Annotated in this window: 39 protein-coding genes, 2 tRNA genes and 1 rRNA gene; 6 read left to right on the top strand and 36 right to left on the bottom strand. The window is 29.9% G+C overall.

Going from position 1 to position 41,753, the window contains the following annotated elements:
- The 13 genes from BLV79_RS10390 to BLV79_RS10330 all read right to left on the bottom strand — a co-directional run.
- Positions 1 to 281, bottom strand: a 16S ribosomal RNA gene (locus tag BLV79_RS10390); the annotation flags it as partial.
- 380 nt (positions 282 to 661) lie between these two features.
- On the bottom strand, positions 662 to 838 hold the full coding sequence (locus BLV79_RS12800) for a hypothetical protein (protein ID WP_159429350.1): 177 nt from the start codon (positions 836 to 838) through the stop codon (positions 662 to 664).
- Between the two features lie 158 nt (positions 839 to 996).
- Positions 997 to 1,137 carry a FeoB-associated Cys-rich membrane protein gene (locus BLV79_RS10385; protein ID WP_074718729.1) on the bottom strand — a complete coding sequence of 47 codons (141 nt, stop codon included), beginning with the start codon at positions 1,135 to 1,137 and terminating at the stop codon, positions 997 to 999.
- Positions 1,138 to 1,948: 811 nt separating this feature from the next.
- Entirely contained in the window at positions 1,949 to 2,566 is a 618-nt protein-coding gene (locus BLV79_RS10375) for a cytidylate kinase-like family protein (RefSeq protein WP_074718727.1), read from the bottom strand.
- A gap of 161 nt (positions 2,567 to 2,727) precedes the next feature.
- On the bottom strand, positions 2,728 to 3,228 hold the full coding sequence (queF, locus tag BLV79_RS10370; RefSeq protein ID WP_074718726.1) for a preQ(1) synthase: 501 nt from the start codon (positions 3,226 to 3,228) through the stop codon (positions 2,728 to 2,730).
- Positions 3,229 to 3,297: 69 nt separating this feature from the next.
- A complete protein-coding gene (queC, locus tag BLV79_RS10365) occupies positions 3,298 to 4,011 on the bottom strand; it encodes a 7-cyano-7-deazaguanine synthase QueC (RefSeq protein WP_278320475.1) in 714 nt (237 codons plus the stop codon).
- 51 nt (positions 4,012 to 4,062) lie between these two features.
- Positions 4,063 to 4,668 carry a GTP cyclohydrolase I FolE gene (folE, locus tag BLV79_RS10360; RefSeq protein ID WP_074718723.1) on the bottom strand — a complete coding sequence of 202 codons (606 nt, stop codon included), beginning with the start codon at positions 4,666 to 4,668 and terminating at the stop codon, positions 4,063 to 4,065.
- A 2-nt stretch (positions 4,669 to 4,670) separates the two neighbouring features.
- Positions 4,671 to 5,402 (bottom strand): putative 7-carboxy-7-deazaguanine synthase QueE, encoded by a 732-nt coding sequence (gene queE / locus BLV79_RS10355; RefSeq protein ID WP_330390000.1) that lies wholly within the window; start codon positions 5,400 to 5,402, stop codon positions 4,671 to 4,673.
- 50 nt (positions 5,403 to 5,452) lie between these two features.
- Positions 5,453 to 5,854, bottom strand: a complete 402-nt coding sequence (gene queD, locus BLV79_RS10350) for a 6-carboxytetrahydropterin synthase QueD (RefSeq protein ID WP_074718722.1) — start codon at positions 5,852 to 5,854, stop codon at positions 5,453 to 5,455.
- A 356-nt stretch (positions 5,855 to 6,210) separates the two neighbouring features.
- The gene (gene pflA, locus BLV79_RS10345) at positions 6,211 to 6,963 is read right to left on the bottom strand and encodes a pyruvate formate-lyase-activating protein (protein ID WP_074718720.1); all 753 of its coding nucleotides are present in this window, start codon (positions 6,961 to 6,963) and stop codon (positions 6,211 to 6,213) included.
- Between the two features lie 95 nt (positions 6,964 to 7,058).
- Positions 7,059 to 9,311: a formate C-acetyltransferase gene (pflB, locus tag BLV79_RS10340; protein WP_074718718.1), complete on the bottom strand. Its 2,253-nt coding sequence runs from the start codon at positions 9,309 to 9,311 to the stop codon at positions 7,059 to 7,061.
- Positions 9,312 to 9,499: 188 nt separating this feature from the next.
- The gene (locus tag BLV79_RS10335; protein ID WP_074718716.1) at positions 9,500 to 12,151 is read right to left on the bottom strand and encodes a YfhO family protein; all 2,652 of its coding nucleotides are present in this window, start codon (positions 12,149 to 12,151) and stop codon (positions 9,500 to 9,502) included.
- 30 nt (positions 12,152 to 12,181) lie between these two features.
- Entirely contained in the window at positions 12,182 to 14,080 is a 1,899-nt protein-coding gene (locus BLV79_RS10330) for an LTA synthase family protein (RefSeq protein WP_083354553.1), read from the bottom strand.
- A gap of 306 nt (positions 14,081 to 14,386) precedes the next feature.
- Between BLV79_RS10330 and BLV79_RS10325 the strand changes: the two genes are divergently transcribed.
- A tRNA-Leu gene (locus BLV79_RS10325) sits at positions 14,387 to 14,470 on the top strand.
- Between the two features lie 394 nt (positions 14,471 to 14,864).
- On the opposite strand, the gene BLV79_RS10320 is transcribed toward BLV79_RS10325, so the two are convergent.
- Entirely contained in the window at positions 14,865 to 16,130 is a 1,266-nt protein-coding gene (locus tag BLV79_RS10320; RefSeq protein WP_074718714.1) for a diaminopimelate decarboxylase, read from the bottom strand.
- 392 nt (positions 16,131 to 16,522) lie between these two features.
- Between BLV79_RS10320 and BLV79_RS10315 the strand changes: the two genes are divergently transcribed.
- Entirely contained in the window at positions 16,523 to 17,365 is an 843-nt protein-coding gene (locus BLV79_RS10315; protein ID WP_074718712.1) for a lytic transglycosylase domain-containing protein, read from the top strand.
- A 195-nt stretch (positions 17,366 to 17,560) separates the two neighbouring features.
- Here BLV79_RS10315 and BLV79_RS10310 read toward each other — a convergent pair whose 3' ends face one another.
- The 3 genes from BLV79_RS10310 to BLV79_RS10300 all read right to left on the bottom strand — a co-directional run bounded on the left by BLV79_RS10310 (position 17,561) and on the right by BLV79_RS10300 (position 18,923).
- Entirely contained in the window at positions 17,561 to 17,923 is a 363-nt protein-coding gene (locus BLV79_RS10310) for a response regulator (RefSeq protein ID WP_074718710.1), read from the bottom strand.
- 150 nt (positions 17,924 to 18,073) lie between these two features.
- Positions 18,074 to 18,505 carry an ImmA/IrrE family metallo-endopeptidase gene (locus BLV79_RS10305; RefSeq protein ID WP_074718708.1) on the bottom strand — a complete coding sequence of 144 codons (432 nt, stop codon included), beginning with the start codon at positions 18,503 to 18,505 and terminating at the stop codon, positions 18,074 to 18,076.
- The gene (locus BLV79_RS10300; protein WP_074718706.1) at positions 18,483 to 18,923 is read right to left on the bottom strand and encodes a helix-turn-helix domain-containing protein; all 441 of its coding nucleotides are present in this window, start codon (positions 18,921 to 18,923) and stop codon (positions 18,483 to 18,485) included. The genes BLV79_RS10305 and BLV79_RS10300 overlap by 23 nt, the downstream gene beginning before the upstream one ends.
- 351 nt (positions 18,924 to 19,274) lie before the next feature.
- Here BLV79_RS10300 and ftsZ point away from each other — a divergent pair, with 351 nt between their 5' ends.
- A complete protein-coding gene (ftsZ, locus tag BLV79_RS10295; protein ID WP_074718705.1) occupies positions 19,275 to 20,432 on the top strand; it encodes a cell division protein FtsZ in 1,158 nt (385 codons plus the stop codon).
- A gap of 157 nt (positions 20,433 to 20,589) precedes the next feature.
- Here the strand turns inward: ftsZ and BLV79_RS10290 are convergent, their stop codons facing one another.
- The 3 genes from BLV79_RS10290 to BLV79_RS10280 all read right to left on the bottom strand — a co-directional run bounded on the left by BLV79_RS10290 (position 20,590) and on the right by BLV79_RS10280 (position 23,758).
- Positions 20,590 to 22,677: a starch-binding protein gene (locus BLV79_RS10290; protein WP_074718704.1), complete on the bottom strand. Its 2,088-nt coding sequence runs from the start codon at positions 22,675 to 22,677 to the stop codon at positions 20,590 to 20,592.
- A 455-nt stretch (positions 22,678 to 23,132) separates the two neighbouring features.
- Positions 23,133 to 23,396, bottom strand: coding sequence for a DUF6465 family protein (locus BLV79_RS10285; RefSeq protein ID WP_074718703.1), 264 nt, complete (start codon positions 23,394 to 23,396; stop codon positions 23,133 to 23,135).
- Positions 23,397 to 23,488: 92 nt separating this feature from the next.
- The gene (locus BLV79_RS10280; protein WP_074718702.1) at positions 23,489 to 23,758 is read right to left on the bottom strand and encodes a hypothetical protein; all 270 of its coding nucleotides are present in this window, start codon (positions 23,756 to 23,758) and stop codon (positions 23,489 to 23,491) included.
- A 311-nt stretch (positions 23,759 to 24,069) separates the two neighbouring features.
- Here BLV79_RS10280 and BLV79_RS10275 point away from each other — a divergent pair, with 311 nt between their 5' ends.
- Positions 24,070 to 24,321 (top strand): HPr family phosphocarrier protein, encoded by a 252-nt coding sequence (locus tag BLV79_RS10275; protein ID WP_074718701.1) that lies wholly within the window; start codon positions 24,070 to 24,072, stop codon positions 24,319 to 24,321.
- Between the two features lie 70 nt (positions 24,322 to 24,391).
- Here BLV79_RS10275 and BLV79_RS10270 read toward each other — a convergent pair whose 3' ends face one another.
- Positions 24,392 to 24,775, bottom strand: a complete 384-nt coding sequence (locus tag BLV79_RS10270; protein ID WP_074718700.1) for a hypothetical protein — start codon at positions 24,773 to 24,775, stop codon at positions 24,392 to 24,394.
- A 193-nt stretch (positions 24,776 to 24,968) separates the two neighbouring features.
- Here BLV79_RS10270 and BLV79_RS10265 point away from each other — a divergent pair.
- Positions 24,969 to 25,040: transfer RNA gene (locus BLV79_RS10265), tRNA-Thr, on the top strand.
- Between the two features lie 93 nt (positions 25,041 to 25,133).
- On the opposite strand, the gene BLV79_RS10260 is transcribed toward BLV79_RS10265, so the two are convergent.
- From BLV79_RS10260 to pta, 9 genes are all read right to left on the bottom strand, one after another.
- Positions 25,134 to 25,727 carry a metallophosphoesterase family protein gene (locus tag BLV79_RS10260; protein WP_074718699.1) on the bottom strand — a complete coding sequence of 198 codons (594 nt, stop codon included), beginning with the start codon at positions 25,725 to 25,727 and terminating at the stop codon, positions 25,134 to 25,136.
- A gap of 22 nt (positions 25,728 to 25,749) precedes the next feature.
- On the bottom strand, positions 25,750 to 27,648 hold the full coding sequence (locus BLV79_RS10255) for a BMP family ABC transporter substrate-binding protein (RefSeq protein ID WP_074718698.1): 1,899 nt from the start codon (positions 27,646 to 27,648) through the stop codon (positions 25,750 to 25,752).
- 154 nt (positions 27,649 to 27,802) lie between these two features.
- Complete coding sequence (locus BLV79_RS10250) at positions 27,803 to 28,552, bottom strand: adaptor protein MecA (protein ID WP_074718697.1); 750 nt, start codon at positions 28,550 to 28,552, stop codon at positions 27,803 to 27,805.
- A gap of 259 nt (positions 28,553 to 28,811) precedes the next feature.
- Complete coding sequence (locus BLV79_RS10245) at positions 28,812 to 29,411, bottom strand: sigma-70 family RNA polymerase sigma factor (protein ID WP_074718696.1); 600 nt, start codon at positions 29,409 to 29,411, stop codon at positions 28,812 to 28,814.
- Positions 29,412 to 29,457: 46 nt separating this feature from the next.
- Entirely contained in the window at positions 29,458 to 30,240 is a 783-nt protein-coding gene (rlmB, locus tag BLV79_RS10240) for a 23S rRNA (guanosine(2251)-2'-O)-methyltransferase RlmB (protein ID WP_074718695.1), read from the bottom strand.
- A 116-nt stretch (positions 30,241 to 30,356) separates the two neighbouring features.
- The gene (locus BLV79_RS10235) at positions 30,357 to 30,800 is read right to left on the bottom strand and encodes a Mini-ribonuclease 3 (protein ID WP_074718694.1); all 444 of its coding nucleotides are present in this window, start codon (positions 30,798 to 30,800) and stop codon (positions 30,357 to 30,359) included.
- Positions 30,785 to 32,203, bottom strand: coding sequence for a cysteine--tRNA ligase (gene cysS / locus BLV79_RS10230; RefSeq protein ID WP_074718692.1), 1,419 nt, complete (start codon positions 32,201 to 32,203; stop codon positions 30,785 to 30,787). The genes BLV79_RS10235 and cysS overlap by 16 nt, the downstream gene beginning before the upstream one ends.
- A gap of 17 nt (positions 32,204 to 32,220) precedes the next feature.
- Complete coding sequence (ispF, locus tag BLV79_RS10225) at positions 32,221 to 32,763, bottom strand: 2-C-methyl-D-erythritol 2,4-cyclodiphosphate synthase (RefSeq protein WP_074718690.1); 543 nt, start codon at positions 32,761 to 32,763, stop codon at positions 32,221 to 32,223.
- 254 nt (positions 32,764 to 33,017) lie between these two features.
- Positions 33,018 to 34,001 carry a phosphate acetyltransferase gene (gene pta / locus BLV79_RS10220; protein ID WP_074718731.1) on the bottom strand — a complete coding sequence of 328 codons (984 nt, stop codon included), beginning with the start codon at positions 33,999 to 34,001 and terminating at the stop codon, positions 33,018 to 33,020.
- A gap of 239 nt (positions 34,002 to 34,240) precedes the next feature.
- Between pta and BLV79_RS10215 the strand changes: the two genes are divergently transcribed.
- Entirely contained in the window at positions 34,241 to 34,480 is a 240-nt protein-coding gene (locus tag BLV79_RS10215) for a hypothetical protein (RefSeq protein ID WP_074718688.1), read from the top strand.
- Between the two features lie 205 nt (positions 34,481 to 34,685).
- On the opposite strand, the gene BLV79_RS10210 is transcribed toward BLV79_RS10215, so the two are convergent.
- The 6 genes from BLV79_RS10210 to BLV79_RS10185 form a co-directional block, all read right to left on the bottom strand.
- Entirely contained in the window at positions 34,686 to 36,086 is a 1,401-nt protein-coding gene (locus tag BLV79_RS10210; RefSeq protein WP_083354550.1) for a glycoside hydrolase family 32 protein, read from the bottom strand.
- A 51-nt stretch (positions 36,087 to 36,137) separates the two neighbouring features.
- On the bottom strand, positions 36,138 to 36,845 hold the full coding sequence (gene tsaA, locus BLV79_RS10205; protein WP_330389998.1) for a tRNA (N6-threonylcarbamoyladenosine(37)-N6)-methyltransferase TrmO: 708 nt from the start codon (positions 36,843 to 36,845) through the stop codon (positions 36,138 to 36,140).
- Positions 36,846 to 36,937: 92 nt separating this feature from the next.
- A complete protein-coding gene (locus BLV79_RS10200; RefSeq protein ID WP_074718686.1) occupies positions 36,938 to 38,257 on the bottom strand; it encodes a GGDEF domain-containing protein in 1,320 nt (439 codons plus the stop codon).
- A gap of 175 nt (positions 38,258 to 38,432) precedes the next feature.
- The gene (locus BLV79_RS10195) at positions 38,433 to 39,245 is read right to left on the bottom strand and encodes a PAS domain-containing protein (protein WP_074718684.1); all 813 of its coding nucleotides are present in this window, start codon (positions 39,243 to 39,245) and stop codon (positions 38,433 to 38,435) included.
- 229 nt (positions 39,246 to 39,474) lie between these two features.
- On the bottom strand, positions 39,475 to 40,428 hold the full coding sequence (locus BLV79_RS10190) for a hypothetical protein (RefSeq protein ID WP_074718682.1): 954 nt from the start codon (positions 40,426 to 40,428) through the stop codon (positions 39,475 to 39,477).
- A 214-nt stretch (positions 40,429 to 40,642) separates the two neighbouring features.
- A complete protein-coding gene (locus BLV79_RS10185; protein ID WP_074718680.1) occupies positions 40,643 to 41,311 on the bottom strand; it encodes an Ltp family lipoprotein in 669 nt (222 codons plus the stop codon).
- Positions 41,312 to 41,753 lie beyond the last annotated feature (442 nt).

The following is a 41,753-nucleotide window of genomic DNA, read 5'->3' as shown; positions in this document are numbered from 1 at the left end:
GCCGTTACCTTACCAACTAGCTAATCAGACGCGGGTCCATCATATACCACCGGAGTTTTTCACACTAGATCATGCAATCTCGTGCGCTTATGCGGTATTAGCAGCCGTTTCCAACTGTTGTCCCCCTGTACATGGCAGGTTACCCACGCGTTACTCACCCGTCCGCCACTCAGTCACATTATCTTCCTTCCGAAGAATTCAAACAATGCGCTTCGTTCGACTTGCATGTGTTAAGCACGCCGCCAGCGTTCATCCTGAGCCAGGATCAAACTCTCATTTTAAAATTTGATTCTCAGAACTTAGCTTGGCTAATTTCCTTGTTACTGTTTTAAAGGTGCATCTTTTTTGATGCTGTTCGTGTAATCTTTTGATTACTTGAATAATTCTCTTTAGAATCTTTCAAGGTTTTTCACTATTTAGTTATCAAAGTTTTCGTTTCGCTTATCAGCGACAACTTCTATATCTTATCATCTTTCTTTGTGTTTGTCAACACTTTTTTTGTTTTTATTTTTTAATTCGCAGCTACCAATCAAGGTGCTAATAATCGAACATTTAAAATCAAAAAACAAATGATTACCAATCGCTTATTAATATTTATATAAACAATTGATAAAAGATGACCATCGAAGCTCATCCGCAATCTAAAGTCGTCACTCTTCCTTTATCGGTTATTTAAAACCTTATCTTTAGAATTTTTTTCATCTTTATTTAAATGAAATATTTCTGAACACTCATAACAACCATTGTTCTTCTTGTGTACATTTTGAGTTTCCAACTTTTGCGAATTCTTCGCTGTCAGCTCAATTATAATATCATCTTTTCCCACTTTCGTCAACATCTTTTTTCATTTTTTATGTCTGTATATTTTGAAATTATTGTGAATTTTTTGCACAACACTCGGGCATCGCTATATATATTATGACCGTTACATTTCAATTATCATTTTTACTTACTATAATGTTTATAAACAGTTTATTGTTTAATCAACATATTATATTATTTATGACAGCCTCCATGACATTTACTACAATCACAACCACACGATAATGATTTTCCAGATTTTTTGGATTTAATCATACTTCTTATTATTAATGCAATAATTATTATTAAAACTACACCTACTATTATTGTACCCATTTTTTTCACCTCTATACTATCAATTCTGTTTAGATATTTGTAACACGCCTAACTATAATCACAGAATTACGACTTATTAACAATAAACACGAATAATTTTCCCGCCCGATATGGCACAATAAAACTATGAGCCATCAAAAAACTACTATTTTTCAAAGAAGGAATTATAATACTCACATATTATAAAAAGTTTTTTGACAAGTACATTTTAGAATCATAAATTAGGATTATAATAACGAATTTAAAATGACCATATATTTTTTACGCCAAGGGCCATATCAGTCTTACAAAACCATCTCGTTTTTTACTTCTTACACGTGTTATTATACACTAACTTTTTATTTTTTTCAACTCTCTTTTTTTCTATAATACTTTTTATTTTTTTATTCTTTTATTTTTTTATTTTTTTATTCTTTTATTATTTATTCTTTTATTATTTATTCTTTTCTTTTTTATTCCTTTCTTTTATTATGTCTTGCTATACTTTTTATTAATTATTTTTTTGATTTGGTATTTTTCACATTTTTTTACAAAAAAAGAACTATAGCAGTTATAAACAAGTGTTTTGTTTGCAAGTTATTGTTTTCAACTCACATCTCAACGCTCGATTAGAATACTATAGTTCTTCTTTAGTGATTTTGAATGGGTAGTTGTTTTATTTATAGTTTATGTTTAATATTTTTATGTTAGCTATATTATAAATATATTTAATATTTTTACGTTAGCTATATTATATATATATTTAATATTTTTATATTAGCTACATTATGTATATTTAATATTTTTATTGGTTATGTTTTTTCTGTTTAAACTAGGCTTTTGCTTTATCGGATTTACGGTGCATCACAGTAACATCTTTTCCTTTTTTTGCATTAATATACGATACTATCAAATCCGCTGCAAATTCTGGAGTAATATATGTAGTATCTATGCAAAGATCATAGTTCTTACCATCTCCCCAGATTTCACCTGAATAATAATTGTGAAACTCTCTCCTTCGTATTTCTATATCTTTTATATGTTTTATCGCCTCAGTTAGATTCAAATTTTCTCTTTTCATAACTTCCTTTGTTTTAAATTCCTGGTCAGCATGGATAAATATAGATGTGGTGTCCCCTTCATCTTTGAATATGTAATTACCACATACCTCCATTATAACGAAATTATCGTTATCTTTAATTAACCTTTTAAGAAAATTTCTTTCTCTAACACTTGGAAAAAATTCCTCGCTTCTTCTTGCTATGCTATATAATAAACTACTAACTGGTCGCTCTTCAAAAAAGCTACAGTATTCGTCGTAATAACCATTTTCCTTTGCCATCTTAATTAAGGTGTTTCTATCAAAAAACTCCAAACCTAACTTTTCAGCTACATATTCTCCTATTAAATGTCCACAACTTCCACATTCTCTTGCAATTGTTATAATCATTTAATTTCCCTCCTATATCACCTTACGATTATAATAACATATTTGAGACCTTTGTTGTAAAATTATTTAATTTTCATATGTTTTCACAGAACGAGAGAGTGTTTTTCGTCATTTTAACCATTATTCAGTTTGAAATTTATTATTTCTAATACAAGTACTTTTTATCTGTTGTCAACTTTTTCAGGATACATATCGTGATTGACTAGTCTATCAAATGCAACTTTTTCCCAAACAGTTCCTTTTTTTCCATAATTGCAATATGGATCAATTGAAATTCCACCTCTTGGAGTAAATTTTCCCCATACCTCGATGTATTTTGGATCCATTAATTTTATTAAATCTTTCATTATAATGTTCATACAATCTTCATGAAAATCTCCATGGTTTCTAAAACTAAATAAATATAATTTCAATGATTTACTTTCAACCATTTTTTTATCTGGAACGTATGAAATATAAATAGTTGCAAAATCTGGTTGGCTTGTTATTGGGCAAAGGCTTGTAAACTCAGGACAATTAAATTTGACAAAATAATCATTTTCTGGATGTTTGTTATCAAATGTTTCAAGCACTTCTGGTGCATAATCCATTGCATATTTTACATTTTTATTTCCTAATAAAGTTACATCTTTCATTTCTTCTTTTTTTCGTAATGTTGACATATTTTTCTCCTATATATGTTTTTTGTTTTCTATTTAATTTTATGTATCTATTTAATTTTATGTGTCTATTTAATTAATACTATTTTTTAGGAGTGGATCTACTGTACCATTTAATTCAAACGCTTTCATTCTATCAATGCATGTTCCGCATTTTAAACATGGCTCATCTTTTCCTTCGTAGCAACTCCATGTCAATTCATAAGGGACTTTGAGTTCTAAACCTTTTTTTACAACACCGGCTTTGTTTTCTTTTATAAAAGGAGCTTCTATTTTTAATTTTTTACCACTACCTTCGTAAATTGCTGTATTCATAGCATTATTAAAAGCTTCACTGCAGTCTGGATAAGCATTACCTGCTGCATCGTCAGCATGGGCTCCATAATAAATCACATCACAATCTTTTGACAATGCAAAGCTTGCTGCAGATGACAAAAATAGACCATTTCTAAATGGCACATATGTACTAACAGGTTGTGAATGAGTTTTTTCAAGTTGTTTTGCGTATGTTTCCTTTGGAATACTTTCTGTTGAATTTTCCAATAGCGAACAATTACTATATTGAAAAATCTTTTTTAAATCTAGTTTATATAATTCAACTCCATAATATTTACAAATTTTTTCTGCACTTTCTATTTCTTTTTTGTGTTTTTGTCCATATGACATTGATAATGCTACAACGTTGTCTTTTCCGTATTTATCTACTGCCAAAGCTAGACAAGTTGATGAATCAATACCACCGCTACATAATACTAACGCTCTCATTTTTCGTCCTCTTTTCTGTATTATTTTTATTTTAACTGTACATATTCTTTTATAACTTTGTACAATTATTTTTTATGCATAAGTTAATCTGTTTAATAGTGTTGTATCTTCTTCAAATTTACCACTCAAAGTTTGTGTATATGTTCTTGAATTGATATTTTTTATTCCTCTTGCTGTCATACAGCTATGATTTGCTCTTATAATAACTGCTATATCCTGGCTTTCTGTAATTTTTTTCATTATATCTAAAATATCTGTTCCAATTCGTTCCTGTAACTGCAAACGTTTTGTTACCATATCAACGATTCTGGCAATTTTACTAAGGCCGATAACTTTGCCATTTGGAATATAAGCTACATCTATTTTCATGTTATACATAAGTGCCATATGATGTTCGCAATAACTAAACGCATCAATATCCTTCACGATTACCATATCTTTTGATGAAGTTGTTTTAATATCTTCACTAAAGGTTTTATTAAACATCTCCGCTATCTGATCATTTGTATAGTTCATTCCTTCGAAAACTTCTTCATACATTTTAGCTACTCTTTTTGGGGTTTCTTTTAAACCTTCTGAATCTGGATTTGCTCCTAATGCAATTAAAATTTCTCGAATATTTTTTTCTATTTTTTCAGTATCAATTTTCTTAATTGCCTGATTTTCTTGATTAATCATATTTACACCCCTTTCAAATTCGGATCCCAAATATATTTATGCATCTGTAGCTGCAAATTTATGTCATTCATGTTGTGTTCTTTCATAAAATCCACAATTTCTGCCGGAGTAATCTTTTCAAACACTGAGCTCAAATACACTTTACATTTAGATGTTAAACTATATTTTTCAATTATATCTTTTGCTTTCTTCAGGTCATTTATACTACTACAAACAAACTTAACAGTATCCTTGGATTCTAAAAAATCATAATTTGAGAGATCCATATATTTTTCCATATTGCTGTCAGGCAACTTGTAATCTAATGTGATACTTGGTGAATTCTTTATTTTTTTTGTTTCAGCTATACTAACACTGCCATTTGTTTCTATTTCAACATTTATATTCTCAATCAATGACAATTTCTCTAACAAATACATTATATTTTCTTGACGTAATGGTTCTCCACCCGTTAAAGTAACATTTTTTACATTTGTTGATTTAATGTAATCTATTATTTGTTGCGCTGTCATCAAATGGTATTTTGCTTCTTTTTGATTTGCCCATTTTGTATCACAATACACACAATTCAAATTACATCCTTGAAATCTAATAAAAATAGCCAATTGTCCAGCTTTTTGTCCTTCACCATTAATGCTGACAAATTTTTCAACTACTTTGTATGTTATTGTGTCAGATTTTTCTTTTTTTATTTCTTTTGTTATATTTTCAATATCCGAAGAAATATTTTCCATTCGCCGTTCCTCTTTCTAATTACTGCATCTAAATTCTGCAAATTAATATTCTATTCTTCATATATAGCACAATTATTTGGTGTTTCATATACTTTAACTTTTGAAATATTATATTTTTTCTTTAATTCTGAAAAAAAGAAATGTGCAAAATTTTCCGCTGTTGGTCTGAATTTAACAATATTGATTTTATAATCATCTTCATTTAACGCTTCTAATAATTTTTCACTAGCTGTATTTTCTTCTATTATTAAACTATGATCATATTGCTCTAGCATATCTTTTAAATCTTTTTTTATTTCTGTGAAATCTATTACCATTCCATTTTCAAGTGTTTCACTCTTTACTTCTATTATTACTCTCCATCTATGACCATGTAAATTTCTACATTTTCCTTGATAATTTGCCAAAAAATGAGCAGCATCAAAACTACCCTCTGTTCTTACTGAATACATACTACTACCTCTTTTACTTAATTTTTATAAATTTTACATTTATTTTTTGTTTAATAGCTTTAATGTTTTTATATAATGGAAAATTATCACCAAGAATTTGGATTTAAGAATATCTATATATTATTAGAATCATGTTTACCTCATGAGTTTTTTCTTGAACGATATTAAAAAAGGGATGTACAAAAACAATGTACATCCCTCCTAAACTATCTTATCCAAATAGTCCTGGTTTTGTTTAGAGACAGGATGGTACAAATGAACTGTCTTATTTAATTCTCCGAAGATTCATTCTACTCCTTTTATTTACTTTAGTCAAATTAAATATTTATAATATAAAACTGTTTACTTTTTTAATACTATGCTTTTTCAGGAAATGAATCCACTCGTAGAATATCTTCTGCTTTTGTTATCTGTTCCTTTGTTGGAATTTTATAACCTTCTAATGGATATTTTCTTCCTAGTTTTTCCCATTTTGGTACCCCAAGTGTATGATATGGTAAAACTTCAACTCTCGTTACTGTATTAAGAGAACGAATGAATTCATCCATTTTTTTTAAATCAGCTTCATTATCTGTTAAATTCGGAACAAGAACATGTCTAATCCACATTTTTTTATTATTTTTTGATAAATACTGAGCCATCTGTAGAATATTATCATTAGGCTGTGAAGTTAATTCTATATGCTTTTTGTTGTTGATTTCTTTTAAATCAAGAATAAAAAGATCTGTAACTCTCATAAGCCTATTAAATTTTTCTAAATATTCTTCATTCATTTTAAATGGATTTCCACTAGTATCTATGGCAGTATGTATTCCATCTTTTTTAGCCAGCTCGAACAATTCGGTTACAAAATCCAATTGTAGCAATGCTTCACCACCACTTACGGTAATCCCTCCATTATTTTTCCAATATGTTTTATAACGAAGCGCTTTTTTATAAAGCTGCTCTGGCGTCATTTCAATTGGAGCAGAACCATACCAAGTTTCAGGATTGTGACAATATTTGCACTTCATTGAACATCCTTGGAGAAACACAACATAGCGTACTCCCGGTCCATCCACTAAACCAAATGTTTCAAGCTTATTGATTTTTCCAATTAAATTACTCATTTTTTCCTTTTTGAATATGTTTTATTATATAAAATATATTTTGCATATATTTATATCTACGTTACGTTGATATATATTTTGCATATATTTATTTTTTACATATGCTCGTGACATGTACGTGAAATAACATCTAATTGCTGTTCTCTTGTTAAATCTATAAATTTAACGGCATATCCTGATACACGAATTGTAAAGTTTGCATATTCTTCTTTTTCTGGATGTTCCATAGCATCTAATAATTTATCTTTTCCAAAAACATTAACATTAAGATGGTGTGCACCTTGATCAAAATAGCCATCAAGAACCTGTACTAGATTATTGATTCTTTCATTTTCTGAATGTCCTAATGCATTTGGATTCATAGTTTGTGTATTTGAAATACCATCAAGTGCCCAATGATATGGGATTTTTGCAACTGAATTTAATGATGCTAAAAGACCATTTTCTTCAGCTCCATATGATGGACTTGCTCCTGGTGCAAAAGGTGTAAATGCTTCTCTTCCATCTGGTGTTGCACCTGTTGCTTTTCCATAAACAACGTTTGATGTAATTGTTAGTATTGACGTTGTTGCTTCGGAATCTCTATATGTATGATGTTTTTTTATCATTTTAAGGAAAGTCTTTAATAACCATTCTCCAATTTCATCTGCTCTATCATCATCATTTCCATATTTTGGAAAATCGCCTTCTGTTTCGTAACCAACTGCAAGCCCTGTTTCATCTCTTACAACCTTTACTTTTGCATATTTAATTGCACTTAATGAATCAATTACATGTGAAAAACCAGCAATTCCTGTAGCAAATGTACGTCGAACATCCGTATCAATTAAAGCCATTTCTTCTTCTTCATAATAATATTTATCATGCATATATTGAATCAAATTCAAAGTATTTACATATAACTCTGCAAGCCAATCTAACATTACAATATATTTATCCATTACTTCATCATAGTCTAAATATTCTGATGTAATTGGTTTATATGCAGGTCCTACCTGATTGTGTTCTTTTTCATCAACACCACCATTTATTGCATATAATAAACATTTTGCCAAATTCGCTCTTGCACCAAAGAATTGCATCTCTTTACCAGTTTGAGTTGCAGAAACGCAGCAGCAAATTGAATAATCATCACCCCACACTGGCTTCATTACATCATCATTTTCATACTGAATTGATGATGTGTTAATTGAAATTTTGGATGCATATTTTTTGAAATTTTCTGGTAACGCAGATGAGTATAGAACTGTAAGGTTTGGTTCAGGCGATGGTCCCATGTTTTCTAATGTATGTAAAAATCTATAATCATTTTTAGTTACCATAGAGCGACCATCCATGCCAATTCCAGCCACCTCTAATGTAGCCCAAACCGGATCCCCCGAGAATAATTGATTATATGAAGGAATTCTTGCAAATTTTACCATTCTAAACTTCATTACTAAGTGATCAATCAATTCCTGTGCTTCTTCTTCTGTTATTAGTTTTGCCTCTAAATCTCTTTCAATGTAAATATCTAAGAATGTTGAAATTCTTCCGACTGACATTGCAGCACCATTTTGTGTTTTTACAGCACCTAAATATCCAAAATATAGCCACTGTACTGCTTCTTTTGCGTTTTTAGCAGGTTGAGAAATATCAAAACCATAAATTGATGCCATTTCTTTTAATCCTTTAAGTGCAGAAATCTGTCTTGAAATCTCTTCTCTTAAGCGAATCACATCATCTGTCATAGTTCTGTCGCCACAGTTAGATAAATCTTCTTTTTTCTTTTCTATTAAATAATCAATACCATATAGTGCAACTCTACGATAATCACCTACAATTCTTCCTCTACCATAAGTATCTGGAAGTCCCGTGATTATATGGCTATGACGTGCTTTTTTCATCTCTGGAGTATACGCATCAAAAACTCCTTGATTATGAGTTCTTGAATATTTTGTAAAAATTTCATGCAATTTTTCACTTGGTGTATAACCGTTAGATGTACATGCTTCTTCTGCCATTCTAATTCCACCAAATGGCATAAATGCTCTTTTTAAAGGTTTATCAGTCTGTAAACCAACCACCTTTTCTAAATCCTTTAACGATTCATCTATGTAGCCTGGACCATATGATGTTAAACTCGAAACTACTTCAGTTTCCATGTCCAATATTCCACCATTTGCGCGCTCTTCTTTTTGCAATTTTTGTAAAGCTGTCCATAACTTATTTGTAGCTTCTGTAGGATCTGTCAAAAAAGATTCATCACCCTCGTATTGTTTATAATTCTTTTGAATGAAATCACGAACATTAATCTCATCTTTCCAAATTCTACCTTCAAAGCCTTCCCATTGTGTGTAGTCTGTCATTTCTAGTTATCCTCCTTAAACCTATGTTTGTTATTACTAATTACCTGCAATTACATTATACCACTATCTATTAATACATCAAGAATAAAAATCAAAAATGTATTTTGTCATTATATAGTGCATTAACCAACACTAGAATACAATATATTGTATTCTCTGTCAACTCAATAAAAGTCATATTAGTTTTTTTAATATATCTTTCTCTTAATCCTTATAATTAAAATTGCTGCTATTATACTTGCAATTGAACAAACTAACACAATTCTAATATATGGTGTCTCATATTCTAATTTTATATTATTTTCTCCCTTATTTAGTCGAATTTTTAAAAATGTTCCTTTAAATTTTTTTATTTTTACTTTTTTATCATTTACAACACATTTCCATCCCTCTTGATAAGGAATGCTAAAAACAAGTTCCTTAGAAGATTTTGTTTTTAGCTTTCCTGTAATTGTAACACCATTAAATAATCCTTTTTTATTAATTGAATTTAATTCGAACCTTTCATTATTTAAACTATTATAAGTTTCTTTCATTTTATTCTCGTTTAAATTATATAAATAAAATTTTATTTTTTTATTTGAATCATTTTTCAAATATATTTTTTCGCCAAGTTTTCTATCTCCCAAATCTAAGATGTAATCATTAGATACAGAGGAAAAAGTTTTTTTAAATTTTTCATCTACGTATTCATCTAAATAATCAATATCAACATGATCGTATACAGCATAAAGATGACCAGGTCTGATTATTTTTATAGTTGTTTGTCCAGGTCGGATATTTAATAAATTTGATGAGAACTGTAGCAATTCGTTTTCTTGACTTTGCATTTTATTTTCATAGTTTTGTATGATTTGTGTGTCATTTTTATAACCTGTTTTATTTTTTGTTTTATTCTCTGGAGCAATATCATTTACAAACGAATTAATTGTGTCTATTTTTGTAACATCTTTTTCATTCCACTTTTTATCGCTACCTATTGGAACAGTAAAGCCTATTGGCAAAGTGTATAAATTCTCATAAATATAATTTGGGCCTATTTTTTTTATCTTTTTTTTGGTAGTATCTGTGTCGTCACCATCCGTCGAAATATAGTATTTTACAGAAAGCATACTTGAAATTACTGGAGTTGCGCCATAATAACTGTAATAGTTTATTCCTCCTTCTAGTCCTAATTTCTGGTAAAAACCACTTACGTTATAATTTAAAATCGATGAAAACTCTGTTGCGGATGAATAATTATACAACATTGCATCATTTTTAGTTTTTCTTTCACTTTGTTCAATTCTATAAAATTTTTTTCCTTCCCTTTTGTTTAAATACTCAACTATTTTATTATAATCATCACTTTTTGCAAGATATTCTCTTCTACTTGTGGTTTCAAAGCTTACCAATCCCATATTAACAGTTAATTCTGACAAAAAAACAAATGTGGCTAAATATATTAGAAATGTTTTTCGTATTTTTACTTTTTTTATAACTATTAACAATATTGAATATATTAGAATATATCCACCTGTGATTAAAAACGGAAACATCAACTCTGTGTTATTAGCATTATTCTTGAATTGAATTATAAACACAGCCGCAATTATCATTAAAGAACAAAGCACATCCTTTATTCTTGTTTCTTCAATATTTCTTAATGTTTCAAAAACTATACATAATATCAAAAATGAAAAAATAAAACTCTGTCGTGCTGGCAAAAAACTTGGAAAATGTAATCCATGCCAGATAAAATCCAATATATTATTAGAAAAACTTATAAAAAATATGCCCATAATCATAATTCTCGGAACCTTTTTTACAATCTTTATTTTTTTGTTAAAAAGATACAATAGGATAAATAGAATTGATGCTACACCTGTGTATAGATTTGGTAAATGATTGTCATCAATATAAACTTTTAAGCCTAATGACATTCTTGATAATTCTGTTAGAAAGCTAAAATACCATGTACTTTTTTTAGGAAAACCTGAATTTGCTGAATATGCGTATTTTAATACATTCAATTCAGATACTATCAAAACCGAAGAAGTAGAAGCTGCTAACAAAGAAAAAACCGCAAAATTTATAACAGATTTTATTGGAGTTGATCTTTTTGTTTTTTCTGTTATTTGATTTATATCTTTTATTTCTAAAACGGTATTCTCTATAAGCATGCAAATAAAATAAAACACCAAAAAAATACAAATCATGATTGAAATATAATAATTAGCCCATATTGAAAGAGCTAACGACGTATAATAACAAGCAGGTTTGTTTTCTCTTATAATTTTATCTATTCCTAGCAATATCAGCGAAAACAAAGCAAAAGAATCAAGCCACATAATATTCCAACTATAAGCAGCTATAAAGCCACACAAAGAATACGCTACTGCTAAACAAACTGCGTAGAGCTTTTCAAATTCTTTTTTATTATTTGTTTTCTCCTCAACTTTAAAATGATATATAAAAAATTTATATGCAAACATACTTGCAAAAGAAATTTTTATAACAATTAAAAATGTCATAAACTCTATAATATATTTATGAGGCCATATTGTAAGCAGTAAATTAAGTGGACTTGCCAAATAATAGGCAAATAATGCCAAAAAATCATTACCTAATCCATTATTAAAAGAGAACTGCATACTTTTATTATTTCTTAGTACATCTTGAAACTCTGAAAAATAAGGATAATACTGATGATACAAATCTATGTGAAGAATACATCTATCCCCAAATGGATAAACATTCTTATAAATCAATATTGCAACACATACAAAAAAGGTGATAAAAAAAGCCAAACATGGATTTTTTTTCGATGTTTTATTTAACGATTTTAAAAACTTCCCCATTTTTTTCTCCTCCGATACAAATTAATTTTTCTAATTATCAAAAAGATTGTAATATTGTATATTTTTATATTTTTTCAGCATTTTGTCATCTTTGGGTTTATCTATGCTAGTAATTACACTATGTTTTTTTTGCAAATCGAATAAAAAGTTCTGATATGGACTTGTAGGAATATTTGCCATTTTAAGAACATCTGTTGCCAAATAATTAACACTTAATTCTTTGTTATTTTGCACTTTAATATCATAATTAGCCCAAATCACATATGGAACTTTATATCTATTTTTTATTGTTTGTAAATCTAATTTCGATGTATCTTTACCATTCAACTCAAAAATTGTATTTACCACACTATCAGAGGGCTGATGATCACCAAAAAAAACTATTATAGTTTTTTCAGATTTATTCTTGAAGTATCTAATTAAGGTGTCCAAATCCTTATCCGTTTTATTTATCAATGATAAATACTGTTTTAATGAAAAATTACTACTTCCAACAACTTTTACCGATGGCGTAAAATTTTTAAATTCTTCATAATAACTTCCATGATTTTGCATTGTTACATTAAATAAAAACAACCTATCATTTTTATCTTTTTTTTCATACAACTCAATTATTTTATTAACAACTGTTCTATCTGATATATAATCTCGTATATATTCAGGATTTTCATAGTTTTCTAATGAATAGAATTTTTCAAAACCTAACATTGGATATACTTTTTGTCTTTCCCATCCATCTTTAAAATATGGATGAAGAGCGTAGCATTTATAACCAAGGTTTCTAAGTTGCCTAGGAAGTGCTTGTAGGTCTTTTTTTATGTATTGTTGGTATGGAATACTTCCACTTGGTAAAAAAGCCATAGTATTTCCAGTCAAAAATTCAAACTCCGTATTAGCTGTATTTCCTCCACATACAGAAACATTAAGATATCCCGTTTGAATTTTTATATTGTTTCCTGCAGCATTTTTTATATTATAAGAAGCGGATTCTTGCAGTTTTTTTAAATTTGGCAATAACTCTTCATTTGTATGAATATCACCTAATATTTCTAAGTCTGAAAATGCTTCGTCCATAACAACTATAATATTTGGATAGTCTTTTATTCTTTTCTTATCCTTATTTTCAAATTTTATTTTTTTAAATTCATTATCTGTTTTGTTTTTTTGATATTCTTTTAAAATATTTTTTACATTTTGTTTACTATAGTCGCTTGGTTTATCTATTTTTAAGTACTTTAAATTCATTGTAAAAGTAATTGTTGCCCCGTTTACCCTATTCATATAATCTGGTGTAAATAAAAAAGGATACAGATCCAATTTATAACTATTATCATCATTTTGTACCATCTGAGCCAACATAAAAACACCTAATACAGTCATAACTGCTGCCAATAATCTTATTTTGATGTTTTTTACTTTAAAATCTAAAAAATGAGACAATAAAAAAAATACAAAAAAGCAAATTATAACTATTATAGCATTAGTACTTAGTGCATAATTATAATTACTTGCGACATTTTTAGCGGTTTTAATTGACCATAAATCCCAAGGCACAAATGGTGTTGATCTAAATTTCAAAACATAATAATTTATTAACCCAAACACAAGTGAACAGCTCAACATAATTCGTAAAGCAAATTTTATTGAGCCAACAATAAATAGAATTGCTAATCCAAGCAATTCAAAAAGTATAATATTCAATATCTGTGGAATTGTTCTGACTTCTACAAAAGGATTATGTACAAAAAATTCAATCAAATAAAAACAACATGCGCAACTTATCAAATATGCCAAAAAAATTATAATATTTCTTATGTGTAAATTAAAATCAGATTTACTCTCTGCTCTTTTTGCAGATACTTTTTCTTTTTTAGATACAAATACAAATAAATTTGTATTTTTAAAAATTATTTTTAGTTTCTCCCCCATTTTTCTCCCCTATATTTTATATTATATTTTTCAATTAATCTTATCAATCAAGTAAACATACCAAAATATTATTTCATTCCATATAAACAAACTCTCACCTAAATTATAATTCAATCCCCCTTTGTTTTACAAGAAATTATAAAATCAATGAATATTTTTTTTATAATTCTTATTTTATAATTTTTATTTTTTTAATCTTTTTTTATTTTTTTTAATCTTTTTTTATTTTTTTTAAATTTACTCTTGATTTTTTTTAATGATTATGATAACATATCTGTGTTGTAACTTATACCGTTAAGTAATTTTGCCGGCATGTCGGAATTGGCAGACGAGACAGACTCAAAATCTGTTACGGGTATCCGTGTGTGGGTTCAAGTCCCACTGCCGGCATATAAAAAACAAATCACTATACAAACGAAGGTTGTACGTTGACCTTCGTTTTTTTGTCTTTTTCTTTTTCCCTTCCCTTTATATTTTACATTTGGATACAAAACTAGTTCAATACTAAATCATATCCAAATAAAACTTTATATTAAGTTTTTTATATTTTTTTTAATGGGATTAATAATATATTAGGGCAGCCAATTAAGCTGCCCTTGAAAGGAGGTTAGTATGAAAAAAATGAAAAAAAGTTATCTTTACAATTTCTATACTAACATTATATTTTTATATTGTGAAAATTAAGTGTCTCAAAATTTAACTTTCTGTTAACACTTTTCACAAAAATCAGTTACTTGTTTTTATTATTATTTTTTCTTTATCTTTGATTTTCTGTTTTATACTTCTACTCTTCTATTTTTAAATCATCAAAACAATCAAATGTTGCAAAATAATCTTTTGGAGTTTCTGCTCTTCTTATTAACTGCACATCTCCATCTTTCTTTAACAACAATTCAGCAGATTTTAATTTACCATTGTAATTATAACCCATAGAGAAACCATGCGCTCCTGTATCATGAATTACCAAATAATCTCCCATATCGATTTTAGGAAGTTTTCTATCTATTGCAAACTTATCATTATTTTCACATAATGATCCTGTTACGTCATATACATTTGTGCATTCAGCATCTTCTTTTCCTAAAACTGTAATATGATGATATGAACCATACATTGCTGGACGCATCAAGTTTACAGCACATGCATCAACTCCAATGTATTCTTTATAAATATGTTTTTCGTGAATAGCTTTTGTAACAAGGCAACCATATGGTGCTAACATAAATCTTCCCATCTCTGTAAAGATTGCAACATCACCTAAACCAGCTGGAACAAGAATTTCATCAAAAGCTTTGTGAACACCTTCACCAATTTCAAAAATATCATTTCCTTTTTTATCTGGTTCATATGGAACACCTACGCCGCCAGATAAATTAACAAATTTAATATCGCATCCTGTCTCATCTCTCAATTCAACAATAAGTTCAAACAACTGTTTTGCTAATTGTGGATAATATTCGTTAGTTACAGTATTACTTGCAAGGAAAGCATGAACTCCAAAATTCTTAGCTCCTTTGCTCTTTAAAATTTTATAAGCTTCAAATAATTGTTCCTTAGTCATTCCATATTTTGAATCACCTGGATTATCCATAATTCCATTACTTAATTTGAATACTCCACCTGGATTATATCTACAACTGATTGTCTCTGGAATATGTCCAATTGCATCTTCTAAAAACTCAATATGTGTAAAATCATCTAAATTAATAATTGCACCTAATTTATCTGCATATACGAATTCTTCTTTTGGTGTATCGTTAGACGAAAACATAATGTGATGTCCTGTAACACCAATAGCTTTTGAAAGCATTAACTCTGTGTATGATGAGCAATCACATCCACAATCATATTCATTTAATATTTTTAAAATATATGGATTTGGAGTGGCCTTTACCGCAAAATACTCCCTAAAACCTTTATTCCATGAAAAAGCCTTCTTTACCGCTTCTGCATTCTTTCTAATCCCTTCTTCATCATATAAGTGAAATGGAGTAGGATATTTCTTTACAATATTCTCAACTTGCTCTTTTGTAACAAATGGTCTTTTCATAAATCCTCCTAATTATTTTTTTATCATATATAATACCTTTTTATTATGTCTTATGTACTTCTTATATATATTTTTTCATTATCTATTACTCTTGTACTTTTTTACTTTAATATGATAAAAGATATTTCTCCACAAGGATACACTAAAATATATTTTTTTTCAAGTCCTATTTTGATTTTACTACCTTTTATTGTGAAAATGTGCTATACTGTTGCTGTTTATTCTTTAATGACACATAATATAAGAATTAATATCACTATAATTATTAAATTTTCATAAAATATATTTTTCTTTACTCCTTAATGTAAACAATAATATGCCGATATAGTTCATACAAGCTTCTATGTTGGCACAACTTATTAATCATGAAGTGTTTACGAAAGGAGAATTATATGAGTATTTCAATAGTACCATATTTAGATTATGACCTTGTTAAGCAACAATTGAAAACAGCTAGAACTAATGAATATAATAAAACTTTAAATGAATTCAATAGCATTTTGGCTGCTGCTTCAAATGCTGTTAATAATTATAAAAAAACTTTAGAAACAACTAATACAGTTGATAATTCAACTGCCAAAAATACTAGTACTACAACTGTGACATATTCGTCAGGTAATAGCAAAGTTGGAAGTTTTAAGTATCCAAGCGAATACGAAAAATATTTTGAAGAGGCCTCAAAAACTTATAATGTTGATATTAATTTATTAAAATGTATTGCTAAGGCTGAATCTGATTTTAACCCTAAATGCGTAAGCAGCGCCGGTGCCGTTGGTATAATGCAACTTATGCCTGCAACTGCTAAATCTTTAGGGGTTAGCAATTCATATGATCCACGCGAAAACATTATGGGTGGTGCAAAATATATTGCTGATAAGCTCTCTATGTATAATGGAGATGTTTCGCTTGCATTAGCTGCTTATAATGCTGGTAGCGGTAATGTGAAAAAATATGGAGGAATCCCTCCTTTTAAAGAAACTCAAAACTATGTCAAAAAAATTTTAAATTACCTAGGTGATGATATGAAAACAACAACAACTATTTCTGATAATAAACAGTCTGAGCCTACTTCAACATCGGCTAAGACATTTACTTATACGAAATCCGAAGATGAAATCAATGCTGAATTGAATGATGTTTTAAATTCTACATTAGCTAAAATGAATGTTACAAAAGCAACTTTAGATGAAATGATTGAATCTTTGAGAGCATATAAAAAAGATTATGAGGCATAAAAATAAGGGTAGCACGTGAAATCAATTATAAATTTCAAGTGATTACCCTATTTTTATACAAGCAACTTAATTATAATACTAACTTAATACACAACACAATATATCTATTCAAACAAAAAATCACAATATTTATCTGTTTCCGATTCAAACAAAAACTTGGCAACGATAATAAAAACTAGTTATCCTACAAATATTTTATAAACCAAGCACTCTGTTTACAGCTTGAATAATTCTAGGTTCTTTAAATGGCTTAGTAATAAAATCTCTCGCACCTGCTTTAATTGCATCAACTACCATCGCCTTTTGTCCCATAGCCGAGCAAATTACCAATCTTGCATCTTTATCAAAATCCATAATTTTTTCACATGCTTTAATTCCATTATCTCCAGGCATTGTAATATCCATAACAACAAGATCTGGGGACAATTGCTTATATAATTCAACTACAGTATTTCCGTTATCAGCCTCACCAACAACCTCATGTCCTTCTTTTTCAAGTATGTCTCTTATCATAAGTCTCATAAATTCAGCATCGTCGCAAATTAATATTTTAGCCATTACACAATTCTCCTAACTATTTATCATTTGTCAAATTTTTCTCAACTTCAAAAATGATATCATAGATGTTAATTAGCATCAATAATAGTCACGACTATTTAATATAAAGTTTAGAATATTTATATTTCTTTATAAAAATTTTATAAAAATTTAATTTTTATCTTGTAGTTTTATATTGTAATCCAATACACTTTTCACTGCATATGAACTAAGATTCTCTAATGGCATACTTAAATCTTTTTCATCTACTAGTAAAGCCAATGCAAATAAATTAGCTTCATATTCAACACTTTTAGTGACATTTTGCGGAGTTACACCAAAATAATTTATATTATCCGGATGCAAGATGGCATGTCCGAGCTCATGAGCACATAAAACTTTTTTGGAAACATCTGTATATGCTTCATTAATCCAAATTGTAGTTGGATACGAGCCCAATTTAATAGTATGTGCCTTAAAACCTCTTACATTAGCTCCATTAAATACTAAAACACCAATTTTCTTAGCTATAACATAAGGATCATTAGTTTGCCAATTTTGTTTAATTTCTCTCGCTAAATTAATAATGTCCTTCTTCTTCATACTTTTTATTGTACCTCTCTTTAAAACTAAGACTCACATATCTAAATTGTCTTAATAACTCATTTGCAAACTCAACTATCATCTCATCTGTCATACTGCTAGGATCATACCCTCCATACGCTGCTAACGTAGGAGTTTTAAGTATAAACTCCATCGCGTCTTGTGGATTATTAAACTTTTCTGGAAGAGGATTCGTTTCTACAATCTTACATGGCACTGCACTATTTCCCATAAGCTCTGCCGGTGTAACTTCTAAAATTTCACATAATTTATCAAATACCCTAATTGGTATTTTTTCAATAGATGAATCCTCATATCTATATACTGTTGAACTTGATACGCCTAATTCTCTGGCAATAAAATCAACAGAAATCTTCTTTTCTTTTCTACGTTGCTTAATACGTTCTCCTATTGACATTACAACCTCCGACCTAATTGTTAATTTATGATTATATTTTACAATAGTATTTTTTCTTTTTCAATATGTTTTCGCATTTTTGCAATTTTTTGTTGACTAATTATTGCATAAAAGCTATATTATAAATTAGATAATTCGCAAAAGTGCGAATTTGATTAAATGAAATATTTTTTCAAATATCATAAAAAACTATATTCTACAAATATATGTTATTACTCTGTAAATACAGCTTAAAACTATAAAACTAAAAAATATTAATAATTCAATAAATAATTATATTTTAACTGACTTGTTTTTAATTATTTTATGAACTCTTTAACTTATTTTATTAACTAAATTGAGGTGACTATAATGGAAATTTTAAATACAACGGTAAATAATACTCTAGAACCACAAATTCTTGTAATTGGAATCGGTGGCGGTGGAAATAATGCTATAAAAAGAATGGCAAACATCAATAGTAACCATGTTGATTATGCGATTTTTAACACAGACAAGCAAATTCTTGATTGTTGTGATGTAAAATATAAAATTCAATTAGGTGAAAAACTAACAAAAGGATATGGTGCTGGTTCTAATCCCTCTGTTGGAGAAGCTGCCGCCGCAGAAAGTGCTGATGAAATTTCTAAACTTGTCGATAATTACGACATGGTAATTCTAACTTGCGGAATGGGCGGTGGAACTGGAACTGGAGCAACTCCTATCATAGCTGAAATTTGTAAAAAGAAAAAAATTCTAACCATTGGAGTTGTAACTTTACCTTTTAAATTTGAAGGTTCTCCTCGTTATAAGGTAGCTCAACACGGAATTGAAAATCTAAAGAAAAACATCGACACATTACTTGTCATTCCAAATGATAAGTTAATTAATATTTCTGTTTCAAATAAACCACTTGGTTTAAATGACGCTTTTGCTTTAGCTGACAATGTTTTAAGATACACTATAACAAGTATTACTAGTATTATTTTTAACAATGGAATGATTAATCTAGATTTCAACGATCTTAAAACAACCTTAGAAAACAAAGGAATCGGTCATTTAGGAATTGGAATTGTAGATGACAGTAGTCAAATAATTGATGCTTTCAAGCAGGCGTTAGAATCACCATTACTCGATACCAATATCGAAGGATCTTCAAATATCTTGATAAACTCAAGCGGTGATGTAAACCTTTTAGATATTAATGATGCTATCTCGTATGTCCAAGCGCTAGCTGGGGAAGATGTAAATATCATATGGGGTACTGTTCAAAATGGAATGGCTGATGAAAATAAAATTGTTATTACCATTATTGCTACTGGAATGAAGGATACTAGTATTTATTCAAACCATACTGTAGCATCTGCTTCAATGGATTCTTTAAAACGCAATGTGACTTCTAACACTTTAGATAAAAAACAACAAGTTTATGAAACAACTAGTGTTTTAAAAGAACCTGAACCAGTAAAACCAAGCAAGGAACCATACGATATACAAATCCCTTCTTTTTTACAAAATAAAAACAGATAAATCAAGCAAATAAAACAGAATAACTATAATTCAACTAAAAAGGGAAATGAATTTAAAACTTTCATTTCCCTTCAATAATATTATATAAATGAATACTATAAAGCTAATTTATTTGCGTTGTTTAACTGTTTTTTTAAGCATTAATATTACAAATAACTTATTTGTAGTCACTCCATGTTCTTGTTTGAATGTCGTAGATTTTATTACTTGAGCTTATATCTAAATCAACAGTCTGATTTCTTCCACAATCACTGAAAATGATATGGTTGAATCCTTTTGAAGCATCTACTTTAATTCCGTAAATACCTTTCGAAGCATCTTTAACAAACATTTTTTCTCCTGGCCAATTTGCACTGTTTGTAATCAAACCATTCTTTGTATCATTCCACATATATGCATATGGTGTTCCCCAATTGTATGAATTCTTGAAATAAATAATGTACTCACTTCCAACATTATGATCTTCTTTATATTCTTTCCATGAGTCATTTTCATAAATCCATTCTTTTGCATCTGTTGTGAATTTCAAGCCTTCTTGTCTAGCTCCTGGATATTGATTAACACCGTCTGTAAACATTACATGATCATATTTTCCATCTACATCATAGTAGTATAGCTTCTTAGCAGAATCATACTGCATTTTTTCTCCTGGCCAATTTGCATTTGAAACTTTGTCTCCGTAAGCATAACAAGAAACATTTCCATTCCAATTAGATGGTGCTTTAAAGTAAACTCTATGAGATGATTGTACTGGTGGAATAACAATTTCGCCTTTATTATAAACTACAGCTATACCACTTCCACCTATTTGACCACTAATTTTCCCATTTTCTACTTTAAATTCATTTCCAGTGATAGCATCATAGTATGTTCCGTTTTTCATCTTATTTGCTTTAACATTAGCGTATTTTGAACCACCATAACAATTTACAAGTACAACACCTGATGTTCCTCTTTCGTTGTAAGCAATTCCATCTTCTGATGATAAATACTCTGTTTCTGATGTAAATTTGTTATGGAACTTATTAATTTCAACAACTTCTTTTGATTTCCAATCATTTGTTGTAATATCACCTATATTACCAGCTCTATAACCATTTGTTCTTGCATAGAATAAACTTGTTGCCTTCGCTCTTGAGCCAACCATTGCCCAAGCTTTTTTAATCTGAGAAATGTCAGTGTATCTAGTTGCACCACCTTCGTTTTGATACTCATCATGAGATTCAGCCCATAAAACATTATTTGATGGACTAACCTGATTCTGATAATAACTTGTAGCTGCAGCACTTGGATTTCCACTTACACCGTTTCTAATTATTGCACTTGTTCTATTATCTGTCACATTCACATAAGGTACATAATTTGCACTTTTTGTGTCTCCGCCTGGCTCATCAAGAATTTCACCATAGCAGTATAACTCATCAGCTGTTCTTTCAGTCTTTGTTTTATAGTAAGCTTTAGCTCTACCTACTACATTTGGGAAAAATGTATACTGTGCTCCATCTTTTGGTACACCAATATGTTTTGCTGCATCAAATCTAAATCCATCCGCACCATCATCGATACATTCTTCTAGAAAATGTTCTATATAATTCTGTAAATCAGCATTTTCTGTATTTAAATCCGATAATTTTACCTCTCCATCTCCCATAGAATGATTGATTATAGTATATCTATTTCTATAATCAATTCCTGGGAATCCTAAATCATGGAAGAAATCATTTCTCTTTAAATTATTTGAAATTCCCTGATAATAACTGTTTACACCATCGCTTCTATTTGCAACATGATTGGCTACAACGTCTACAATAATCTTTATTCCATACTTATCAGCCTCTTTACACATTTCTTTGAATTCAGCTTCTGTTCCAAGAAGATTATCATTCTTTGATTTTGAAACAGTAAAATCCGTTGGCTGATAGAAAAGCCACCAACTACTATTTGTTTTGTTTCCTGGCTGGCTTGCTTCTTTGTATGGCTGAATTGGCGACGTCTGAATTGTTGTATAACCTGCACTTGCAATTTCTGACATATGATCCTTTATATTATTAAAAGACCAATCCCAAGCATGTAATATTACACCATCTTGTACATTCTTTTTTAATCCAAATGATTCCTGCAAACTGCTACTTTCTGTTGTACTAGCATTAACCTCTACATTTCCTAATCCCATAGAAGTAATAACTGTTACTGCAGCCAAAAAAGCACTCATACCTTTTTTCATAAACTCACTCTTTCTTTTCATATAAACTTTCTCCTTTTTCGTTTTATTGCACAACATGATATGTCTTTTCTTAACTATAATATACATCCTGACGAATGTGATGACAAGTAAAATTTCGCGTTTTTTCGAGGTTTTCTAGAAAACCTACTCGTTTTGCGCTATTTTTCGGCGTATTTTTTTTCAGGTTTTTAGTATTTTTTAGTTGAAACAACGGAAAGTTTCCATTTTGAGTGTTATTTTTATTAAAGCCGTCAATTAGTTTTTAAACAAAAAAAATGAACCAATCAAGATTACATTTTACAAATATATCATTTAATACTAACGATTACATAGTGATAAAAATCTCTTCTCATTACTCATAATCTTCATATTTCTCATGATCATACTTGAAAATGTATCTTAAATTGATCCAAAATGTATAACTTAAAAATTATTGATTAAATATTATTTACTAAAGCATCATTCTATCTATTTCATTAGAATAATTCAACTTTTCCTGTTTCTGTTTTGTTTACAACATAATATGCTGCATTTTCTTCTGGTTTAACATAAATATCCATTGTCTTAATAGATTCTTTATGTCCCTGCTCTTCGAGTGCACTTTTTATTTTTTCATTTACATCAGATTCGTTAACCTCTCTGTCTCCATACTGAAAATAAATCTGTACCTCTTTTGTTTCTTTTTTTGTAGTTGTAACCTTTTTTTCCTTTTCGACCTTTAAAGTCTCTTTCTTTGCCATAATCGTATACCTCCTCTTTGAAATTAATTATATAAAATTCTCTTCAAAGTATATAATATACTTTATTGCGCAAAAATGCAAATTTATTTTTATTATTTTCTGTCTTTTTTTCTAATAATTCCATATTTGTATTTTATATATCCATGGAAGAACATTCCCACTAGCCAGAAAAGAAACATACATACATGCGAATTTGTTGCATAAATGCGTTCTCCCTTAAAAACTTCATACATAATAATTGCTAAGAAAACCATCATTCCAACTTTATAAACAAATTCATTTCCTTGAATCAATAGTAATTCTTTTTTGCCTGGAATATTAAATTTTATATCTTTTAAGTCATTAAAATTGTTGTTGTTCATTTATCTCACCTTACTATATATTTTTGACATTAAAAACGTCATCTTCCTTTAATCAGTAGTATTGTATCCACTACATACTATTTTATTATACTATGTATTTCAAAATAAATATATACCATAATATTAATTTTTTGTAAATTATTATAAAAAAATGCACTATTACTGAATATTAAGGTAGACTATTTTTGTCTTTTTTAACAATTTTTTTATTTTTTACGAAATTTTTTAAATTTTCATTTGCATATTTTTCAGTAATTAATTATAGTAGAATATAATTGATATAATTAATCTATTCATGGGAGGGGTAGTAAATGCAAGAAACAAACGTTATTGTAACAAATTGGTTAGAGAGAAAGGGCAATCCAATCGCTGAACTTGTACAGCTTGCTTGCCAATTTCAGAGTAATATTATTCTAGAAAGTAATGAGAAACACATTAATGCCAAAAGCATTATGGGCATCATGGCTTTCAATCCAACTCCTGGTTCAAACATTCAAATCCTTGCAAATGGGGAAGATGAATCAGAAGCTGTTGAATCATTAAGCAAATTCTTATCAGATTAATTTAAATAAAAAAGTCCCATTACATCTTCATTATTGATTTACGAAATAATGAAAATGAATGGGACCTTTTTTAAGCCACCAAAGAGTGTTCTTTAAAATATTTATCAACTTTGTCAACAAGTTCTGATAACTGGCACGTCTCATATATTCCATTCACGAAATCATGATCATTGTCAACTTCTCTATATGAAACCTCCGTCAATGTATCAACTCTATTATCTTTGCTCAAAAAATTCCAACTAAAATAAACAAACTTTTTTCCCTTTTTTATAAAACCGCAAATAAATTGGCTTCCAAGAATGTAATTTTTTAAATGCATTCCTCGGTTTTCACATTCCTCAACTAACGCATCTTTAAAATCATCTGCTAAGTAAACAAAAAACTTGTCACTTATATCACTAGAATTTACTGCATATGCACCGTTCCAGTTTTCGATAAATTTTTGCAAGTTCATTCTTTCCTTGCCCCCTTTTTATTTTTTACACCTTCTTAATTCAGTCTATATATCGGTTTATCTTAAACTTCTCTTAAGTTTATAATTTGTGTTAAACTTCCTTTCATTATTTGTCTATTATCGTATATATAGTTGATAATTTCTTGACAATTGAATAATTATTTGTTACTATAATCTAGGTATATGATTAAGTGCTGATGTGGCTCAGAGGTAGAGCACTTCCTTGGTAAGGAAGGGGTCACGGGTTCAATTCCCGTCATCAGCTCTTTTTTTATGCAAAATTCTATTTTCTAAATTTTATTTCTAGTTTTATCTCTAATGTCGTCTCTTATATTCTAGCTATTATTTCTTAAACTCTTTAAATTTCAATTATATATTTTTCGAATGCATTTATAACTCTTGTTTTCCCTATAACGTCTTCTCTCGGAAAATTTCGCCCATAATTCATATGAACGTGACCATGCAAAAAATACTTAGGTTCGTATTTTTTTATAATATGGTTGAAAACTTCAAAACCGGTATGACACAAATCATCTCCATCATGAAATCCTTTAGCTGGAGCATGCGTCACTAAAATATCAATTCCCTTATTGAACCATATTTTTTTCTTTAATTTTTTATATCTATGTAACATTTCCTTCTCGGTATATTGATTTCTACCACCTGCTCGATACCTCTGAGATCCTCCCAGTCCCATAATTTTTACTCCATTGATATTTACTATTTTATCTTCAATACAAACACAACCTTCCGGAGCTTTATCTCTATATGAATCATCATGATTTCCTCTAACATAAAGCAAAGGAATTGATGTCATAGTTTCAATAAAAGTAAGGTAAGAAGAATTCAAATCTCCGCATGAAATTATCAAATCTATATCTTCAAAATAATCCTTTCTAAAATAATCCCAAAAGAGCTTTGACTCCTCATCTGCCAAACACAAAATCCTCATATTATATTCCTTATTACCTTTCCTATTCTTCTACGCCTTGTATTTTTACAACATCCTGAGCTTCATCTACTAATTCTTCTTTCGATGGAATATGCCCCACAATGTTGTCTACCAAATAATCCATTTTCATTATATCCTCTGGCATCATTTCTACATCTGCCTTATTCTTAAGTTGCTTATCTTGAGAATATATTTTCCCAAAAAATGGTGTAACTTCTCCAGCAATTATGTCCCTTTTAATATGTTCTGCAAGCAATGCAACCCTATAAGGAATATTTTTTGACATAACTATATCAATTGCTTCTGAAGACATTCCCCACCAATAATTAAGGGCTTTTTGAGCCTTTGTCTCTTCTGTCTGATAGCTTCCCTCAATTATACTCTTTATCATTTTTTCATAAAACATGCCCCAATTCCATATTGGCACGAGTAAATTTATTGTATTACCATTCTCAATTTTATATACTCCAAATTCACGCGATGCATGACGTGGGGTAATCATATCCTGATTTGAGACAAAATGTAAATCATTTTCTTCTAAGAATCTATCAATATCATAACCTTTTCTTGAAGACCACTCTAAATATATTTTAGCTCTTGGATTAACACTTTGTGCTCCTAACGCAAATGCATTTATATTAGCTGTTGTTCCATAAATTGGATAATTAGCAATATATGCAATTTTATCATTGTCGGTCATAGCTCCTGCAATCATACCTGCAATGTATTTTGCTTCATACATTCTTGCATAATATGTCCTTATATAACGGTGTGGCGCATTTAAAGAACAGTTAAGTATTTTTACTTCAGGATGTTCAATTGCGGCCTTTAAAGACGGTCTCATCATTTCTGGAGACACTCCAAAAATAATATTTGCTCCCTCTGCTATTACATCATCTAAAATAGCCTCAATATTACTTTGCTTTACATCATAAACACTAATTGTGCTGATTTGATTTGGAAATTTTTCCTCTAAATATTGTCTTCCCAACTCATGAGCATAAATCCAATCTGATGTTTCTGGTGCTTTAGGATATAAAAATGCCACAAATAATTTTTGATTGTTCTGTGGTAATAAATAGCTAAATAATCCTCTTTTATTTGAGCCTTCTGTCGGATCTAAAATTATATCAATTTTTCTTCCAGTTCCAACAGATAATAATTCATTCCATGATTTAATTAAATTACTGTCATATTCATTTTCTGTCATTTTTTTCATATCTTCATATGTAAAAATGCTCATAAATACTGACAACGCATCTCCTAATTCTAATTTAAGACGCTTTATATTATGATTTTCATAAGCTTTTGTAAAATCAAACACAACTTTTTTAAATTCTTCTATAGTTTCCTCTGACCAAGGTTCACTTGCTCCAACTAATTCAAGAATTCGTGTTGCCATACCTTCCTTTGAAAAATCTATGGTATTTATTTTGGTTACATCGTAAAAATGCATAAATTCATAATATACTTTAATCTCTTCATCTTCTGAATATTTGGGGATTTTTCTTGTTACTATTGCTGGAATGGAAACAGCTTCAAAGAATTTTAAAACACTTACTCTTTTATTACCCTCAACGACATAGTATTTATTCATATACTCATAGCATTCTATAGGATCACGTATACCTTCATTAATCTGAGCTTCTGACAAAGCTGCCCACTTTAAACTAAATTCTGAACCATAGTCTAACAAAGGCATAAAATTTGCAGCAAAAGCCTGTGTTCTGCCTGCTGTACTTGTTCCTACAACTTTACTAAGTGGAATATTAACTAATCCCATGTACTGTTCTGTTCTAATTTTTTTATTAGATATTAGATTATCCAATACTGGTAAATATGGAAAATTTCCATTTGAAACTTGAACTTTGTATTCCTTTTTTCCTAATTTCAAAGCTTCTTGATATTCATTTGCACCCATTTTTCTAACCTCCTTTATCCCTTTGTAAAAAACGGCCAAAAATCATAACTGATTTTTAGCCGCTATATCTTACTCATATAATTTACCATATATTTCAACACAGTTAAGTAAACAACATCTTTGCAATTAAACTAGTTGAATCATTAGTACTAAATTAAAAAGTCTTTAACACATCAATTGCTTCTTGCTCAATAATACATTTTCCATGCTCTCTTATGTAAGACTCTCTTTCTGGTCCTACTTCTATCTTATCAGAATATTCGTCTGCGAGCACTGATAAATGTAAAACTTCTTCTTCTTCACAATCCGAAAGATTAAAAATCAAAATATATTTACTCTTTATCTTATACAATGTGTTATCAACATCCGTATCTAGATTGACACGTTTTGCAAAATTTTCTAAACAACTAAAATCTTTAAATGACATCATTGCAACTACATACGAAATCTCAGTTTCTTCAACCTTTTCATTTAAACTACTGCTAGATTTCTTGCTATGATTCTTTACATCCTTTTTAACTGATGAGTTCGACTTATTGTTTTTTGTCTCACTTGTACTTCCTTCTTCTGTATAAGGTTTGATTTCATCCCACTTGTCTTGAGGTATAGCACTTAAGAGTCCATTAACAAGATCTTTTATATGATCCGTAACAGAATCGCCCTTTTTCTCTGAAAATGTGAGTGAAACTGTATGATTAGGCAAGAAATCAGCTCTAACTGTCTTAACTCCAAGCTCAAAATCCATGTCAAATTCCTGCTCTGCCAAATCAAAAATATGATTCATAAACTCTTGAGTTTTATCACCATTTGACATAATATCATCGATAGAATAACCAAGCCCCGTTATTTCGTCTTCGGTAATTACACACTTAATTGTATGTTGTCCAACTCTTGAAAATTCCATACATAATCACCGCCTTTCTCATCAATCATCCTTTATTTATATTATATATATACTTGACAAAATTTCCAGCATTTTCCCATATTTTTTATTATATTTTATATATGCATACACTTCTTTTATAATAATTCATAAATCTTCCTTACACTTTTCTTTTTAATTCTACTGTGTTTTCTTACCAATTATTTCGGTTTATTTTAAAGAAAAATGATATAAAAAAACATATTCATAATAGATTTTTTATGTTGTGCAATACTTCAATTTATTTTTTTTGAGCTAATTTTTGGCGAATTCTCTGCAAGGCATTATCAATTGATTTTGGACTTTTATCTAAAACCTGTGCAATAGAAACATAGTTTTCTCCTTCAAGATACAATTCTAAAACCTTGTTTTCAAATTCACTCAAATTATTTCTAAGTTCTTTATAAAAATCTGAAATAACCTCTTTTTGAATCAATATCTTTTCTGGATTAACAGAATTTTCATCACTTTCTAGTACGTCTTCCATTCTATAACCCGAATCATCATCACTTTGAGAAAACGAAATATAATTATTAAGTGGTATATGTTTTTTTCTGTTTGATGCTTCAACTGCAGAATACATCTGTCTTGATATACAAAGGTCGGCAAATGAAAAAAACGTCCTATTCTTATTTATATCAAAATCTCTCATCGCCTTAAACAGACCTATCATGCCTTCTTGAATGAGATCTTCTGTCTCCCCACCAATAAGATACATAGTATTTGCATGTTTTCTCACTAATGGTTTGTATTTATTAAGTACGTATTCTCCTACATCGTTATCACCTTTTTTATACCTTAAAATCAATTCCTCATCAGAAAAAAACTGATACTTCTTCACGACAATCTCCTTTACCACACCACCAAAAATACATCTTTTTCTAATACTATTTAGCTTTTACAATACGCTGACGAACAATTTCATACGCCAAAACACCTGTTGCTACTGAAGCGTTTAACGAATCGATATCACCTTTCATTGGAATTGAAGCCACAAAATCACAGTTTTCTTTAACTAGTTTACTAACGCCTTCGCCTTCGTTACCAATTACTAAGCCAATAGGACCTGTTAAATCAAGTTTATACATGCTTTCTCCACCCATATCAGCACATACAAACCACATTCCTTTTTCTTTTAATTCTTTGATTGTCTTAGAAATATTTGTAACTTTAGCAACTGGTGTATAATTAATTGCACCAGCAGATGTTTTAGCAACAGTTGCTGTAAGCCCAACAGCTCTTCTCTTAGGAATAATTACACCATGTGCACCAGCTAAATTAGCTGTTCTAATAATAGCACCTAAATTATGAGGATCTTCTATTCCATCAAGAATAAAGATAAACGGAGCCTCATTCTTATTTTCGGCAATTTTTAAAATATCCTCAACCTCAGCATATTTGTAAGCCGCGCTGACTGCTATTACTCCTTGATGATGACCTGTTTCCGAAATCTGATCTAATCTATCTTTCTCAACAAAATTCATAATTGTATCATGTTTTCTTGCTTCTCGAACAATAGATCTAATTGGTCCATCTTGACAACCATCTAAAATATATACTTTATCAATTGTTTTTCCAGAGCGAAATGCTTCAAGCACTGCATTTCTGCCTTCAATTTTATTTCCATCTACTTTTTCTTCTTCATGGTTTTTTATTTCTTCAAATGCCATTTATTTTTCTCCTATCAAAAAGATTTTATTGTTAGTTAAAACTCGGCAACAATAATGCTACCGAGCTTCATTATTTAACTTAGTTATAAAAAATTATACAAAAAACGTTCTTATAATTATATTTTAAAATTGGTCTTTTCTAAGCCAATCTTAGTTAACTCAAGTATTCTTTCAAACCTATCCTGCAAATACAAATACCCAACCAAAGCTTCAAATCCTGTAGCTTTTCTATAGTCTTTCATCGAGGCATTCTTAGCCATAGTTGGTGATTTAGCATTTCTACCTCTCTTATAGATTTCTTCTTCTTCCTCTGTCAAAAGATCTTCTATAGCTTCAATCACCTGAGCTTGTGCATTAGCTTTAACAATTTGACTTGTTCTCATATGTAGTTTGCTGGCTTTTGTGTTACCACGACCAACAATAATTGAGCGTATAACCAAATCATAGATTCCGTCTCCTATGTAAGCTAGCGTAAGTGGCGAATATGTTCTGATATCAACATCTTTTACATCAAAATAATCTCTGATTTTTGAATCAATTTTAATTATACTATCTCCCATACTACGCCCTCTCTTGTATCTTTAATACTAACACCTTTAGATAACAACTCTTCCCTGATTGCATCAGCTTTAGCAAAATCTTTTGCTTTTTTAGCTGCCTTTCTTTCTTCGATTTTCTCAAGAATATAGTTTTCTAATTCAGCATCAACACTGTTTTCTTCTACTGTAGGTTCTTTTGTTAAATCTAGAGATAATACCTTATCAAAATCCTCTACCAATGCATATTTAGTAGCATCATCTAAATCTGCTTTTAATAAATCATAAACTACTGTAAGTGCCATAGATGTGTTGACATCATTGCTTAATGCCTCTATAAATTGTTCTTTATATTTTACAAAAGCCTCTTGGTCAACATCTCCATTTTTATCAAGTGAAGCTACTTTCTTAACTAATTTCTGATAAGCAACCTTCATATTTTCAAGAATTTCGTATGAAAATTCTAAAGGTTTACGATAATGTGACTGTAAACAAAACATTCTATATACCAATGGATTAAAGCCTTTTTCCTCTAGTGTAGAAACTGTAAGGAAATGACCTTTTGATTTACTCATCTTCCCCGATTTATCATTTAAATGATTAACATGGAACCAGTATTTACACCATTCATGACCGATTATAGCTTCCGACTGTGCAATCTCATTAGTGTGATGTGGAAAAATATTATCAACCCCTCCACAATGTAAATCAATGTACTCGCCCAAATGTTTAAGACTGATACATGAACATTCAATATGCCATCCCGGATAACCAACGCCCCATGGACTGTCCCATTTTAATGCCTGGTCTTCAAATTTCGATTTGGTAAACCACAAAACAAAGTCTGTCTTATTCTTTTTATTAACATCAGTTTCAACGTCATCACGAACTGCCTCTTTCAGTTTTTCCTGTTCTACCGCTGATGAAAAAACATAATAATCATCTAATTTAGATGTATCAAAATAAATGTTTCCGCCTGCATGATAAGCATATCCTTTATCAATCAATAACTGTACCTTTTCAATAAAATCATCAATACAGTTAGTTGCTGGCTCAACAACGTCTGGTTTTTTTATATTTAACTTTGCACAATCACTAAAGAACGCATCTGTGTAAAATTTAGCAATTTCCATTACTGTCTTGTGCTCTCTTTTAGCTCCTTTGAGCATTTTGTCTTCACCTGTATCAGCATCACTTGCTAAATGGCCTACATCTGTAATATTCATTACTCTTTTTACGTCATAACCAACATATCTTAATGTTTTTTCAAGAACATCCTCCATGATGTAACTTCTTAAATTACCAATGTGTGCGAAATGATAAACAGTTGGTCCGCATGTATACATACCAACTTTACCATCTACATTTGGAATAAAAGTATCTATTTTTCTAGTTAATGTATTATAAAAACGTATTCTATTTTCCATTAGTTTCTCCCTTATTTTTACTTTTTAATGCAACCACTACATCCTGCACAATTAGCTGCTGAGCCACCCACAGCAAAGCTTGCCTCATAAAGACCTGAAAGTGAACAAATAGCATTCGAGGATATTCCCTCTTGTCTTCCTGTAAAGCCAAGATTCTCCTCTGTCGTAGCTTTAACATTAACTTGAGTAATATCAATTTTTAAAGCCTTAGCTATGTTTTGTTCCATTTGCTCAATATAAGGTCTGAATTTTGGACGCTGCGCTATGATAGTCGCATCAATATTTTCAATCACATATCCTTCTTGTTCAATAAGTTTTCTTACTTCTTCAAGGAGCTTTATTGAACTAATACCTTTAAACCTATCATCTGTATCTGGAAAATGTTTTCCAATGTCACCTAATGCCGCCGCACCTAACAAAGCATCCATTATTGCATGTAGTAATACATCAGCATCTGAATGCCCCAATAAGCCAAGTTCATGTTCAATTTCTACTCCACCAACTATAAGCTTGCGGTCCGGTACAAGTTTGTGAACATCGTAACCCATACCTACTCTCATATTCTGTCCTTTCTGACTTACCTATTTATTTAAAAAATATTATTTTTACTGATTTTTTATTAAAAAAGACACTTACCCATCTTTTCTATTTTTACCTAGTTATCATATCATGGTAAAAAAATAAAGTCAATTAGATGCAAAATACTCCACAAACGATTTTATAAAAAATTCATTTTGTGGAGTATTTATAGATTTTTTTAATTTTATTATTTATTTTTGATTTTTTTTTTTCTATTTAACCTTTATTGCGATAATTAAGCTAATGCTGCTGTAATAATTGCCATTGAGTATACTTCAAGCGCATTACATCCTCTCGATAAATCATTAATTGGAGCATTAAGTCCTAAAAGAATTGGACCATATGCATCAAACTGTCCTAATCTTTGAGCTATTTTATATCCAATATTACCTGCATTTATATCTGGGAAAATAAATGTATTTGCATGACCGGCAACCTCTGAATCTGGACATTTGGTTCTAGCAACTCTTGGTGATACTGCTGCATCGAATTGAAGTTCTCCTTCGATTTTTAAATCAGGATATTGGGCTTTTGATTTTTCAGCGGCATTATGCATTTTATCAACATCTTCGCCTTTTCCAGAACCAAGTGTAGAATAACTTAGAAATGCGATTTTTGGATCAACTCCAAAGATTTTAGCACATTTAGCGATTTCTCCAGCAATTTCAACCAAATCATCTTCTGAAGGATGAATATTAATTGCACAATCACCCATTGCTAAAACTTCATTTCCTCCTGTAGCTGACTGACGTACAAGTATAAAACAAGATGATACTATATTGTTACCCGGTTTAGTTTTAATTAACTGTAAAGCTGGTCGAACAGTGTCAGCTGTTGAATATGTAGCTCCACCTAGTAATGCATCAGCAATCCCCATCTTTACAAGCATTGTGCCGAAATAATTTGCATGTTTTAATGTTTCCCTTGCCTGTTCTTTTGTAACACCCTTGCTTTTTCGTAATTCACAGAACAAATCAATCATTTCATCCATTCTGTCGAAATTTTCAGGATTAAGCACTTGTGCTCCTCTTATATTATATCCGCTTTCTGCTGCAGAATTATATACTTCATCTGGATCTCCAACTAATATTGGTGCCAAGAAGTTGCTTGCCAAAAGTCTTGAAGCAGCCTCTAGAATACGTGGATCAGATCCCTCAGTAAATACAATTTTTTTAGGATTCTTTTTTAAAATATCAATCAATTGTCCAAAACCATTTATATTACTCATTTTTTTCTCCTTTACAACTATATTTGTTAACTAATTATAATTTTACGCTCTTTTGTTCAAAAAAACAATAAAATCGTTGTATTTTAACAAATACAATACTAATATTTTTCGTTATTTTAAACGATAACATGTTTGATAATGTGTGTTTTTTTTACACCTCTTTCACTTGCATATATAAATCATACACTTTAGAATTAATAGAAAATACTTTTTCCTACAAGGAGGTAAATATGAAACTTAAAGATAATCTCAAAGGAAATATCGAAATAATGGAATTTTTAGAAGCTGTAAAAAGATGTCGTGGAGATGTATTATTCCAGACAACAGAGGGTGATTCTTTGAATCTTAAAAGCCAATTATCTGAGTACATCTTTCTAGCATCTGCTCTTACAAATGATATTATACAACGCGGTGAAATTATTATTGAAAACCCAGCTGACTTAGATTATATTGAGAAGTTCGTTGATTGAATTTAAGTTCTAGAATTCTAGACGGTAAATATCAAAAAGCCAAGGTTCTTATCCTTTTCACATTCAAATTATTGTGAAATAAAACAAGTGACCTTGGCTAATTTTATATGTTTTTTACATGTATCTTGTGCATTTATTATTTTTGTTTTCAATACATGCGTCTTAATCATTGTCTAAATATTGATATCAAAATTATATTTTTTATTTAATAATCAATTTCTTCTAACGAATATGCATTTACTTCATAAAAGCCGTCAAACGTTGCAACAATGTTGTCATCATTTGGATAATACCTTGACGTAAATACAACCTCACCGCCATTAACATAAATTTCGATAATTGACTGATCCATAAAAATTCTTACATTTTCTACTTTTTCTACTTTTGCACGTCTTACATCTCTTTTACAACCAGTTTCATTTAAAAACTTCAATTCACAAACACCATCTTTAAATGCGAACACTAAATCTTTGTTCCCCTCAGTATCTGAGAAAACTATCTGAGCTTTTCCGGTTGCTTTTGCTTCAAGGTCAAAAGAACTATCTAGTGTTACTTTTTTCTTATCATCAGTCAAAAGAACCTCTTTTTCTTCTTTTCTTAATTCTTCATAGCCTTTAATTGGATAAGTTTTAAATATTTTTTTATCTGAATCATAAGAAATCTCTCTAAATAATGTCAACGAATGTTCAAACCCTTCTTCAAGAGATTTAGCATTATCATATGGAGCATCAGGAACACCTGCCCAACCGATAATAATCTTTTTTCCTTCAGGTGTTGTAAAAACCTGTGGAGCATAAAAATCAAATCCCATATCCCATTCTTTAAAGTTTTCTACTGTTATATCTTTTTCAAGTTCTTCATTTGATGAATGGATTGTAGTTTCATTTAAAATAAAATATCCTGATTGATACATATTCATAAATTTATATTCTTGACTATCCATTCCCTGTGGACAACCGCCAATAGCCTTTACACCATCAACCTCAAAATAATCAGGGCACTCAAACATATAACCTAATTGAGCACTTGGAGTATATTCTTTGTATAATTGCCAGTTTTTCTTATCATCAGATTCAAAAAACAACATTGAAGCTTTATCATCAACCGATCTAGCTCCTAAAAACATATAGTACTTATCATTTTCTTTCCACACTTTTGGATCACGCACATGAAGTCCCATGCTCTTAGGAAAATCCTCATTTGTCATTAACAATTCTTTTTCAGAGAAATTATATCCATCATCACTTGATAAATAGATTACATTTTGTTCTCTTCCTGTCAAAATATAATCATGATTACCCGGATGTTTTACATTTCCTGTATAAAAAAGTTCCATTTTGCCATCATCACAAAATGCTGTTCCTGAATAAACTCCATCTTTATCTTGTGGAATGTCTGGTCTTAATGCAATTCCATTATCTTCCCAATGTATCATATCTTCTGAACTAACATGCCCCCAGTATTTTAATGCACTCTCAGGATAATCTGGCGCATATTGGTAAAAAATATGGTATTTTCCATCATAATAACATGAGCCATTTGGATCATTTACCCAACCTTTTTTTCCAAATATGTGATACATATGCTTGTAAGTTTTGTTTCTCATACAACTCTCCTATATTCTATAATTTGTATTTTCTCTCTAATAGTGACTTAATTATTTTATTTCTTTAAAATCAGCGTCTCTATAACATAAATCCACCACTCTTAATACATTATTCTTTACTATAAAACGTACATCAAATTCCTTGAATGCCATACCATAAATATAATCTTCTTTCTTATTGTATGCTGCTCTTGGATCTTGTCTCAGGACTTCTATTAGTGCTTTTTTTACATTCTCAGAAATGAAGCCCGAAAAATCCTTTTCGAACAAAACATTTATTGTTTTATTTTTTGTATCCTTAGTATAACCTTCACTCGCATCCGTATGACAATCTGTATACGGAATATATGGTTTAATATCATAAATTGAAGTTCCACTTAATATATCTATGCCCGAAACATAAATTACAGGCGATTCATTACAATTTGTATCAATTTTAAGAATCTTTACAGAGGAAAGTCCTAATTTGTTAGGCCTAAATGGAGATCTTGTCGCAAATACTCCTTTTTTAGATTCTCCTCCTAACTTAGGGGGATGAACCATTGGCACAAATTTTTCAGAATTAACATTAGATTTCGAAAACTCCCAAATCAACCACAAATGAGAAAACTCCTCTAAACCTTTTATCGCCAAAACATTTCTATACTTTTTTTCAAAAACAATTCTGCCTGTTGAATGCTCAACTAGTCCACTTTGTCTTGGAATTCCAAACTTTTCTGGAAAATCTGTATATATTTTAGCAATCGGTTCAATATTCAACAATCTGTCTCCTTTTATGATAGCATTTACAAAATGTGAAATTCATTTCACATTTTGCATAAACAAAAGATTAACATAAAACATCGCATTTTTCAAGACTTGTACTTCCCGTTTGTTTTTTTTGCATTATGATATTTTCCTTTTTCTTCGTAAAGATGTTCATCTGCTAACTTAATTATCGATTTTGGATCATCTTTAGGACTACGGCAAACGCAATAACCTACGCTTAATGTCAATTCATATTCAAGATTTAACAACTTACATTCATGTTCAATTGCACTGTTTAGTTTACGACTAAGAGTATTATAAATATTATTTTCAAACATTTTTTCAAAATCTTCAAAAGAAATCGACTTACTAGTCTTTATTTGGGTATCTGTTTTATTTTCTGTTTTGTTTTCTACTCTATTGTCAGTTTTTGCAATATTGTTTTTTTTGTATAGCTTATTACGAAAAATCATAATAAACTCATCTCCTCCGTAACGTCCCACAAAACAACTGTTACTGGCTGCAACTTTTTTTATAGCATTTCCAACTGTCACTAAAGCCTTATCCCCTTCAAGGTGTCCATACTTATCATTTACCATCTTAAAATCGTTAATATCCATCATAAAAACTGCAACTTCTTCTTTATCCACTACCAATTCGCCTATAGCTTTTATGAGATATTCTTCAGCAACTCTCCTATTATTTAATTTAGTAAGACCGTCCATTCTAACTCTGGTTTCCTGAATACTTATGTATGTAAAAAATATTGCTGCCAGATGCGACACTGTAGTAACCGACAATACTTTTAAAAAATGACTAAACATAACAACTGGACTCAATATAAAAATGTATCCAACAAAAAGGATTATCTCCTGTCTTCTTTCTTTTTCTTTTAATCTTATAGCCGAATATATAGTCCCCGTAACAACAAAAATAAAATATATACCGAAAAATGCATATAACAAATTGTAATATTTTCCATATACAATTTCCGTTCTTCCTCCTACATCCCTTGTATAAAATACAAAGTCATGTTTTACTGCTGAAAAAATTAATATCAATGCCATTGCAATCGGTACAGAAAAAATTCTTTTAAACCAACGCTTTTCAGAAAAATAAAGTTGCAAATGATAAACATAATATTTTATCCATAAATACATAGTACAACTTACGGAAATATGACACACAATTGCTAATAGCATTAATAAATTTTTTTCTATATTAAAAGCTCTCAACTCATTAAGTGTCCAAGCCCATGTTGAAAAAAGGTATACCAAATACGACAAAATCTGAGCCTTAAAATATTGAATTTCTTTTTCTGAGCCGAAATCTGATTTGACACTCATAAAAACATACCATGCAAAAACACCATAGAATAAGTATGATATTGTCTGAACTATCGTATTTTCAAAATATAATTGCATTTCTACCTATCATCCTTTACTGTCATTTTTTTTAACCATAAAAATATTTCTATTTTAAATCTACATTTTTAGAATTAATCTCTAATATTTTTCTACTACAAAAAAGACATATACACTGTAGGTACAATGTATATGTCGACATAATTTTGTCTATTATTCATTTTTTTAACAAAAATTATTTACTAGCAAAATGCTCTTTTGCATCTTTGAAACTTTGAACCATTTCTAACGTTCCAATATATTCTCCTTTGTCATCGTAGACCGCATGATAAATAACTTTTACGGGATTGTCAGGTTTATCAATCCACATCTCCATTTTATCATTACATTTTGTTTTAAAATCTCCAAGCATTGCTTCAACAACCGGTATAATTCTTGGTGGATGACAAGTGTATATTTTTCTTCCAAGTGCTGAAAGTGGTCTAGCAAAAACTTTTTCATTATTGGTAAAAAATCTCAAAACATCATCCTTATCAATAAACGTAAAATCAATCGGAATAATGGCAAACATAGCTACAAGTTGCTTAATCGTCAACTCTCCTGTTGGCATTTTTATAATTCCATTTCCAATTGCATCAGCTATTGATTCTGATGAAGCCGCACCCTCTTTAGACTCTATCCAGCAAGCTGCATCTTTCCAACGGGGAAAATCATTTATAAAAGCATATCCCATTTCATCGTAATCTGCATAAACTTCTTTCCAATCATCTTTAGTAAAATTATTAAGTGCCAACGGAAAAAGAATTTTTTCTTCTTTGTAAATCATCTCTTTAATTCGATCAATTAATCGTTTTAAATTATTTTTATAATGTAAAAAATTATCTATATCTATAAATTTATACAAAAAACTTATATCACCCTTTATTTCATCATCTACTCCACACATTACGTCTGATGGTCCCTTGTAACCATATTCACAAAGCTTTGGAAAAAATAATTCCTCTTTTTTTCCATAATGCTTTCCTATATTTTTTAATTCAGAAAGCATGTTCTTCAAAATCTCAATTAATGATTTTATAGTCGTAACCTCTTAATATAAAACGTTAGTTATAACTTATTAATTTCAATTCAATTATAATGTTTAAATAGCAACATTTACGTTGTAAGCACAACATTTATGAAAAAACGTATTAAAAAAGAGCCCTACATCGAATAAATCTTATGTCTCTATTCTTTGTAAAAGCTCTTTTAAAATCATTCTTTTTTATATTTTATAATTATAATCCAATTACATTCAATGCATAATCTATTTCAGCATCAGTAAACTTCATCAACCTTAAATATCCGCGTATCTTATCCTTATCACTATAATGTAAATAATCTACACATAATTTTGCAACTTTATAAGCCTTTTCATTCCAATCTACACCACAATTATTTGCGGCATACTCTGCATCATCTGGGGAAACTCCTTCTGTCTTTAATTCTGTTTCTAAATTAATACGTGAAATTATACTTGCACCTGAAGCAACATATTGTTTTGCCTTTTCAACTGCCTGATCTCTAGTACAACCTGAAGCTGAAGCATCTGAATCATCCGAATCTGAGTCATCCGAATCATCATAATCCTCTGTTGAATCTTCGTCTTCTTCTTGCTCTTTTTCTCGCTCTTTTCTTTCTCTTTCTTTCTTTTCTCTTTCTTTCTTTTCTCTTTCCTTTTTAGCTTTTTCTTCCTTAGCTTTTTCTTCTATTCTTTTTTCATCAGCTAATACCTTATCATGATGAACTTTAAAACCTATTCCTAATGAAAGTGCTAAAACAACAACAACTATTCCGACTATACAAGCAATAAGTTTACCCTTACCTGATTTTTTCTTTGGAAATCCATTTTGATTCATCCCATTTTGAATATTTTGTATTTGATTATATTGCATCTGAGTGCCTTGCATCATCTGATCATTTGGTACCTGGTTGTTTGGCATTGGATTGTTTGGCATTTGGTTAATTTGCATTTGTGACTGTTCTTGCATGGGATTATACTGCATTGGGTTGCCTTGCATTGAGTTGCCTTGCATTGGGTTGCCTTGCATTTGGTTGTTTTGTACTGGGTTGTTTTGCACTGGATTGTTTTGTACTAGGTTGTTTTGTACTGGGTTGCTTTGCATTGGGTTGCTTTGTACTGGATTAGGTTGCATTTGATTTTGTCCCATCTGATTTTCTTCCATCTTCATAATCTCTCCTTATATAATCATCTAAAAATTTGCCCTATTGAATCCAAAGTTTTTTAAGTAAACATCGAAAAATATCTACACTTTATTAGTATATTCCTTTTATATTTATTTGTCAAAAAAATACACACTAGATAAGATTCTTCCATCTAGTGTGCATTCTATGAATACAATACACGTATATCAAAATAAAAATACTACTATATCACTGTAAAAATCAAATTCCCATTTTATCTAATGCATAACTAATTTGCTCTTCTGTAAATTCTTCATACTGAAGTTGATCATACAATTCCTTTCTTGACATTGGCATAAGTTCTTGATATTTTTCTGCTTCTTTATATGCCTCTTCATTCCAATCTGCGCCACAATTATCGGCTCCTATAATCGAATCTTCTTCTGAATATCCCTCATACTCGAGCTGCTTAATAAGACCATTATATGAAAATGGCATGTATTCTATATATTGTTTTGCTTTTGCAATGGCGTTTTGCTGGGACAGTGTTAAGGAATTCTTTTCATCATCTTTTGAATTATCAGCTTCCTGCCCATATAATGAATCTTTGTTTTGCTGACTTTCTTCATTGTCTTGATCATAATCTGCTTCTTCATCGTCAACATCTTCTTCATTTCCATCATCTTCTTGGGAATTATCTGTTTTTGTTTTATTATTACTATTTACATGAGAAATATTCTTTTCATTTGCAGTTGCTTCATTTGTCGAAAAACAAGCATTATATACAAAAGCAAGTGTAGTAATAAGAACAAGCATACTTAAAAATCCAAATATTTGCTTACGATTCTTTTTCATTTGAATTGTTTTTTGTGGAAATTTATCCTCCTGAATTATTTCTGTATAATCCTTTTTCACTTGATTTTTTTCCATTTTTTTATTCCTTTCTCCCTTATTGACATTTTTTTATTCTAAAGTATTCTTCTTACTAAAACAACATTAATTCCTAGTGGGTCCTTCTTATTCATTCACAAGCCTTGAATGAAAAACTAAAACCCAACTGAAATATCGTCTGATTACACAAAATCGATTTTTGACATCAAATTCGACTTTTTTAGGCTACCTTCTTTCTGAAAAGGTGCTATAATTAGCTTATTCCAGACAGTGGGTATATTGAAAATTGCATAGCAAATAGACGGCTGGCTAATTCTTATGCAAAAGTAAACGCGACCCGTCTAATAACACCTATTGACAAATCGATTACTACCTGCATTTAAGTCTTTTAGTTACTTTTCAAAAAATAAGTCTGGCATCAAATGCACTTCATCGGGTGGGATGAGGTGCATTTTTAATAACTTCATTAATTCATGAAAAT

Origin of the sequence: Lachnobacterium bovis DSM 14045, from assembly GCF_900107245.1 — a bacterium.
Lineage (GTDB): Bacteria > Bacillota > Clostridia > Lachnospirales > Lachnospiraceae > Roseburia > Roseburia bovis.
Note: the sequence above shows the minus strand (reverse complement) of the source record. Positions and strands in the feature narration are given on the sequence as shown.

What these genes read in the sequence shown, in the direction of transcription:
- BLV79_RS10305 (WP_074718708.1), bottom strand. Translation starts at nt 18,505, where the DNA reads ATGAAGAAGAAGGACATTATTAATTTAGCGAGAGAAATTAAACAAAAT.
- rlmB (WP_074718695.1), bottom strand. Translation starts at nt 30,240, where the DNA reads ATGGCATTTGAAGAAATAAAAAACCATGAAGAAGAAAAAGTAGATGGA.
- BLV79_RS10250 (WP_074718697.1), bottom strand. Translation starts at nt 28,552, where the DNA reads ATGGAATTTTCAAGAGTTGGACAACATACAATTAAGTGTGTAATTACC.
- pflA (WP_074718720.1), bottom strand. Translation starts at nt 6,963, where the DNA reads ATGAGTAATTTAATTGGAAAAATCAATAAGCTTGAAACATTTGGTTTA.
- BLV79_RS10385 (WP_074718729.1), bottom strand. Translation starts at nt 1,137, where the DNA reads ATGGGTACAATAATAGTAGGTGTAGTTTTAATAATAATTATTGCATTA.
- BLV79_RS10195 (WP_074718684.1), bottom strand. Translation starts at nt 39,245, where the DNA reads ATGCTTTCTGAATTAAAAAATATAGGAAAGCATTATGGAAAAAAAGAG.
- BLV79_RS10285 (WP_074718703.1), bottom strand. Translation starts at nt 23,396, where the DNA reads ATGGCAAAGAAAGAGACTTTAAAGGTCGAAAAGGAAAAAAAGGTTACA.
- BLV79_RS10235 (WP_074718694.1), bottom strand. Translation starts at nt 30,800, where the DNA reads ATGGGAGATAGTATAATTAAAATTGATTCAAAAATCAGAGATTATTTT.
- cysS (WP_074718692.1), bottom strand. Translation starts at nt 32,203, where the DNA reads ATGGAAAATAGAATACGTTTTTATAATACATTAACTAGAAAAATAGAT.
- BLV79_RS10375 (WP_074718727.1), bottom strand. Translation starts at nt 2,566, where the DNA reads ATGATTATAACAATTGCAAGAGAATGTGGAAGTTGTGGACATTTAATA.
- BLV79_RS10215 (WP_074718688.1), top strand. Translation starts at nt 34,241, where the DNA reads ATGAAACTTAAAGATAATCTCAAAGGAAATATCGAAATAATGGAATTT.
- BLV79_RS10310 (WP_074718710.1), bottom strand. Translation starts at nt 17,923, where the DNA reads ATGGCTAAAATATTAATTTGCGACGATGCTGAATTTATGAGACTTATG.
- queF (WP_074718726.1), bottom strand. Translation starts at nt 3,228, where the DNA reads ATGTCAACATTACGAAAAAAAGAAGAAATGAAAGATGTAACTTTATTA.
- BLV79_RS10185 (WP_074718680.1), bottom strand. Translation starts at nt 41,311, where the DNA reads ATGGAAAAAAATCAAGTGAAAAAGGATTATACAGAAATAATTCAGGAG.
- ftsZ (WP_074718705.1), top strand. Translation starts at nt 19,275, where the DNA reads ATGGAAATTTTAAATACAACGGTAAATAATACTCTAGAACCACAAATT.
- BLV79_RS10255 (WP_074718698.1), bottom strand. Translation starts at nt 27,648, where the DNA reads ATGGGTGCAAATGAATATCAAGAAGCTTTGAAATTAGGAAAAAAGGAA.
- pflB (WP_074718718.1), bottom strand. Translation starts at nt 9,311, where the DNA reads ATGACAGACTACACACAATGGGAAGGCTTTGAAGGTAGAATTTGGAAA.
- queE (WP_330390000.1), bottom strand. Translation starts at nt 5,402, where the DNA reads ATGGAAAATATTTCTTCGGATATTGAAAATATAACAAAAGAAATAAAA.
- BLV79_RS10210 (WP_083354550.1), bottom strand. Translation starts at nt 36,086, where the DNA reads ATGAGAAACAAAACTTACAAGCATATGTATCACATATTTGGAAAAAAA.
- ispF (WP_074718690.1), bottom strand. Translation starts at nt 32,763, where the DNA reads ATGAGAGTAGGTATGGGTTACGATGTTCACAAACTTGTACCGGACCGC.
- BLV79_RS10260 (WP_074718699.1), bottom strand. Translation starts at nt 25,727, where the DNA reads ATGAGGATTTTGTGTTTGGCAGATGAGGAGTCAAAGCTCTTTTGGGAT.
- BLV79_RS10315 (WP_074718712.1), top strand. Translation starts at nt 16,523, where the DNA reads ATGAGTATTTCAATAGTACCATATTTAGATTATGACCTTGTTAAGCAA.
- folE (WP_074718723.1), bottom strand. Translation starts at nt 4,668, where the DNA reads ATGATTAATCAAGAAAATCAGGCAATTAAGAAAATTGATACTGAAAAA.
- BLV79_RS10270 (WP_074718700.1), bottom strand. Translation starts at nt 24,775, where the DNA reads ATGAACTTGCAAAAATTTATCGAAAACTGGAACGGTGCATATGCAGTA.
- BLV79_RS10335 (WP_074718716.1), bottom strand. Translation starts at nt 12,151, where the DNA reads ATGGGGAAGTTTTTAAAATCGTTAAATAAAACATCGAAAAAAAATCCA.
- BLV79_RS10290 (WP_074718704.1), bottom strand. Translation starts at nt 22,677, where the DNA reads ATGAAAAGAAAGAGTGAGTTTATGAAAAAAGGTATGAGTGCTTTTTTG.
- BLV79_RS10275 (WP_074718701.1), top strand. Translation starts at nt 24,070, where the DNA reads ATGCAAGAAACAAACGTTATTGTAACAAATTGGTTAGAGAGAAAGGGC.
- BLV79_RS10300 (WP_074718706.1), bottom strand. Translation starts at nt 18,923, where the DNA reads ATGTCAATAGGAGAACGTATTAAGCAACGTAGAAAAGAAAAGAAGATT.
- BLV79_RS10280 (WP_074718702.1), bottom strand. Translation starts at nt 23,758, where the DNA reads ATGAACAACAACAATTTTAATGACTTAAAAGATATAAAATTTAATATT.
- BLV79_RS10200 (WP_074718686.1), bottom strand. Translation starts at nt 38,257, where the DNA reads ATGCAATTATATTTTGAAAATACGATAGTTCAGACAATATCATACTTA.
- queD (WP_074718722.1), bottom strand. Translation starts at nt 5,854, where the DNA reads ATGTATTCAGTAAGAACAGAGGGTAGTTTTGATGCTGCTCATTTTTTG.
- BLV79_RS12800 (WP_159429350.1), bottom strand. Translation starts at nt 838, where the DNA reads ATGTTGACGAAAGTGGGAAAAGATGATATTATAATTGAGCTGACAGCG.
- BLV79_RS10190 (WP_074718682.1), bottom strand. Translation starts at nt 40,428, where the DNA reads ATGAAGATGGAAGAAAATCAGATGGGACAAAATCAAATGCAACCTAAT.
- BLV79_RS10330 (WP_083354553.1), bottom strand. Translation starts at nt 14,080, where the DNA reads ATGGGGGAGAAACTAAAAATAATTTTTAAAAATACAAATTTATTTGTA.
- BLV79_RS10320 (WP_074718714.1), bottom strand. Translation starts at nt 16,130, where the DNA reads ATGAAAAGACCATTTGTTACAAAAGAGCAAGTTGAGAATATTGTAAAG.